The 57671-nt window shown below is 50.8% G+C and carries 43 protein-coding genes and 1 pseudogene (1 of these 44 running past the window's edge); 29 read left to right on the top strand and 15 right to left on the bottom strand.

The genetic code is table 11. The features are described 5' to 3' along the window. The 3 genes from KQI79_RS20850 to KQI79_RS20840 form a co-directional block, all read left to right on the top strand. Positions 1-5142, top strand: the 3' portion of a protein-coding gene (locus KQI79_RS20850) for an S-layer homology domain-containing protein (RefSeq protein WP_216540231.1). Its footprint begins 1281 nt before the window's first position; 5142 of the gene's 6423 nt are visible here — the last part of the coding sequence; its start codon lies off the left edge, out of view; the stop codon is at positions 5140-5142. A gap of 170 nt (positions 5143-5312) precedes the next feature. Continuing rightward, on the top strand, positions 5313-5936 hold the full coding sequence (locus KQI79_RS20845; protein WP_216540230.1) for a TetR/AcrR family transcriptional regulator: 624 nt from the start codon (positions 5313-5315) through the stop codon (positions 5934-5936). Continuing rightward, the gene (locus KQI79_RS20840; RefSeq protein WP_216540229.1) at positions 5929-6705 is read left to right on the top strand and encodes a prolipoprotein diacylglyceryl transferase; all 777 of its coding nucleotides are present in this window, start codon (positions 5929-5931) and stop codon (positions 6703-6705) included. The genes KQI79_RS20845 and KQI79_RS20840 overlap by 8 nt, the downstream gene beginning before the upstream one ends. Before the next feature lie 306 nt (positions 6706-7011). On the opposite strand, the gene KQI79_RS20835 is transcribed toward KQI79_RS20840, so the two are convergent. From KQI79_RS20835 to KQI79_RS20800, 8 genes are all read right to left on the bottom strand, one after another. Then, entirely contained in the window at positions 7012-7779 is a 768-nt protein-coding gene (locus KQI79_RS20835) for an ABC transporter permease (protein WP_216540228.1), read from the bottom strand. Next, positions 7780-8538, bottom strand: a complete 759-nt coding sequence (locus KQI79_RS20830) for an ABC transporter ATP-binding protein (RefSeq protein WP_216540227.1) — start codon at positions 8536-8538, stop codon at positions 7780-7782. Between the two features lie 15 nt (positions 8539-8553). Continuing rightward, a complete protein-coding gene (locus KQI79_RS20825; protein WP_216540226.1) occupies positions 8554-8904 on the bottom strand; it encodes a DUF1048 domain-containing protein in 351 nt (116 codons plus the stop codon). A gap of 9 nt (positions 8905-8913) precedes the next feature. Continuing rightward, entirely contained in the window at positions 8914-9261 is a 348-nt protein-coding gene (locus KQI79_RS20820) for a DUF1048 domain-containing protein (RefSeq protein WP_216540225.1), read from the bottom strand. Beyond that, entirely contained in the window at positions 9258-9566 is a 309-nt protein-coding gene (locus KQI79_RS20815; protein WP_290370059.1) for a PadR family transcriptional regulator, read from the bottom strand. Before KQI79_RS20815 ends, KQI79_RS20820 begins: the two co-directional genes overlap by 4 nt. 484 nt (positions 9567-10050) lie before the next feature. Beyond that, positions 10051-10452 (bottom strand): type II toxin-antitoxin system death-on-curing family toxin, encoded by a 402-nt coding sequence (locus KQI79_RS20810; RefSeq protein ID WP_216540224.1) that lies wholly within the window; start codon positions 10450-10452, stop codon positions 10051-10053. Between the two features lies 1 nt (position 10453). Next, on the bottom strand, positions 10454-10699 hold the full coding sequence (locus tag KQI79_RS20805) for an AbrB/MazE/SpoVT family DNA-binding domain-containing protein (RefSeq protein ID WP_253298299.1): 246 nt from the start codon (positions 10697-10699) through the stop codon (positions 10454-10456). Between the two features lie 71 nt (positions 10700-10770). After that, positions 10771-11679, bottom strand: a complete 909-nt coding sequence (locus KQI79_RS20800; RefSeq protein WP_216540240.1) for an EamA family transporter — start codon at positions 11677-11679, stop codon at positions 10771-10773. 555 nt (positions 11680-12234) lie between these two features. Between KQI79_RS20800 and KQI79_RS20795 the strand changes: the two genes are divergently transcribed. From KQI79_RS20795 to KQI79_RS20775, 5 genes are all read left to right on the top strand, one after another. Then, positions 12235-12915 (top strand): PspA/IM30 family protein, encoded by a 681-nt coding sequence (locus KQI79_RS20795; RefSeq protein WP_216540223.1) that lies wholly within the window; start codon positions 12235-12237, stop codon positions 12913-12915. 4 nt (positions 12916-12919) lie between these two features. Then, a complete protein-coding gene (locus KQI79_RS20790) occupies positions 12920-13951 on the top strand; it encodes a TFIIB-type zinc ribbon-containing protein (protein WP_216540222.1) in 1032 nt (343 codons plus the stop codon). A 26-nt stretch (positions 13952-13977) separates the two neighbouring features. Beyond that, positions 13978-14733, top strand: a complete 756-nt coding sequence (locus KQI79_RS20785; protein WP_253298304.1) for a TPM domain-containing protein — start codon at positions 13978-13980, stop codon at positions 14731-14733. A gap of 21 nt (positions 14734-14754) precedes the next feature. Next, entirely contained in the window at positions 14755-15726 is a 972-nt protein-coding gene (locus KQI79_RS20780) for an SPFH domain-containing protein (RefSeq protein WP_216540220.1), read from the top strand. Between the two features lie 243 nt (positions 15727-15969). After that, complete coding sequence (locus tag KQI79_RS20775; protein ID WP_216540219.1) at positions 15970-16329, top strand: MerR family transcriptional regulator; 360 nt, start codon at positions 15970-15972, stop codon at positions 16327-16329. A 127-nt stretch (positions 16330-16456) separates the two neighbouring features. Here the strand turns inward: KQI79_RS20775 and KQI79_RS20770 are convergent, their stop codons facing one another. Further along, on the bottom strand, positions 16457-17311 hold the full coding sequence (locus KQI79_RS20770) for an NAD(P)-dependent oxidoreductase (protein ID WP_290370057.1): 855 nt from the start codon (positions 17309-17311) through the stop codon (positions 16457-16459). 241 nt (positions 17312-17552) lie between these two features. Between KQI79_RS20770 and KQI79_RS20765 the strand changes: the two genes are divergently transcribed. Then, positions 17553-18650, top strand: coding sequence for a threonine aldolase family protein (locus KQI79_RS20765; protein ID WP_216540217.1), 1098 nt, complete (start codon positions 17553-17555; stop codon positions 18648-18650). 48 nt (positions 18651-18698) lie between these two features. Here KQI79_RS20765 and KQI79_RS20760 read toward each other — a convergent pair whose 3' ends face one another. Next, on the bottom strand, positions 18699-19718 hold the full coding sequence (locus KQI79_RS20760) for a C45 family autoproteolytic acyltransferase/hydrolase (RefSeq protein ID WP_216540216.1): 1020 nt from the start codon (positions 19716-19718) through the stop codon (positions 18699-18701). A 123-nt stretch (positions 19719-19841) separates the two neighbouring features. On the opposite strand from KQI79_RS20760, the gene KQI79_RS20755 reads away from it, so the two are divergent. The 4 genes from KQI79_RS20755 to KQI79_RS20740 all read left to right on the top strand — a co-directional run bounded on the left by KQI79_RS20755 (position 19842) and on the right by KQI79_RS20740 (position 24566). After that, positions 19842-20687, top strand: a complete 846-nt coding sequence (locus KQI79_RS20755) for an AraC family transcriptional regulator (protein ID WP_216540215.1) — start codon at positions 19842-19844, stop codon at positions 20685-20687. A 257-nt stretch (positions 20688-20944) separates the two neighbouring features. Beyond that, entirely contained in the window at positions 20945-21688 is a 744-nt protein-coding gene (locus KQI79_RS20750; protein ID WP_216540214.1) for a hypothetical protein, read from the top strand. Between the two features lie 13 nt (positions 21689-21701). Beyond that, complete coding sequence (locus tag KQI79_RS20745) at positions 21702-23396, top strand: vWA domain-containing protein (RefSeq protein ID WP_216540213.1); 1695 nt, start codon at positions 21702-21704, stop codon at positions 23394-23396. Positions 23397-23426: 30 nt separating this feature from the next. Further along, positions 23427-24566, top strand: coding sequence for a toxic anion resistance protein (locus KQI79_RS20740; RefSeq protein ID WP_216540212.1), 1140 nt, complete (start codon positions 23427-23429; stop codon positions 24564-24566). Between the two features lie 71 nt (positions 24567-24637). Here KQI79_RS20740 and KQI79_RS20735 read toward each other — a convergent pair whose 3' ends face one another. Together KQI79_RS20735 and KQI79_RS20730 are read right to left on the bottom strand one after the other, a co-directional pair. Continuing rightward, positions 24638-25759, bottom strand: a complete 1122-nt coding sequence (locus tag KQI79_RS20735) for a glycoside hydrolase family 88 protein (RefSeq protein WP_216540211.1) — start codon at positions 25757-25759, stop codon at positions 24638-24640. A 198-nt stretch (positions 25760-25957) separates the two neighbouring features. Further along, positions 25958-28210: a helix-turn-helix transcriptional regulator gene (locus tag KQI79_RS20730; RefSeq protein WP_216540210.1), complete on the bottom strand. Its 2253-nt coding sequence runs from the start codon at positions 28208-28210 to the stop codon at positions 25958-25960. Positions 28211-28613: 403 nt separating this feature from the next. Here KQI79_RS20730 and KQI79_RS20725 point away from each other — a divergent pair, with 403 nt between their 5' ends. The 13 genes and pseudogenes from KQI79_RS20725 (at position 28614) to KQI79_RS20665 (ending at position 45382) form a co-directional block, all read left to right on the top strand. Continuing rightward, the gene (locus tag KQI79_RS20725) at positions 28614-29609 is read left to right on the top strand and encodes an ABC transporter permease (RefSeq protein WP_230192630.1); all 996 of its coding nucleotides are present in this window, start codon (positions 28614-28616) and stop codon (positions 29607-29609) included. A gap of 9 nt (positions 29610-29618) precedes the next feature. Then, positions 29619-30491, top strand: coding sequence for a carbohydrate ABC transporter permease (locus KQI79_RS27755; protein ID WP_216540209.1), 873 nt, complete (start codon positions 29619-29621; stop codon positions 30489-30491). 33 nt (positions 30492-30524) lie between these two features. Continuing rightward, positions 30525-32114, top strand: a complete 1590-nt coding sequence (locus KQI79_RS20715; protein ID WP_216540208.1) for a type 2 periplasmic-binding domain-containing protein — start codon at positions 30525-30527, stop codon at positions 32112-32114. Between the two features lie 8 nt (positions 32115-32122). Next, complete coding sequence (locus KQI79_RS20710) at positions 32123-34138, top strand: heparinase II/III family protein (protein ID WP_216540207.1); 2016 nt, start codon at positions 32123-32125, stop codon at positions 34136-34138. 13 nt (positions 34139-34151) lie between these two features. Beyond that, complete coding sequence (locus tag KQI79_RS20705; protein ID WP_216540206.1) at positions 34152-38060, top strand: discoidin domain-containing protein; 3909 nt, start codon at positions 34152-34154, stop codon at positions 38058-38060. Positions 38061-38077: 17 nt separating this feature from the next. Further along, the gene (locus tag KQI79_RS20700) at positions 38078-39487 is read left to right on the top strand and encodes a sulfatase family protein (protein ID WP_253298298.1); all 1410 of its coding nucleotides are present in this window, start codon (positions 38078-38080) and stop codon (positions 39485-39487) included. 497 nt (positions 39488-39984) lie between these two features. Further along, positions 39985-41484 carry a DUF3604 domain-containing protein gene (locus tag KQI79_RS20695; protein WP_216540204.1) on the top strand — a complete coding sequence of 500 codons (1500 nt, stop codon included), beginning with the start codon at positions 39985-39987 and terminating at the stop codon, positions 41482-41484. Between the two features lie 396 nt (positions 41485-41880). After that, a complete protein-coding gene (locus tag KQI79_RS20690) occupies positions 41881-42183 on the top strand; it encodes a TGS domain-containing protein (protein ID WP_367398219.1) in 303 nt (100 codons plus the stop codon). Beyond that, positions 42138-42674, top strand: a pseudogene (locus KQI79_RS20685) (His/Gly/Thr/Pro-type tRNA ligase C-terminal domain-containing protein); the annotation flags it as partial. The gene KQI79_RS20690 and the pseudogene KQI79_RS20685, both read left to right, overlap by 46 nt. A gap of 123 nt (positions 42675-42797) precedes the next feature. Next, positions 42798-43115: an ArsR/SmtB family transcription factor gene (locus KQI79_RS20680; protein ID WP_216540202.1), complete on the top strand. Its 318-nt coding sequence runs from the start codon at positions 42798-42800 to the stop codon at positions 43113-43115. 116 nt (positions 43116-43231) lie between these two features. Next, the gene (locus KQI79_RS20675) at positions 43232-43729 is read left to right on the top strand and encodes an SRPBCC family protein (protein WP_216540201.1); all 498 of its coding nucleotides are present in this window, start codon (positions 43232-43234) and stop codon (positions 43727-43729) included. A gap of 30 nt (positions 43730-43759) precedes the next feature. After that, the gene (locus KQI79_RS20670; RefSeq protein WP_216540200.1) at positions 43760-44560 is read left to right on the top strand and encodes an alpha/beta fold hydrolase; all 801 of its coding nucleotides are present in this window, start codon (positions 43760-43762) and stop codon (positions 44558-44560) included. A gap of 186 nt (positions 44561-44746) precedes the next feature. Next, positions 44747-45382, top strand: coding sequence for a DUF2306 domain-containing protein (locus KQI79_RS20665; RefSeq protein ID WP_216540199.1), 636 nt, complete (start codon positions 44747-44749; stop codon positions 45380-45382). A gap of 75 nt (positions 45383-45457) precedes the next feature. Here KQI79_RS20665 and KQI79_RS20660 read toward each other — a convergent pair whose 3' ends face one another. Further along, complete coding sequence (locus tag KQI79_RS20660) at positions 45458-45871, bottom strand: GNAT family N-acetyltransferase (protein WP_230192576.1); 414 nt, start codon at positions 45869-45871, stop codon at positions 45458-45460. Between the two features lie 291 nt (positions 45872-46162). Here KQI79_RS20660 and KQI79_RS20655 point away from each other — a divergent pair, with 291 nt between their 5' ends. Beyond that, positions 46163-46372 (top strand): hypothetical protein, encoded by a 210-nt coding sequence (locus tag KQI79_RS20655; RefSeq protein WP_216540198.1) that lies wholly within the window; start codon positions 46163-46165, stop codon positions 46370-46372. A gap of 771 nt (positions 46373-47143) precedes the next feature. Continuing rightward, positions 47144-54769, top strand: coding sequence for a pullulanase (locus KQI79_RS20650; RefSeq protein ID WP_216540237.1), 7626 nt, complete (start codon positions 47144-47146; stop codon positions 54767-54769). A 604-nt stretch (positions 54770-55373) separates the two neighbouring features. Here KQI79_RS20650 and KQI79_RS20645 read toward each other — a convergent pair. Next, positions 55374-55529, bottom strand: coding sequence for a hypothetical protein (locus KQI79_RS20645; protein WP_216540197.1), 156 nt, complete (start codon positions 55527-55529; stop codon positions 55374-55376). A 419-nt stretch (positions 55530-55948) separates the two neighbouring features. On the opposite strand from KQI79_RS20645, the gene speE reads away from it, so the two are divergent. Further along, on the top strand, positions 55949-56833 hold the full coding sequence (gene speE / locus KQI79_RS20640; protein ID WP_216540196.1) for a polyamine aminopropyltransferase: 885 nt from the start codon (positions 55949-55951) through the stop codon (positions 56831-56833). A 92-nt stretch (positions 56834-56925) separates the two neighbouring features. Here speE and KQI79_RS20635 read toward each other — a convergent pair whose 3' ends face one another. Further along, the gene (locus KQI79_RS20635) at positions 56926-57537 is read right to left on the bottom strand and encodes a DUF1648 domain-containing protein (RefSeq protein ID WP_216540195.1); all 612 of its coding nucleotides are present in this window, start codon (positions 57535-57537) and stop codon (positions 56926-56928) included. Positions 57538-57671 lie beyond the last annotated feature (134 nt).

Raw genomic sequence — 57671 nt, 5'->3', positions numbered from 1 at the left:
TCAACCGGACCGGGCGGAAGCGCAACGGTAACGACGGATGCGGACAGCCTGGGATCGCAATGGGAATTGGTCGATCCTGCGGCGGTTTTGGACGGATCGGACCAGTATATACGGATCCAAAACGTCTGGCAGCCTTTTTATTTATATGAGAATGCGGACGGTACAATCAAATACGGCAATATGCGGACAGATGACCGGCGCGACCAATGGCTTGTAGTGAAGCACAACGGGCGCAAGCTGCTCCAGAACCGCGAAACGGGCCATTACATGAATATCGCCGAGATGCCGGACGGGCATATCCAGGCCACGCCGCTTCAAGATTTGACGAACGTCGACGAAGCGTATATATGGAGCGGCAAAAATATCGGCGGCGGCACGTATTTGCTGAGCAATGTTACGGATAAGACGCCCGGCGAACCGTTTGCCAAGTTTATTTCCATACAGAACCTGACTAAATACGCCGAATACGGCGTCATTAATCCGAACTGGGGCAGTCCGCAGTGGAAGTTCCTGCCGGTAGCGGAGAAGAAGAACCAACACTATCGCTTCAAGCTGCAAGGCACGAACGATCAATATTTGCAAGATGTGCGGACGGCTGACCCGGTGACTGAGGTGACTTACGGGGCGGCGGACGATGAATATTCCATTTGGTTTCTGGATGAGAAGAACGGCGCGAACGGTCCGGTCATGATGAAAAACATGGGCAGCGGCCGCTATCTCTCGATACAGAATCTGGCGGAGGAGCAGGTCGAGAGCGAGGATGAGCCTCAGTTAACGGTAGAAGCCCGTTCCGAGGTATACGACGTCTGGGGCAGTGTCAAATGGAATATAGAACAGAGCGAATCGGATGAGGTAAACATACAAAGCGCCTGGACGGGTCATGTTCTATATGCCGCTTTGAATGAGCAGGGGCAGCCTGCTTTGAAAGTAAGCAGAGCCGAAGGAGCGGCCGATCGGGCCGAATCCAAATTCGTTGCCGAGCCGGCGCAAATCGCGGAGAAGCCGATTCCTGAAGGGCCTGTGCGGATTAAGAGCGTGACGAATCAATCTTATTTGTACGAGAACCGTTCCGGTGTTGTATTATACGGAGATCTCGCTGAAGATAACGGTTATTCGCATTGGACGATTCAGCGGGGCGCGGACGGACGGCAGCGGATCCAAAACCGGGCAACAGGACATTATATCACGTTGACGGAAGATTATTCATTTCTGGAAAGCAAGGAAACGGACCCTGCGGCTGACGGCGCTTCGTCCTGGTCGGTCACTCGGGTCGCGGGCGGCGATCAAGTGCTGATTCGTAGCCAGTACGGGGACTATGACGATGAATTTATTCATGTGCAGAACAATACGGGCTATGCGGAAAGAGGCTTGTACCCTGAATCATGGGGATCGGTGCAGTGGGAACTGGAGCCTGCTCCGCAGCAGTTCAATACGCCTGATATGGATGAAGAGCGCAACCTCAATACCGCTACTCCGATTCAGAATGATACGAATATCGTGATGATATCCCCGCAGGGAGCAGGCGGTGTGGTGCTTGCGGAACAGGGCGGAACGGTGAAACTGGTTCACAGCGACGACGCGAAAGGCGCCTCCAACTGGATGATACAGGATTATAACGGACGGCATCTGATTAAAAACACGGCGACAGGCCGTTACTTGACGCTGGACGGGAAAGGGAAGGCTGCCGTCTCGACGTCCATGAAAGCATTGGAGACGCAATGGGTACTGGATGAAAAATTAGGCTACCGCACACTGTCCAATGCCACGGATCCAAACGGTTTATTGCAATATAGCCCGACGGGTGTCATGTATGGGACAGCATCTTTAGCAGAACCGGCATTATGGAGCTTTACGCCTGTAGCTTCGGATATCGCATATGCTGCCGAAGATGCTTTTAAGACAGACAAGGTGATCCGTTTTGCCGTTCATGCGCAAGAGCAAGGGGAGTATGCAGGACTAATTCGTTATAAAAACAACTCCGGTTCGGAGCAACAATTGAGCGTTACGGTGAATGGCCTCGGGGAACAATCGGTGCTTCTTACACGTTCCGACGGCGTAAGCGCAGCAGAGGTGAAGCTCAGCTTGCGCGCAGGCATGAATACGGTCTCGTTAAGCGGCATCGGCGCGGATATTTCGGCATTGCAAATCGATAGTTTGATCGTCAAGCATAGCGTCAATAAAGCGTATCGGGGAGCCACGGTGCCTTACATCAGCTATGAGGCGGAGGATGCGAAGACAAACGGAACTTTGCTCGGCCCATCGCGGAAATACCGCAGTATCGCTTCGGAAGCTTCCGGACGTCAGGCGGTCCGGTTGGGTCAAACAGGGGACTATGTTGAATTCAACTTGGCGCAACCCGCCAATGCGCTCGTGCTCCGTTATTCCATTCCGGACAGCAAGGACGGGCAGGGCGAGGAACATACATTATCCCTGTATGTGAATGGAGAGTTCAGGCAGTCGCTTACATTAACGTCCAAATATGCGTGGGAGTACGGCAGCTATCCTTGGTCGAACGATCCTCGTCAAGGCAGCGGTCACCGCTTCTTTGACGAAATCCATGCCCTGATCGGCGATGTGCCGCAAGGGGCTGCTATACGGCTTCAGAAGGATGGCGGAGATCGTGCCGATTATTATGTCATCGACTTGGTCGAGATGGAGAAGGCAGCGCCGGCCTATGAGAAGCCGGAAGGCTTCCTGTCGGTCACGGACTTCGGAGCGATTCCTAATGACGGTCAAGACGATACGGCGGCTTTGAAAAACGCATTGGCCGCTGCCAAGGCTCAAGGCGCCGGCGTCTGGTTCCCGGAAGGCAGCTTCGACTTCGGAGACGAATTGCTGCATTTGGATTCAGCGGTCATCCGCGGTGCGGGCATGTGGCACACGACGTTGAACGGAGCCAAGTTCTACGGTCATGGCGGCACGGTCGAGGTATATGATTTGCTTATTGACGGAGGCATTAACGAACGGGATGACGAAGCGTTCACGAATGCTTTCCATGGGGCGTTCGGGCCGGGATCGATCATTCAGCATGTCTGGATCGAGCATACGAAGGCAGGCTTGTGGCTGACGCAGCCGATCGGGGAGAAGGCGCGGACGAACGGACTGTATATGATGGGATTGCGGATCCGCAATCTGATGGCCGATGGCATTAACTTTGCCGTCGGAACGAGCAACAGCATGATGGAGCAGAGCGATATCCGTTATCCGGGAGACGACGGCATTGCGATGTGGTCCTTCACGGACGGGAAGCTGGTGGATGTGAACGGGTCGGAAAGAACCCCGAGCGTGAATAATACGGCCCGCTTCAATACGGTGACCCTGCCTTGGCTTGCCGACAACATTGTCGTATTCGGCGGCAAAGATAACAAGATCCAGGACAATGTGGTGAAAGACACCGTAACCAACGGGGCCGGCATTGCCGTGTCTACTCGTTTCAATGCCGAACCTTTTGCCGGAACGACGGTGGTGGAGCGGAACACTCTGGTTCGGACCGGCAGCTATGATACCGGATACGCCATCGGTCTGGGAGCTCTCTGGCTGTTCGCCGGGGAGAGCGATATGAAGGGGAAAATTATCGTTCAGGATAATGTGGCGAAAGACAGCACGTATGCAGGACTGATTGCACATGGGGATTTTGCCATGCATGATGTGTTGTTGAAAAATATCGTCATCGACGGTACGGGCACCAATGGGGTCGATGTAACCTCCGGCCTGAAAGGCTCCGCAACGGTCGACAACGTCATCATTCGCGGAGACCGGATGAAGATGGTATCCAATCCGTCGGCTGCTTTCAGCTTCAAAGAAATCAATGAAGGCTTCGCTTCGGGCAAGAAGCCTCCGGTTGATCCGGGCGACCCGGGTGAGCCGGGTTCCGGCGGACCGGGAGGTGGAAATACAGGCGGCTCCGGCAGCTCCGGCGGAGGCTCTAGCGGGGTACCGGCCACCAAGCCTGCCGATTCTATGTCTGACTCGGCTCTGCAGGAAGCATTGCGCCAGGGCAAGACTTTGATTGAGCTGAGAACCGATGCTGCGGGCAGCGTGAACTTGACGGGCTCCGTATTAACGGCGGCGGCCGCCGAATATCCCGAGACGGTGATCGAGATAACGGGAGAAGACGGTTCGGTATATCGATTCCCGTTGAAACTGACCGATCAAATCATGAAGCAGGCCGGCGTCGTCGACCGGGAACAAGCCGTCGTGTCGATTCGGATTGTACCGCTTTCCCGGCAGGAGCAGTCGGGACTCGCCGAACAGGCCAAGAAGCAAGGTTTAGAATTAATCGGTGCTGCCAAGAAATTCGCGGTTCAAGTGACGGAAGGCGACAAAACGGTAGAGATCGCCCGATATGAGGGAGCGACTTACGTCGAGCGCCAATGGAAGGTAGACGGCAAGCTTGACCCGGCAACGACGGCTGTTCTGCTGTACGATCCGGAATCGGGCAAGCTGAGCTATGTTCCGGCCCGGCTGGAGGCGAATCCCGATGGAACGACGACAGTCATCGTGAAGAGCGCGGCGAATGGAATCTTCGTTGTCGCACGTCACGCCGTTACTTTCGCGGATCTGGAAGGCCATTGGGCCAAAGCGGAAATTGAGAAATTGGGCGCAAGGCAAATCTTGAACGGTGTTGGAGAAGATCGCTTTGCACCGGGGAGATCCGTCAGCCGGGCTGAATTTGCGGCGATGCTCGTTAGAGCGCTTGATCTTCAAGGCGGAAGCGGGGCAGCTTCGTTCCGGGATGTGAAGCCAGACGCCTGGTACGGCGAAGCCGTTGCAACGGCTGTCCGTTATGGACTTGTGCTAGGCTATGCCGATCACACATTTCGTCCGAATGCTGCAATCAGCCGGGAGGAAATGGCCGTGATGGCTGCCCGGGCATTGAGATTGCTGCATGACGGGGCGATGCCAAGCAACGGAGCGAAAGCTTCTTCCTCGGCCAAGGACAGTATAGCGCTGATGACTGCATTTACGGACGGTGCCCAAATTCATCCATGGGCGCTTAAAGAGGTGGAACTGCTGCTTCAAACAGGCATCATGCAAGGACAGAGCAAAGATACATTTGCGCCGGCCAACCACACGACGAGAGCGGAAGCGGCAGTCATTGTATCCAGATTGCTCGTTTCGATGAAATTGCTCAATCCTTGACTCTGAGCAACATTAGGAATATTGGAAAATTGGGGATTTGTAGAATACGAAGGACGCTTAACCGGCGTCCTTTGTTTTTTTTGTTGCACTAACGTGATTCTCCGCTTGACAGAGTATCGCTCTGTAATGCAAAATAGTAACAGAGCAAAACTCTGTTAGGGGGATGCGGTATGGCAAGGGTAGTAAAAAAGCCGGAGGAAAGAAAAGAAGAATTGCTGGACATTGCCATGAAGCTGTTTATGGAGAAGGGATATATCAATACATCGGTCAAAGATATTTATACACAGGCAAACGGTTCTTTTGGAATGTTCTATCATCATTTTGCGTCAAAGGAAGAAGTATTTGCAGCCGCGATGGACAGATATACCGATTTATTTGTTTCAGGGATTTCCGATATTTTACTAGACAGGACCATTCCCTATAAAGAGCGTTACAAGCGCGTTATAGTGCATTGGATGGGGTTGATCAACGGGCGCGATAAAGTGCGGGGGACTCAACATGATGAAGAGGTGTTCAGAGTTTTATCAAGCAAAATGCTGAGCGGTGCCGTCGATCCGGTTAAGCAATATTTAGACGAGGGAATAGAGCTGGGATTTATAAAAACAGACGATAGCCGCAGTTCCGCCATATTTATCGTCTATGGAATGTTCGGCTTGATAAACGAAGAAAGAAATCGCATCGGAACCAATGACAACGCCCGTCGCATCTTTGCCAATGTATCCAAACGAATTGCACCTGTACTTGGCGCGGATGAAAGTATGTTTACCTTTGCGGAGGATGAGGAAAATGCATAACGATTTATTTTCCATAGGCCCTTTTACTATTCATACATACGGGGTGATGATTGCTCTCGGTGTGCTTGCCGCTTATGCGGTTGTTATCTATCGGGCCAAGCGTCTCAACATCGATAGCAGTTACATTGATTCGTTGGCGATCTGGGTTTTGGCAGGCGGAGCATTAGGCGCCAAGATTTTATATTGGCTCACCCAGATCAAAAATATAATCGAAGACCCTGCAATCTTATTGGCTTTCACAGAGGGTTTTGTTGTATATGGCGGTATGATCGGCGGCATAGTAGCCGGTTACATTTATTGCAAAAGGAAGAAGGTAAAGTTTTTTCAGTATTTTGACTTGATTATACCCTCTGTTGCATTCGCGCAAGGCTTCGGGCGCATTGGTTGTTTTATGGCAGGTTGCTGTTTCGGCAGAGAAACAACGAGTGCGTTTGGCGTCGTATTTCCTTCATCTTCCCTGGCGCCTGGCGGCGTACCTCTGATCCCTACGCAATTAATTGCAAGCGGCTTGAATTTTCTTCATTTTGCAATCCTGATTTTCTATGCCAGAAGGAAGAAAGTGGACGGTCAAGTCGCTGCTCTCTACCTGGTTTTATATAGCGTCGGTAGATTTATCCTCGAATTTTTCAGGGGAGACATAGAGCGGGGAAGCGTCGGTGTGTTGTCGACTTCGCAATTTATATCGATCTTCCTGTTTATGATTGGATGCGGGATGTTTATTGTGCAGCAATATAAGGCGAGAATCCATTCGGAAAGTTCGCCTTTGTGAATAGAAATTGCGATCCGGACCGTACGGCCTTTATTTCGCGTCAAAATGGCTTATTTGCGGTTTAGGCGGACACTGCTTCCGTTATTCGTTCTTCGGAGGGCTTATTTTTACGCTTTTAGCGCGAATAAAGGATCGTATGTCCGCGAACTGTCCGAAATCCGACCGTTTGTCACAATTAGCGTCTCCTGTGTCCGCGAACTGCATATTGTTAAAATATACGCCAAGCCCATGATGATGTCTACCGGCTTGGCGTTTTCCTTTGAACTGCCTAAGTTTTATTCTGATCATTGAATTAGATGAACTATTTCACATCCGCTTTTTATACGCCCTCATCGCAAAAAAATACGCTACGATCAAAATCCCGACACACCACGCAAGAGCGACCCATATTTCATGGCCCACCGGCTGACCTGACAGCAGCGCACGAATGGCTTCCACGATCGAGGTTACCGGCTGGTTTTCGGCAAAGGCGCGAACGACCGGCGGCATCGACTCGGTCGGCACAAAGGCCGAGCTGATAAACGGCAGGAAGATAAGCGGATAGGAAAATGCGCTTGCACCTTCGACCGATTTTCCGGATAATCCGGCAATCGCCGCGACCCAGGTCAAAGCCAGCGTAAACAACACGAGGATACCGGTTACGGCAAGCCATGGCAGGATCCCTGCCGACGAGCGAAAGCCCATAATGAGCGCGACGAGAACGATGACGACGAGAGAAATGACGTTGGATACCAGCGAGGTCAGCACGTGCCCCCACAGCACGGCGGAACGCGCAATCGGCATGGAGTGGAACCGCTCAATGATGCCCCGTTGCTTATCCATAAACAGGCGGTAAGCCGTATAGGATATACCGCTTGCAATCGCAATCAGCAGGATGCCGGGCAATAGGTAGTTAACATAGTTATCCGTACCGGTTTCGATTGCGCCGCCGAACACATAAACAAACAGCAGCATCATCGCAATCGGAGTGATGCAAACCGTGAAGATCGTGTCCATGCTGCGGGTAATATGGCGCATAGAGCGCCCAAGCATGACGCCCATATCGCTAAAAAAGTGTTTTTTTACCGCCTCCATTTACATGGCCTCCTTCTTGCCGACGATTGCGAGGAATATCTCCTCTAACGACGGCTGTTTTTCAACATACTCCACCTTCGCTTTCGGGAACAGCTTTTTCAGCTCCGTGAGCGTACCGCTCGCGATAATCTTGCCCTCGTGCAGAATGGCAATTCGGTCGGCAAGCTGCTCAGCCTCCTCCAAGTACTGCGTGGTGAGCAATATCGTTGTACCTCCAGCGGCAAGCTCCTTGACGGTCTTCCATACCTCGATGCGCGACTCGGGGTCAAGTCCGGTAGTCGGCTCGTCGAGGAAAATAATCTCCGGTTTTCCCACGAGGCTCAAGGCGATGTCGAGCCTGCGGCGCATCCCCCCTGAATAAGTAGATGCCTTGCGGTCCGCGGCGTCAGTCAGGCCGAAGCGTTTAAGCATGTGATCCGCAACCTGACGCGGATTTTTAAGATGCCGCAGCTTGGCGATCAAAATAAGATTCTCCCGCCCGGTCAAAATCTCGTCAACCGCGGCAAATTGCCCGGTCAGACTGATCGCCTGCCGCACATTGTCGGGTTTGGACATAACATCGAATCCGTTTATGGTGGCGGTTCCGCTGTCCGGTTTGAGCAGCGTGGTAAGGATTCTAACAATCGTCGTCTTGCCCGCGCCGTTGGAGCCAAGCAGGGCAAAAATCTCGCCTCGCTTCACTTCAAAATCGACGCCCTTCAGGACTTCTTTGTCCTTGAAAGACTTTTGCAGCCCTTTCACTTGAATTGCTTTTTCCATCCCGCTATCCCCCTTTTACTTTGTTTTATCCGTAACCTTTTTCATTGCCTTGTTAACTTCTTGGTTAACCGATTCTTGACAGATGTCAGCGTAAGTTTTTGAATCTTTGATTAATTCGTCGCAAAAAGCCGCTACGTCTCTTCCCGTCACATCAAGCACGCCTTTCCCCAAGGCTGCTCCCTCTTCAAAAAGATCGACAATCCCCGATAGCAAACCCGTACCGCCGGTTAGTTCAACAGGGCCGACCTTAAAGAAATATTTTTGAATCTCTTTATAAACAATCTGATAATCTCGTGGGAGCGATTTGACACGCGCCATGTGGGCTCGCCATTCTTTTTTGCCTTGGATGATATCTTGTATGCTCATTTTATCCTCCTATTTACCCAATTTTTTAGCGATATTATTGTTGAGTTGCTCGCGCCACTTGTCGCGATAAGATTTTGCCCCTTCTTCGCCGGCCAGCGCTGAACAGAAGCCTTTGATATCGTCACCCAAAACCTCTTGGACACGCTGACCGTCAGCCGCCGCCTCTTCGAGCAGGCCAAGCACACCGTCAAAAATTGGCATGAGGTTGCGCCCGGTGAAATCTGAGTACGACCAAAGATTCGCATTAATTTTTTCCCATGCCGCTTGATAATCAGCCGGCAGCTTTTTGGCTCGCGATTCAAAAATTTTCATTTCTTTAGTCATGTCGATTCCCGTAATTTTTTCCCAAAAATTCATTCTTTTTTCTCCTTTAACTCGTTAATTTTTGATGACACGAACTCCCATTTTTCCCAGAACCTACGCAGCTCCTCACGCCCCGCGTCGTTGATCGCGAAAAACTTTCGCGGCGGTCCCATGTCGGAGGGTTTCTTGGTGATCTCCACCAACTTGTTTTTTTCAAGACGGATCAGGATGGTGTATACCGTTCCCTCTACAACATCTTTGAAGCCGAGGGCGTTCAGCCGCCGTGTGATTTCGTAGCCGTAGGTTTCTTGGCGGCTAATAATTTCAAGGACACAGCCCTCAAGCACGCCTTTGAGCATTTCCGTTAAGTTTTCCAGGACAATCACCCTTTACTATTCTGTATGACTGGTATGAAGTGTTACTTACTACCACTAAAAAGTAACACGTAGTAGTTGGTTTGTCAATGGCGTTTGCTCTGATACAGATTTTACATTTTCAACTATTCTGCCCGTTAGCATCTCGGGAAATTTCATGGGAACCGTAACGTTTCGTCATATGTACCGCTGGTGGCTGACGACCCGCCGGGCGGGCTAACGAAACGTATACACGCTAATAGCCCGTAAATCACCTTGTTGCTCGTGTAACGAAACTGAAACACGCTAATGAAGGGAAAAAGGCGGTGAAATCGCCGATTTCCAAACAATAACGATCCGTACTTTCGTTACAATGGGAGCGTCTTCATTTTGAACCCAATAAGGATTGCCAGTTTAGCGCCAAACAAGGAGCGTACGTCTGCGCGGATCGTCGAATTTGGGGAGGTATCCCCTTCCATATGCATTCTTGCTATATCATTTTATCGATACAATGCTTTCGGATGAACGAAGAAAGTTCTTGAAAAGAATATTTATGATTAACCATATCTACGGTCAGGTCTTCGGCAACTTTTTGGTTCATCGCAAATCCGTATCCGTTCAACTGCAGGAAAATCACAAGAGCGGCAAAAGCAGTTCTCTTGTTAGCATTTTGGAACGGATAATTCTGTCCTAACGATTCAAATAGAGCGGCGACTTTTTCGAATAAGGAGGGACAGGCATCCTCGCCAAAGGCTGACGAGCGGGGAGGCAGAATAGCCGATTCCAATAAGCCGCTATCCTTGACACCAATGTGTTCTTCAGGACTATATTTTTGGATAACAGCTACATTAATCGCAATGATCTCTTGAACAGACAAATAGCGGACATCCATTTTAACGGTCCTTCAAACCTTTTAGAGTATCGTCATATTGTTCCATAACTTGCGAGAGAGACTTTAAGAAGTCGGGGCCAATACCAGCTGGCAATTCGACTTTATTCGCTTTGCGAATAACGATTTCTCCCTCTGATTCTTTTACATCAATATGCACAGTATCGCCAAGCTCTAGACCGATCTGTTTCAATGCTTCGGTCATCGTAATGCCGAGGCTATTGCCGAACTTTGTAACCTTACGTTCCATCTCCATCACCTTACATATTATCAATTAATAAATTTGTATGGGCGTTTTTCGTAAGAGGTCGGGTTCCGCCCTTACAACGCATCGGCTAAGCCTAGCAAAGCGATACCGACGATGACGACGACAATAAGAGCATATTGTTTTTTATTCAGCCGCTCCTGGAGAAAGATTCGGGACAGGATGACCGAAAACATGCTGTAGGAAGCGATCAGTGGCGCTGTTATGATGGCGTTGCTAGACATGGCGAACACGTAGAAGAATTGCCCCGTTGTTTCCAATAGAGCGGCATATCCTTTGGCCCGTTCTTGAAAAATGCGAAACGGCTGTTTACGGATCACCCTGAGATAGACAAATGCCGCCAAGGCGCAAATAAAAAAGGTGAATTCGTAAGCGATCAGGGCGGCATCCTCGCCGATCAGGCTTAACTCATCCAAATAGATCGCATCGGCAAACGTTCCGAGCCCGTCGATGAAGCAGTATAAAATCGGGAAGGTAATGGCCATAAAGCCGATTTGATATTTTTGATCGATATGGGTTGAATGGTCCGAAAGAGTCTCGCGTTCAGCTCTCTTTTCCAAAATGGCAATTCCAATAACGCCGAAAGTCACGACAGTCACACCCAATATTTCAACGATGCCCAGATCGTGTTTGAAAAATAGGAACAACAGGATGGCTGTTACGGCGCCCGAACAATTTTGAACGGGAGATGCAATAGATAGCTCCATATATCGCAAACCGATATACCCAATCGTCATCGACAGAATATAAAGCGCGGAAACAGGGAGATAGCGAACCAAATCTGTCGGATCGAAGTCGATTCCTTTGATCAGTAGATAAGCCGTAGCGTGAATCCCCATCACGAAGCCGACCGTAATAACGATTTTAATATGGCTGAACCGATCTTGAGGATCGCTTCCCTTTTTATAAAACAGATCGGCGCCTCCCCAGGCAAATGCCGTTAATAGAGCAAACAAAAACCACATCATCGAATCTCCTTGTTACAAATTTCACATATAGTTGAAGCCCTCTTATTATAAAATCTTCGCTATAAATGTCAAGGGAGCGGACTCTAAAATGGTACCTGGCATTGCGGTAAATTAAAATAAAGGATAAAAACAATTATATAGCAAGGATGAGTGGCGCGTTCCATACAAGGGCCTTTTAGACAAGTTGGAAGAACGTTGCGATTCCGACTGGAGCGTAGAATCTTTGTACACTCAATTGCTGATCGAAGAAAAGGAGACAGCAAGATTGCGGCTAAAGCTTTACGTTGAGACAATCGGCTTTATGTTATCAAATTCCCTTTTGTGGGAATCCCTTTCGTTCAGATTCAAAAAGCCGGTTTCTGTCGTTCGAATAGGACATATGATTTGTACCTCTGCCTACTGAATGAAAGGGATATCGACAGAAGGAAGAATTTGAAGATACCGGGATCGGCAGAACGGAATCTTTCTTGACCTTTTCGATAAATGAAACCTTCGCTCCGTCATTACTGTATAATAGGATAAATGCAAACTTTTTCGGAGGCGGTGCTTATTATGGGAATCTTATCGAGGTTTCGGGATGTGATGAAAGCGAATATGAACGCTTTGTTGGATCGGGCGGAAGATCCGGAGAAGACGATTGCCGAATATATGCGGAGCTTGAACGGCGACTTGGGCAAGGTGAAGGCGGAGACGGCTTCGGTGCTCTCGGAAGAGAGAAGGGCGAAGAGAGCGTTGGACGAATCCGGCGCCGAGATGAAGAAGCTGCAGCGTTATGCCGAGAAGGCGGCGGAAGCCGGCAATGACGAGGACGCCTTGAAGTTTCTGGAGAGGAAGGCGAAGCAGGCGGAGAAGCATGCCGAATTGCAAGCCGCGTATGACCGGGCTTCTGCGAACGCCGCAAGCATGAAACAAATGCAGGATAAGCTTGTGTCGGATATGGACCAATTGGAATCGCGGCGCGCCGAGTTGAAAGGGAAGTTGGCCGCTGCGAAAATACAGCATTCCTCGCCAGGCGGCGTTCATTCCGCATTCCATGCCATGGAAGAGAAGGCGGACCGCGCTTTGAACGAAGCGCTGGCGCTGGCCGAGCTTAGGGCGGAGGCGAAGGAAGACGACCTCGACGAGCTGATTGCCCAATTGCAGAAGAACGCAGCGGGCGGCGATGCGAGTGCGGTTGCGAGTCCCGAAGACGAGCTGGCTGCGATCAAAGAAAAAATGAAAAAGAAGGAATAAGCAAATGCCGGTTATCGAATACAAATGTCCGAACTGCGGCGGCGGCATGGTTTTTGACGGTGACACAGGAACGTTATCTTGCCTAAGCTGCGGAAGAAAAGACAATATCGAGCAAATCCCCGATCCATTGACAAAGCATGTCTTCACCGAAGACGAGGTGAAAGAGTATCATTGCAACAGTTGCGGAGCCGTTATTATGACCGAGTCGGAGACGAGCGCGACGACTTGCAGCTTTTGCGGTTCGGCCGTCGTGCTCAGCGACCGGTTGAGCGGAGAACTAGCCCCGGTTATGGTCATTCCTTTTTCGATTACGAAGGAAGAAGCGATGAGGGCTTTTCGGAAATGGTGCCGCAACGGCCTCCTAACGCCAAGCGGATTTATGACGGCGGATCGCATTAAAGGAATTACCGGGATGTATGTGCCTTTCTGGTTATATGAACTGCATAATAAAATCGAGGTGCATGGCCAGGGCACGAAAGTAAGAACGTATACAAGAGGCGACTACCATTATACGGAAACGCAATATTTCGACGTCTACCGGAAAATCCGTCTCAATTATGTGAAGGTGCCGATCGACGCTTCGGCGAAAATGAAGGACGAACTGATGGATAAGTTGGAGCCTTTTCCGTATGAGCAGTTGAAAAGTTTCAAAACGCCGTATCTCGCCGGTTATATTGCGGAGAAGTACAGCTATGACGAGGAGCAGCTTTTCCCGCGGGCGAAAGAGAAAATCAGAGGATATATCGATGCTTACATTTCGTCTGCGACGGCAGGGTATAACACGGTTCATTACACCAATAAGCAAATCGATACCAAGTTGAAACAGGCGGATTATGTTCTGCTACCGGTATGGATGGTGCACTACGATTACAATAAGTCGGAGTATACGTTTGCCATGAACGGGCAGACGGGCAAGGTGGTCGGCAAGCCCCCGATTAGCATGGCGAAAGTGTCCGCTTGGTTTGCAGGCATTTTCGGCGTCTCTTTCCTGTCGCTCAAGCTCGTCTCTTGGATGATGGGGGGAGGATTCTGGTGAGAGGACATAAAGCGGCGGTTCTGGCGATGCTGTGCTTCTTTGCCGTATATCTCGCCTTTCCCGTACAGATTGCGGCGGCAGCGGGGGGAAAGCAATTCATCTATGACGAAGCCAATCTGCTCAGCCAAGAAGAGCGAGATAAGCTGAACGCCATGGCCAACGAATACGGGGCGGAGCGGGAAACGGATATGATCGTTGTCACTTCCAAAAATGTCGAAAATATCGATGTCCAGCTAATGACGGAGGATTTCTACGACGATCATGCGCCCGGGTACGACAAGCCTCATGGCAATGCGGTCATTTTGATGTTGGACATGAACAACCGGGAGGTTTATTTGGCCGGATTTTATAAAGCGGAGACGTATTTGGACGACGGCAGGCTGGACAAAATACGCCATAAAATTACACCGTACTTATCGGACGGCGATTATTACGCGGCTTTCGAGAAATATATCAAAACCGCCCATAACTATATGGGCTTCGAACCCGGGGTGAATCCGGACAATATTTTGTTTCAGCTCTGGTTTCAGTTGGCGGCTTCGGTTGGGATCGGAGGCGTCGTTGTCGGGACGATGGCTTACCGTTCCGGCGGCCGCGTTACGGTCAACCGGCGGACCTACGAAGATACGAGCACTTCGGGGATTTTGGACGGTCATGACAGGTACATTCGAACGACGACAACGAAGCGGAAGATCGAAAGAAACAACAGCGGCGGCTCGGGCGGCGGCGGAGGGATCTCCAGAGGCGGCCATTCGCATAGCGGCAGCAGAGGATCATTTTAACGCAAAGGATGGGGAAACGAGATGGGATTTTTCAGAAACCAATTTTCGAACGTGGTGGAATGGGAAGAATTTCGGGACGATATGATTTTTTGGAAGTGGAGCAACCGGGAGATTAAGAAAGGAAGCAAATTAATTATCCGCTCCGGCCAAGACGCGATTTTCGTGAACAACGGCAAGATTGAAGGGATTTTCGAGAATGAAGGGGAGTATAACATCGATTCCGACATCATCCCTTTCCTGTCTACGCTGAAAGGATTTAAGTTCGGCTTCAACAGCGGGATGCGGGTGGAAGTCTTATTCGTGAACACGAAGGAATTCACCGTCCGCTGGGGAACGCAAAATCCGGTTCTCATTCCGACTGCCCAGCTTCCGGGCGGCATGCCGATCCGCGCCAACGGCACGTTCAACTTCAAAGTGAATGATTACGTGACGCTGATCGATAAGATTGCCGGCATGAAAGACAGCTATCTCGTTGATGATGTGAAAATCCGCATTACTTCCGTGTTGGATCAACTGCTCATGAAGTGGATCGGCAGAGAAGGGAAGGACATGTTCAATCTGCAGGCGAACGCTTTCGATATTGCCAAGGGCATTCGCGAAGATTTGGATATGCAAGTAATAGAGGACGGGATGACGATTACAGGCTTCCAAGTGATGAGCTTCAATTATCCGCAAGAAATTCAAGACATGATTACGAAGACGGCGTCGCATGAAATGATCGGCAATATGCAGAAGTATCAACAAGTGAGCATGACGGACGGGATCGCATCCGGTAAAGTGCAAGGCGGCGGGGCCGCTTCGGACATGGCCGGCATGATGATGGGGATGAACCTCGCCAATGAAATGTTGAAAAATATGAACCAGAACGGGCAACCCGCGCCTGCTGCGCCTTCCGCTTCCGGGGGAGGGCAAAAGCCGAACTTCTGCCCGAACTGCGGCACGAGAAACGAAGGCGCCAACTTCTGCCCGAATTGCGGCCAGAAGCTAAACTAGACTTGCACCCGGACAGTTGTTCGATACAATACAAACTGCGCTTATATGGAAAGGGGTAGGACCGGTTTTCCGGTACTACCCCTCATTGCGCGCGGAAGGTTCGGAGGGTAACGGCCATCTTCCGGCTTGGAGCGCTTGCTAATGGGTGTACCTACCATTAAAACTTGCCAGTTTTTATTACCTTAACACGAATGTTAATACTTAAGAGTGAAGTATGAACCTATAGAAAAGGAGGTACTTTCATTGAAGATAAGTCAGTTGTCTGAATCAACCGGTGCCAGTATCCGATCTATCAGGCATTATGAGAAGAAAAACTTAATTACCGCCTCCCGTCTAGAGAATGGCTATCGGGATTTTGATGAATCTGCTGTAGATCGAATTAAAACGATCCAACTATACTTAGGTTTAGGTTTTACGACTAATCAAATAGAAGAAATGATAAATTGTGTAGATACCCATTTTAAAAATGAAATAGACGAACTTTGTGATGAAGCCCTGGATGCATATGAAGGAAAACTGGCTGAAATCAACAGACAAATAAGTAATTTGGGCGTCGTACAACACCGGCTGAAAAAGCAAATCAATCAAATGAAACAAAGGTGATACTCCATGTTCGACGCAATAGAACTAATGGTTATTGTCGGCGTTGACTGGATTTTCTCGCTGGTTGTGGAGGGTACCAGTCAAATCAACGTTCTGGACCCTCCCAGTGAATACAGTTACGAACAGGTTACATAGATGACTTCTTAATGACTTCAGTCAGTCGTGAGAAGTCATTAGCACCATAACCCAAGTCTATCGCGTGCTGGACGGTTGCCTTTGCAGCGTTCAGTACTCCTACGTCGAGATTAAGGGTTTTGGAGGTGTGAATAAGGTTTTCCAATACTGCGGCAGTCGAAGTGATGTTGGACTCTTCACCTGGATACTGCCCGCTTTCGACTTGATGTGCGAACACGGACATGACGTCAGGCATCATACCTACAATTCCCTGGGCATACGGCACTAGGTCTATCACAGAGATGTTCTCCGCTCTGGCGAGAGCAAGGGCATGTACGTAGCCGATCATTGACGTCCAAAAGATATCGAGTAATGCTGTATCGTAAGCCGCTGCAAGGCCTGGGTCCTTACCAAGATGTGTAGATGTGCCACCCAGACTTGCTAGTGTCGTCTGATGGGTTTGATAGACATCCTCAGGTCCACTGTACAGGATAGATGCTGATGACTCTCCAATGGTTGGGACTATGATGGATCCATCAAGATAGTCAATGTCACCCTTGGCTGCCCATTCAGCCATCTCTCTTGCCCAACTAGGAGAGCCGCCAGTAAGATTCACCAAGGTTCTGCCCTTCAAAGCATCTCCTGCATGCTTAAGAATTGAGTGTACAACGTTATAGTCCAGTACACAGACAATCACCAGAGGACTTGCCAAGATCGCATCAGCAACCGTATCAGCCTTGGCCGCTCCTTGTGCAACAAGCTCGTCGGCCTTCTCTGCAGAGCGGTTCCATACCGTTGTTGGGTGGCCATTTTTTAGGAACGCACCGGCCAGCGCCCTGCCCATAGGACCTAGGCCAATGACTGTCACTGCTGTACGGTGTCGGTATCAGATCTTACACCTGTCACATTACCGGATTTTTTACTCACATTGTATTCATTATTTTTCATACAACTGTCTCCTTTCAAGTATGTTACAGGCTTATTTTAAAACTGTGACACTAGTGTTATAGTCAACTATGAATTTAAATAAACAGAATACTCTACGCTCAGGATAAGCTATGTTGGGCTGATAGGGCTTCAATTTCAACGTGGAAAGGGGATGCCGCAGGATGGACGACAACATGACTTTATCTGCCGCCTTTAAACAGGCGCTTTACCCGGTAGGCGGAAACGGAAAAAGGAACGTTCGCGTTTTGCAGGAAGCGTTTGAGGATATCGACGGGAGTGTGGAAAGCGATATCTACGGCAAAGGCGAGCTCATCGAAGACTTTCAAAGAAGGATGGCGAATTATGTAGGGAAAGAGGCGGCCGTATTCTTTCCGAGCGGAACGATGGCGCAACAAATCGCTTTGCGGATGTGGTGCGATCGACAAGGGCTGAGGCGGGTAGCGTACCATCCGTTATGTCATTTGGAAATTCATGAAGAGGACGGCCTGAAAGAGCTGCATCGGATCGAACCGATTCTGCTTGCCGACAAGACGAGATTGATCACGTTGGAAGATGTCATGAATATGCGGGAGGATGTCGCCTGTCTATTGCTTGAGTTGCCTCAGCGGGAGATCGGCGGGCAATTGCCCGATTACCGGGAGCTTGAAGCGATCTCGGCTTACTGCCGCGAGCAAGGAATCAAATTGCATCTGGACGGGGCGAGGCTGTTTGAGATCACGCCGTACTATAATAAATCGGCGGCGGAAATTTGCCAGCTGTTTGATTCCGTTTACGTATCGTTTTATAAAGGGATTGGCGGCATTGCGGGAGCCGTTCTGGCCGGAGAGGAACCGCTTATACAGGAATCCAAGGTGTGGAAAAGACGGTATGGCGGAGATTTAATCAGCCTTTATCCTTATATCGTAAGCGCCGATTACTATTTTAAGCTAAGAATTCAGAAGATGGATCAGTACTATCATCACGCCCAAGAACTTGCCGGCTTGTACAATCAATGTTACGGCGTCGTTACGAAGCCCGTGGAGCCCGTGTCCAATATGTTTCATGTCCATATCGATCTGCCGAGAGAACAGCTTGAACCAATATTAATAAGTATATATGAGGAAACGGGCATCGGCTTAACTTCTTACTTGCACCAAAACGACGAGAAGAGCTGTTCGTATGAAATCAGTATAGGGGATTCATATGCCAACTTGCCGAAAGATCAATTGAAATTGGCTCTGCAAATGTTGGATGAGAAGCTAGGAGAAAGAGGCCGCTAACGAGACAGGTTTAGCGGCTTTATCCGAGCGTGCTGCTTGCAGTCGCGGCTACCCGCTCTTCTCCATCGCCCAGTCGAGGCGAGTATCGTTCACAAATTTCGTCTTGCCGGGATTTCCTTCCGCTCTCCGGATCTCCAGATCGTTCAATCTGACGACGAAGGACCATAGGCTGTCGAATCGCAGCTCTTTTTTATACTGGCACATAAAACCGCATTTGCCGGATAGAATATCCTGAGCGAGCTGCAGCGAATCCGCCGTTGCGGATTCGAGCAAGGATTGATAAACGTTGCGGTAGCGGGTTTGGGTCGAGTACCAGTCCGGTACGGGACGATGGTCCCATGAAGTCATGGACGCATCGATGAATTGATTGGTCGCGATAATGAAATTCTCTCCGTTGACCGGACGTCTTACGGCGATTCCTTGCGAACAACATTCAACTACGGCCATATCCCCGGTTTTGTCCGCCAGGACGATGTTTTGAGCCGTGGATATTGGCAAGGAGCGGAGCAGGCCGATCGCTTCGTCGGCCGTTCTCGCTTTTTCCAGCAAGCAGCGGACAATGAACAAAAAGTTCAATCCGGGCTTGGCGCGTGTGGAAGCGACAAAGGTCATGCCGACCGCCAGGCCATGCTCGTTGACTCCGTCTTCCTTGCCGATCAGGGCGTCTCCTTGACCCAGAAAGGTATACCCGCCGCTTGGCCGGTATAGGCAGCTTTCCGTCGTTTTTTTGTAATCGGAGAACATATCGTGATTGCGCGCGAAGACAATGTCGTTTCCCCGTTGAAAGCAAAAACAAGTGCAGCCGTACGCATCGCCGACAACCCCCATGTTGAACAGAAACGCGGCAAAGGATTCGAACGGGTAACGCGCCCCTTCGGCCATCCCCCTTATCTCCTCCGTAATTTCCGGATAGCAGGCCTTGCAGGCCGCCAAAGATTCCACTCCGAACTCGAGCTGTTCTTTACTTAAAGAGATCACGGACTCGAACCGGCCCCCTTTTTTGTACATCAAACTTCCATACTTATACCCCATTTCGAAATGATTGCCTTGCAAACGCGGATGATACATCGGGAGCTCACTCCTTTTCCTTATGGCATGACTGTTTCAATTATAAGGGAGGAAATCTGCCTCATTTTGACGAATGATGCTACAATGTATCACGCAGAAATCGTATCGTTCGGAGGATCTTCGATGGAGTATGTAGAACGCATGATGGAAGCAGTGCGCTATATTGAGAAAAGGCTCGGCCAAAAAACGAATGTAGACGAGATTGCGGGCCATATAGGGTATTCGAAGTTTCATTTTCAAAGGCTGTTTCATCAAGTGACCAACCATACGGTAGGGCAATACGTTGCGGCCAGAAAATTAACGGAAGCGGCCAAGACCCTGCGCAGGACAAACTATCGGATTATCGACGTTTCGTATATGTACGGATTTGAATCGCATGAAACGTTTACAAGGGCGTTTAAGGCAAGGTTTGGCGTCTTGCCGAACGAATGGAGAGGCTCGGGCCGCATTCCGCCTAATTTGATGATGGATGTACTGAAGGCAGAATACCTTGATCATATTCAACAGCTTGAAGCCGAGGCGGCGGGGCAGGTTGACCTTGACGAAAAAATCGTGAGAGGCTACTCGGCCCGAAGCTGTTCGATCGAGCATATTCACGATTGCTGGAACCGATTGTGGAAGAATTGCCGGAACAAGCAAAAAGACAAGTTCGGCATCGTTCGATACGACGATAGCATGGAATTCGACGCGGCGTATACCTATTTGGCGGCTGCGGAGGCTGAACATATCGAGGCGGAGGAGGAACAGGAGCAATTCACGATTCCGGAAGGGACATACATCGTATTCGAGCATCGGGGAAGCGTAGAAAAATTGCCGTTAACTTATCGCTATATTTATGGAACATGGTTTACCCGCAACACGCACCGATTGAACGGCGTATTTGATTTTGAGTATTACGGAGAGCGGTTCGCCGGAGTCCACCGGTCAGAATCCGGAATTCTCATTTATGTGCCGGTTTCGGCGCCGTAAACATTCACAACCATAGTTGAATACGATACATAAGATTGGGCAAATGGGGGCGCATTTTTCCTTTTCGCTCAATCGAAACCGGCGTTTTTTCGCGAAGAAGATTACATAATGGTTGGAGAGTTGGATTATTTTCGGGATTAATGTCGAATCGGGCAAGATTCATGAAGCTTACGCCTTCATTCTCTGGTAAAATAAAGAAGCGAAACGTCACCGAATGATGGAACGTATTGGTTATTGTAAGCGGGGGAGGTGGGATTTTGAATAGTTCGCGATTATTGAAGTTGCTGCTGCTAATCATCGGAATCGTAATTCTGAATATTATCGTTTTATCGCCCGGATTATTGGGAGTGGAGATCGGGGGCGACAGCGCGCTAGAGACCGCTTCGGGCGTCACCTTGCTTACGGTTAGCCTTCTTGTCATTCTTTACGGCAGTTATGTATTGCTCTTTAAGTCGCCTGTCGCAACGCCGGTCAAAGACATGAACTCCCATGAGGACTACGCAGCCGCGCTTCATCAATACAAAAATGTAAACGTACTTAAAAAGGATATTGCGCTTGCCCTCGATCAGTTGGAGCGGATCGATAAGAAGAAGAAGCTCCTGTGGGACATCCTCGGCCAAAGATTTGAGCCGACGGAAATCAGTTATCGGAAATTCGTCTCTGTCATTGACGAGGTCGAGAAGTTGTTTTACTTAAACATTCGGGGGGTTCTGACCAAGCTTAACGTGTTCGATGCGTCGGAGTTTGCCGCATTTGCCCGTCGGCAAAAAATGCCGCTGTTTACCGGTAAATTGGTACAAGAAAGACAGGAGTTATACAACGAATACTTAACCTTTGTAAGGGGATACCTGGGAGCTAACGAGGAGATTTTGTTAAAAGTGGATAAATTGCTCTTGGAGATATCTCAATTGGGCAATGTCGATTATAGAGAAATCGAAGAAATGCCCGGCATGAAGGAGATCGATCAATTGATCAAACAGACGAAATATTATAATCAATGAGAGGGAGATGAGAATGGCTCGAAAAGGAATGGGGAAAGCCTTTGTTACGTTATTAATTATTGCGGTTGTCATGTTTGCGCTAGTGTATTTCGGAATTAAATGGACTTCCAATTTGGGCAAAAGCCAGAGCGAAGTTACGATGGAAGACGCGAGCAAGCGGTTGGAGAAGCTTTATAAGAACATTAAGGTGACGAATGCGCCGCCAACGAAAGGATTGATCGATCTCGATCCGGCTTCGATCGGCGATTCGCTTCCGGATATTTCAAAGTTCCCGATTTCGGTACAGAATACGACGGATAGCTTTGTCGAGATTTTCTCTTCCCCGGAGAAGGCCGGGGACGGCGTTGACGGCTGGTTGAATGAAGTGGCGAAGGCCTTCAACGATGCCAAGCTGGAAGTGAACGGAAAGCCGGTTTCCGTCAAAATTCGCAATATCGCTTCGGGGACGGCGACCGATTTTATAAGATCGGGCAAGTATGTCCCGGATGCTTTCACCCCTTCCAACGAACTATGGGGGGAATTGGTCAAAGCGCAGGGCATCGAAACGCAGCTTGTCTCGAAACGTTTGGCCGGCAACGTCACCGGCGTTGTATCCGCAAAGTCCAAGTATGATGAGCTGGTGGGCAAATACGGTTCTTTGAACGTTTCGACCATTACGGAAGCGATTGCGAATAATGAGCTATCGATGGGGTATACGGATCCTTTCGCCAGTTCGACCGGATTGAATTTTCTAGTGACTGCCTTGAGAACGTTTGACAGCTCCGATATGCTTGGAGACAAAGCGGTTCAAGGATTCGAGCGGTTCCAGACCAATGTTCCTTTTATCGCATCCACAACGATCCAGATGCGCGACGCGGCCAAATCGGGAGCGTTGGACGCTTTCGTTCTCGAGTACCAAACTTATGTCAACGTGCCGGATTTGAAGGGCGGCTATGTCTTTACGCCCTTTGGCGTACGGCATGACAGCCCGCTCTATGCGCTCGGCAAATTACCGCAAGAGAAGATGGAGATTATTAAGAAGTTTGCCGAGTTCGTCGGGCAAGACAAATATCAGAAGCTGGCTTCGGATAAAGGCTTCAACGGGATGAACGATTATGCGTCGGAGTTCGACGCGGTGGACGGCAATATTTTATCCTCCGCCCAGAAGTTATGGAAAGAGAAGAAAAGCGGGAACAAACCGATCGTCGCCGTGTTTGTGGCCGACGTATCCGGGAGTATGGACGGCGAACCGTTGAACCGGTTGAAGGAATCCTTGATTACGGGCCAGAAGTACTTGGGCAAAGACAATAGCATCGGCTTTGTTTCCTACTCGAGCGATGTGACGATCAATCTTCCGATCGGGAAGTACGATACGAACCAGCAATCCATGTTTGTCGGGGCGGTAGAGAGCCTTCAGGCAGGAGGCGGCACCGCAACATTCGACGGCATTGTCGTGGCCATGAAAATGCTTCAGGATGAAATGGCGCAAAATCCCGACGTTAAGCCGCTGATTTTTGTGCTTAGCGACGGCGACACAAACCAAGGGCATTCGCTGAACGACATCAGAGGATTGATCGAGACTTACAAAATCCCGATCTATACGATCGGCTACAATGCGAATATCAAGGCGCTGCAAAGCATTTCAAGCATTAACGAAGCGGCCAGCATCGATGCGGACACGGACGATGTAGTGTACAAGATCGGCAATCTGTTCAACGTTCAAATGTAGGAACCAATTCGGGGGAAAGAAGGGGATGCCATGTCGTTTTCAATGGAAGTCGTAAGTAAAGAGGAGCTTAAGTCGGTTATTGAAGAGCAGGTGAAGCCTGAGCCGGAGGAGGTAAAGCAGCTCAAAGAGCTGGCCGCCAACAACGTATCGACGATTTTGGAACTGGATATGGATTCAGTGGAGAAACGGAGAGAAATTTTGCAATCAATCGACAAATTCGGGATGAGCACCATGCGGTCGTCCTCGGAGAAAAATGCGCTCTTGCGCGTGTCGGTAGGGAAGTTGTCGCAAACGGGAGACGAAGGCGGAGAGGTGGCCAAAGGCTTGACGGATCTGCATCTCCAATTGAAAGATTTGGACCCGAGCGCGATCGATTTTGCGAAGACCGGCGTACTGGGCATGATTTTTAATCCGTTGCGCAGATACTTCGCCAAGTTCGAGAAAGCGGATGCCGTCATTTCAGACATTATCGTGTCTCTCGACAAGGGGAAGACGGTCCTGAAAAACGACAACACGACGCTGGAATTTGAGCAGCAGTCGCTGCGCGATCTCACGAAAAAGCTGCAAAAGGAAATCGATCTCGGCTCACTGATGGACGAGGAAATCGAGAAACAGGTGGAATTGGCCAAAGTGCGAGGGGAGTCCGAAGACAAAATCCGGTTTATTACGGAAGAAGTCATGTTTCCGTTGCGTCAACGTTTAATGGATTTGCAACAAATGATGGTCGTGAATCAGCAGGGGATTATGGCGATCGAAGTGGTTATCAGAAACAATAAAGAGTTGATCAGAGGCGTAGACAGAGCCAGAAACGTGACCGTTTCCGCGCTGAGAACGTCCGTCATGGTGGCAAGCGCGCTTTACAATCAAAAGATTGTCCTGAAAAAGATCGAATTGCTGAATCAAACCACGGAAAATCTGATCAGTGCGACCTCCAAAATGTTGAAAGAACAAGGCGCGGCGATCCAGAAACAATCGATGGAAACCAATATTTCGCCGGAGACCATGAAGCAGGCCTTCTCGGACGTGCTGTCGGCGCTGGATGCGATCAGCACTTACAAGCAAGAGGCGCTGCCTAAAATGCGCCAAACGATCAACGAATTCAGGGAAATGGCCGATACGGGCGAACAACAGATTCAACGTCTGGAGAGCAGACAAAGAATCGGGTTCTAGGCGACTTACCGCATAGCATAATCCCCCGGAAGGAAAGGAATCCGGGGGATTTTCTTGCATGCGGCTCCCAGCTAGAACAGCCCCGGATGACCGTGCAATTTGGCCAGCGCTTCTACGAAGTAATAATCGCCGTAAATGATCGGCACATTGACATGCTTGTTGACGGGATAGGATACCGTCCCTTTCGTCAGAATCGCATCCTGACGGTCGCTGAAATCGGCATAATTGTCGTACAATCCTTTAAGGATGTCCAAGGCGCACTCATCGTAGAAGGCTTGTTCGGTTTCATCGTCGAGCAGCGCGCTTAACTCGAGCAGCCCGCTTGCCGTGCAGGCGGATGCCGTCGAATCCCTGACAAACTTGTCTTTGTCCGCCGTCCGGAAGTCCCAATAAGGGACCCGGTCCTCGGGAAGATGGGACAGGAAGTAATTCGCGATATTTTTGGCGGCGGTTGCATATTCGCGCTTGCCGGTTTCGCGCGCCGCAATCGCAAAGCCGTATATAGCCCACGCTTGTCCCCGCGACCATGCGGAATCCGGTCCGAGCCCTTGGCCGCCAAGGTTCTCGATCTTCTCTCCCGTCTCCGGATCGAAGCTTACGATATGAGGGACGGTCCAGTCCTCTCTTACAAAATGCTTGAGCACCGTATCCGCATGCGCCACGGCGATATGCCGGAAGCGGGGATCGCGATCTTCCTGCGCCGCCCAGAACAGCAGCGGCAAATTCATAAGGCAATCGATAATGGCCCATCCGGTGCTGTTCGGGTCGACGCGATCCGTCCATGCCCGAATGAATTGTCCTTTCAAGTTGAAGCGCCCCGCCAAATGGCTGGCCGCGATCAGGCCCGATCTTCGGGACGCCTCGTTGCCTGTCCGCCGGTAGTTCGCGACAGCCGTCGGCAAATACATAAATCCGACATCGTGATGAATATCGTAAAAGTCATGCAGCGGAACGTTCAGCTGTTGTTCGATCTGCTCCGCTAATTCCCTCAAAGACTCCTCTTTCGTTTCGCGAAAGGCCAGCCAGAGCAAGCCTCCCCAAAATCCGGAAGTCCAGAAGGAAGCGTCTTCGCAATTATAATCTCCATTCAAGCATACGTGCGGAAAACCCGCACCTATTTTTTTGCTTACGGCACCGATCTTGCGAATCGATTTCCGATAAGCGTCATGCAGCCATTCCGGGTGACGGTCCATTGGTTATGCTCCTCTCGTCTCATTATCTAAGGTCGGTTCATACAATGATTACGGTTTCATTGTAATCCGCGCAGAAGGAGAAGCCTATCCTCACTATTTGCTGTCATCGCGAAAAATGATACGAGAGCGGGCGATGTGGACCGAAAAGCGATAAATTCGATATGCCGGCAAAAAATCGTGATCCGCCTCCGGAGCGCGTTACCCCAGGCTTTTGACATACTCTCCCGGCGATACGCCGATATATTGCTTAAAGATGCGAATGAACGTGTTCGTATTATTGCATCCGACGATTGCCGCAACTTCATGAACTTTGTAATTGCCCTGATTGAATAGCTCTTTTGCTCTCTTCACCTTAAGCGAATTGACATATTGCTTGAAGTTAATGTCCAGCGAATTTTTCAACAGCTTGCTGACATAGCTTTCGGACAAGTTGAAATGACTCGCAATATCCGTCAACGATAAATCCCGATCGAAATGCTGATGGATATAAATAAAGATTTGGGAAGCGGTGGAGCTTTCCAGGCTGAACTTATCCTTGTTGCAATAATTGAAGATCAACTCGAACAATGCGAACGCCTTCTCCGTAAACTTCGAAACGGGGGCTTCCATAAACTGATCCAACTGATCGGGATACTCTCTGACGAACTGATTCAACGTTTTTCCGTTCGCGTTCAAGCATCGTTTGAAGGTGGTTAGGAACGAATGCTTCAAATTCGACAGATTCGCCGGACTCAGCGCCAAATGATTTACGTTTTTGTCGAGTACATCTCTCAGCAGTTCGTAAGCTTTCCCCAGATCATTCGAATTGACGTAATTAATCAGGCATGTTTCCGTCTCGAGCGGATAGTGCCAGACCGTTTCTTCAAGATTTGTCACGCTTTCTGAGGTAAGCACCTTGCTTGCGGTCGCATACTGGTAATTGCTGAGACGAAGCAGCTCCTGCAGGGCGGAAGTCAACTCGTCCAGCCGGTACGTCTCGGATATGTATGCCGTTATATCGAGCGACAGATCCTTTTCGATCGTTGCAATCACGCTCTCCGCGACTTGCTTGACGTTCTCGGAGGAAACGTTATGGAAAATGATGCAGTATTTGTTTTTGTCCAGCGGCAAAACAAAATAATCGTCGCAGCCGTCCCGCATCTCCTTAATCATCGTATCGAACAGAAAGGACAAGTTCGGAGCGGGCATCGTTTTATGCAGCGTATCCATGCCTTCGCACTCCAACAGCGCCAGTCTCAATTCGTCCCGGAAACGCTCCAATTGCAGCGCGGACAAATTCTCGCGAATCCATTCCTCGCCGGCAATACCGTATATCGCCTTGCGAAAGAAATCTTCCCGCAAATGGACGATGGAATGATCCAGCTTATTCTGCAAGGCATGATTGATGGAATAGACTTGCTCGATACTGGATTGGATGTAAGCCAGTTCATGGGTTTGGTGCGCATGCCCGCCGTTGGGCGCGGCGGCATTCGTTCCTCTCTGCTCGTCCAGGAATTGAAGCAATTGCCGGATCGGCTTGTAGCTTGACCTGGTCGCCATGTAAGCGAGCGCGATGCCGAACACCAGCAAGAGCATGCTGGGAAACAGCGCCGTCTTCCATATTTCGCGGAAGATCACGCCGAATGACGTCATTTCGCTGGAATAAATATAGGCGAGATTCGGGATCACCTTGGAATGATGAATATAATGGACGGTGGAACCGAGTCTTACATGGTTCAAATCTTCCTGGCCGTTCATGGACTCGATTCGGGTCAAAATCGCCGGATCAAGCTCTTCGTTATGTAGATACGAACCGACGATCTCGTCGGTGTACAGATAGAAATTGCCTTGCAGATTATCAACCGTTCTGGGCAGCAAAGAGACGCTATCGACAACGATAAAAAAGTATAAAGGATCGAGCTTGGAATTGACCGTCTGGTGGATCATTACGATTTTGCCGGGCGTTCCGGACATCGCTTGCGGGACGATATAGGTGTTCGACGCGAGCGATTCGTCTTGCAGGTTCCGGAAGCGGTCCAGCGCTTCCGCCTGTATGCCGAGCTCGTTCAAATAATCTTTAATGCTGAACGTTCCGGCAGCCGTAATGACCAGATTATCCGTCAGCTTCGTAATGCCTAGCGTGAACCCTAGCTGGCCGAAGCCTTGCAATTGATCGATCAGGTCGTTGTACAGGTTCGCAATATACAGATAATTGGTATCGTCGCTGTAACGGTAATCGATCAGGCTTTGCAGCGTCGACACTTTGTATACGAATTCCATCGCGATGCGGAACTTGAAGTCCGCGTAATTGCTGTTCTGATCGATATATAATAGGCGGCTGTGATTGTTTTGCGCATCGGACATTTCATAGCTTTTATAAAAGATGATGGATGAGGTGATCGCCGAATATAACAGGACAATCACGACAAATAAGGTTAGCATTTTGTACAAAAACTTCCTCTTTACCATCATTCGCTACTCCCCTTCGGTCATTATGAAAATGCTTTCAGTAATTAACAATATAAATCGATAATCATGTTAATTAGCAATGCATATTTATGAGCTCTTTGTATGTATCAGTCTACATCACTTTTTCGATTTGCTGTTAGATCAAAATTTTACAAATGGGCCCGATATTCATTTTTTGACTTCCCGTAAAAGCTTGATAGAAAGCGCTTTATTTATTGGTGAAGCTTCCGAATAACGATTTTTTGCCTTCATTCGATTTTCGCATGGCGTCGACGTTTTCGGTCATCAAGCAAAAAACGAATATTATCGCAAATTTTCGACATATACCTTTCGCGGCATCTTGGGTACGATTCGGGTAAGGCAGAGCAAAGAACGATCAGCCATATCAAACTGCAGGAGGTGAGACATGAATATGAGCAATATCGCCGCTCCCGCCAAACCCGCGAAATTCAAAAGGGGAAAAAAGGCGAAGCCGAAACGGGACGTGAAAGCGTATTTCATTGAACTGAAAAAAGATATATACAGAGACCGCATACTATACTATTTGCTCATACCGTTCCTGCTCTGGTTCCTGATTTTTAAATATTTTCCGATGTGGGGCATCCAAATCGCCTTTAAAGACTTCAGCTTATTTAAAGGCATTGCCGCCAGCGAATGGATCGGGTTCGAGTACTTTACCGAGTTTATTGGAAGCGAATACTTTATGAGAGTATTCACCAACACCGTCATCATTAGCTTATACGGCCTAATCATTTGTTTTCCGGCACAAATTATATTAGCCATCATGATTAGCGAAGTGACGCGGCAAGGCTTCAAGAAAATAGTGCAAACGCTTACTTACTTGCCTCATTTCGTATCGGTCGTGGTCATCGCCGGGATCGTTACCACCTTCCTGGCGCCGGAAAGCGGGTTGATCAACCTTATTCTGGAAAAGTTCGGAATGGAGAAAATTTATTTTCTAACCAATCCCGATTATTTCCGGGGAATCTATACCGTCATGAACCTGTGGAAAGAAACGGGGTTCGCTTCCATCGTCTTTATCGCGGCGATTGCCGGGATCGATACGCAGCTGTACGAAGCGGCCAAAATGGATGGGGCGAGCAAGTTCAAACAGATTATGCATGTTACGCTGCCGGGCATCCTGCCTACCATTGTGGTGATGTTCATTATGAAGATCGGCAGCTTGCTGAGCGTCGGCTACGAGACGATTATTCTGCTCTATCAGCCGGCAACTTACGAGAAAGCGGATGTCATCAGCACCTATGTGTACCGTTCGGGGCTTGTCGACGGCAGATACGACTTTGCGACCGCCGTAGGTTTGTTCAACTCCATCGTAGCTTTGGTTCTGGTCATTGCTGCGAACAAGATTAGCAAGAAAGTAACGGATGCAGGCTTATGGTAGGTGATGAGAGTGATTGAATCCAGAGGAGAGAAAATATTTAAAGTCATTAACAATATTTTGTTGGCGTTGATGGCGATCGCGGCGCTGTACCCGTTCATTTACGTGTTATCCGCTTCCATCAGCATGCCGTATAACGTCGTGACGGGCAAGGTGCTTCTGTTTCCCAAAGGCTTTACCTTCGACGCTTACAAACAGGTATTAGGGAATCCGGAAATCTGGTTGGCATATGCCAACACGATCTTCTATACCGTCGCCGGGACGGCGGTCTCGATGTTCTTCACCATTTGCGGCGCATACGCGTTGTCGAAGAGCCGGTTGCGAGGAAGGAAATGGTTTACGATCTTCGTCACGTTGACGCTATGGTTCGATGCCGGCATGATTCCGTTCTATCTGACGCTGAGAGATTTGGGACTGTTAAATACGCGGACGGGCATAGTGATCGCTTTCGCGTGCAATGCCTTCAAAGTGATCCTGCTGCGCACGAGCTTCGAGGCGATTCCGGCCGAATTGGAAGAATCGGTGAAAGTGGACGGCGGCAATGACTTGCAAGTGTTGATCAAAGTGTTCTTGCCGCTGGTGAAGCCCGCTTTGGCGACGGTCGGTTTATTCTACGCGATCGAGAAATGGAACGGCTACTTCTGGTCGATGATCATGCTGAAAGATATGGACAAAATTCCGCTTCAAGTTTTATTGAAAAAAATGATCGTCGAAAACGACCTGCAATCGGAATTTGCGGCAGCGTTGGATTTTACGTCCACCGTATCGGCAGAAACCGTCACTTATGCTACAATCGTAGTCTCGATTATACCGATCGTGCTTGTCTATCCGTATATTCAGAAATATTTTATTAAAGGCATGTTGGTAGGAGCCGTCAAAGGCTAAATATACAAAATTAAAATGCGGGGTGTACGTCTCATGAGATGGAAAAAAATCGTTAGTCTATTCGCGGCAACAACAGTTTTGGCGGGGGTTCTGGCAGGTTGTTCGACAGGGTCGAAGGATGCCGGTCCGGCTCAAGCCGATCCGGCGCCGCAAGGGCAAGAAAGCGAAAATCCGTACCTGGCTTCGGAGAAGCAGCTGAAATTAACGGTACATATGGGGACGAAAGATTCGGGCGTATTTAAAAACGATTGGCCGATCTTCGTGAAAGCGGCGGATATGACCAACGTAACGCTGGAAGGAACGCTGCCGAATACGGTTTCCGACTTCAGCGAAACGTTCAGCATCGTTATGGCGTCGGGTTCGCTGCCGGATATTATGCAAGCGCTGTCCAAGGATTTCCTGCAATACGGTCCGGAGGGAGCGTTCCTGCCGCTCAACGATTTGATCGACGAGCATGCTCCTCATCTGAAGAAATTTATGGAGGACAATCCGGATGTGCGAAGCGCGGCTTCCGACAACGAAGGAACGATATGGTTCATTCCGTTTATCGCCGATGGGGAAGCTGAGAAAGGCTGGTTTATCCGCAAGGATTGGCTGGAGAAATTGGGACTGGACGAGCCGAAAACGGTGGACGAACTGCATGATGTGTTGACGGCGTTCGTGACGCAAGATCCGAACGGCAATAACAAGAAGGACGAGGTTGGATTTTTCCACCGCAATACGTCGATCGGCATTGAAGGCCTCATGGCGCTCTGGAATGCATATCCGGACTACCGGGCATTCGACAATAAAGTGATCTACGGACCGCTCGAGCCGGAATACGGCGTTGCGATGGAAAATATGGCGAAGTGGTATAAAGAAGGACTCATCGATAAAGAGATTTTCACTCGCGGAAGCAAGGCGAGAGATATTCTGCTTGCGGATAACGTAGGCGGTTTGACGCATGATTTCTTCGCTTCGACGGGCAATTACAACGAACAGCTTGAAAGCAAAATTCCGGGCTTCCGCTTCGATCCGATGCTGCCGCCGGCGGACGTAGACGGTGTCGTGAAAGAGCCTTCCAAGCGGGACCGCGCCAAAAATTACGGCTGGGGCATCGCGCACAGCAATCCGGATCCGGTTGCCACGATCAAATATTTTGATTTCTGGTTTACCGAAGAAGGCAGACGGATGGCGAATTTCGGCATCGAAGGCGATACGTACACGATGGTAGACGGCAAGCCGATCTTCACCGATAAAGTATTGAAGTCCGACAAAGCGCCTGTCGACGTCATTCGCGAGACGGGAGCCCAATCCAACTTCGGCTTCCAGCAAGATTACTTCTACGAAGAGCAATGGACGCTGCCTTTGGCAACGGAAGGCATTAACGCGTATAAAGAAAAGAATGTATTTATGGAGAAATACCCTGTTCTGAAATTTACGAATGAAGAGCAGAAGGAAATTCAGAAAATTCTCCCGAAAGTCGACACGTATATTGTGGAAACGAGACAGCAATGGATTCTTGGAGCGAAGCCGGTGGATCATGCGGCATTTGTGAAAGAACTCGAGAAGCTCGGCGCTCGCCGGTTGGTGGAAATTAACCAGGCCGCTTACGACCGGTATATGGCGGAAATGAACCAATAGAGGAACAAGTGAACGGGCTGCAGAACGATCAGGCGCTGCAGCCTTTCCGCCTCGAAGGAGAAACGAAGATGAATATACAAGCTTTGTTGAAAGAGCCGATCCCGACGGGCGAGTTGTTGGCCAACCTGCGATCGCGATTGGAGCCGATAGCGGCGAAGAGCAAGTATATTGCGGACAACATGCCGGAGCTCGTGCAAGCGACGATTGCCAGTGCGGAGGAAGCGTACCGGGGAATGCTCAAGCTTCCGGGCACGGGTGGCGTGCGCGAATTCGTCGGCAATCCGCCTTGCTGGCTGGAACGCAGGCATAATGACAACGAGTTTCTGTGGCAGCTGAACCGCATGACGCATTGGCAGGATCTGCTGGAAGCCTATTCTTTAACACGGGATGAGAAATACGGGCGCAAAGTTATTGAAGAAATGTTGGATTGGATCGCAACGGTCGAGATTCGGGAAGAGATGATCGATTATCCGATTGAATATTTCTCGCAATGCCATCCGCTAAGGGCGTTGGAACTCGGCATTCGCAATTACAAGACGTGGCCGCTCGTACTGGAGCATCTGGGACATACGGAGTTGTTTACCGAAGATGTGTTGGAGCGGTACCTATGGGCCGTGCACATGCAGATCCGAATGTTGCGCAAGGTCTCGCCGATCCTGTGGCCGAAGGCGGATCATAATCATTTTCTGATGGAATGCTTGGGCATTCTGACGACGGCGCTATATTTCCCGGAGCTGCGGGAGGCGGAGGAATGGAAAGCTTTCGCGATCGACGGGATCGAACGATGCGCCTTGGCTCAGCTGACCGAAGACGGCGGACAAATCGAAGGCTGTCCTTCTTATCACAATGGCTGCATGTTCTGGTTCGGCCTTGCCGTCGTGCTGGCCAAGCGGTTCCAGTTCGAGTTCTCGGACCGGTATATGGAGCTGCTGCGCACCAATTTGGACTATTCCATCTATTCGTTGCGGCCGACCGGGAAATGCGTACCTGTGGGCGATTCCCATGCGAATCATCTGGCCGTGATGGGCGGGGTATACGGCTATTTGGCGTTGGGCGATATGACATGGCTCGGGCTTGCAACGAACTTGATCGATATGCGCGAGATCATGAGCGAGGCTAGCAAACATGTGTGGCGCGCATTGGATGTGCGGCGGTTCTATGAAGATTTGAAGGGGCTGCAAGGCAAGTACTACGAATGCGATAAATTGACGACGTTCTGGAACCGGACCTTGCATCAAGCGATTATTCGCAGCGGCTGGGATGCGGAGGCGCTCAGCTTTCTGTTCGCATGCAGAAGCCCGGTGCAGAACTTCCATGCCCATATCGATCTGATGAGCTTCGATTTTACCGCGCTTGGGAAAAATATGGTCTGCGATCCCGGCATTTTCTGCTATCGGGAGGATGAAGACCGCAGGAAATTCAAGAGCGCCAACTATCATTCCACACTCCTGATCGATGAGAGGGACCATTTCGAATATTTGGGTTCGTTCGCCTACGGTCCGCAGAAAATCGGAGAAATTTACAATGTGGAAGACAGGGGCTTTTATCAAATCGCAAGCGCTTACCATTTGAATTACGAGCCGATTGTCCATCACCGCCATATAGCATTGGTCGATCGCCGGTTCGTCGTCATTGCGGATCGGGTGGAAGGGCTGGAGCGGAGCGGAGTGCAGCGGTACTTCCATTTGGATTTTACGGAGGTAGAGATCGCGGCGGATGCTGTCGTCGCTGCGAGCGATATTGCCAATTTGGGTATTTATACGGAGCCGCGGGGTGAGGCGGATCTGCTGCCCGGCCGGCTGTCCGACGTCAACGATGTGGCGAGAGCGTCCACAAGAGTGCGATTCCAAGGGACTTACAGCGGTACGGTTACTTTTGTGACGGTGCTTGCGCCATATAAAGGGGGACAAGCCCCGGCCGTATCGATTCGGCCATTCGCCGACGGCTATTATGAATTGGACTGCGGCGAACATTATGAGGTCACGGTCAAGGAGAGGGATATGACCATTCGTAAACCGATTTGAGAGGAGCGACTAGATGATGAATGCAAGGGGAAAATGGTTTCGACGCATCAGTTTGCTGTTAAGCATGGCCATAGGTTTGAGCGGAGTGGCGGGCGACATGCCGGCGAGGGCAGCGGCATCCGATATTTCCGTTTATTTGGTGCAAGATTTCGAGCAATATAGCCAGACCGGCGCGCCGCCAAGCGGAATGGAAATGACCGGCATCGCGGACGTGAAAAAGTCGAGCGGCGCGCTTCGGAACGAGCATACGGTCCCGAACGGGACCAGCGTCGCGCTGCGGATCGAAGAATCCGCAGCGGATCAGCCGGATGTCGGCCTTGCCAAACGGTTCGGAACGGATGACTTGACGGGCGAGATCATCTTCGATTTCGATATCAAGTCGCTGGACTCTAACGGAAGTAAATTTTTCGAAATAAAGGACAGTGCCAATAAAGGGATTACGCTTGGCAATTTGGGAGCCGACGGCGTACTGAAAGTGGAAGGCGGCAAAGTGCCGTTGAATGTGAATCAATGGAACAGGCTATCGTTCGCGATCGACTTCGGAGCGGATGCGCAAACGGTATCGGTCTATGTAGACGGCGTCAAGAAGATCGATTCGGTATTGTTGAAAAATAGCAACGGGGCGACGGGGATCAACTATTTGCGGGTTCGGGCGAAACGGATTTCGCAAGCCGACCTGACGCCGGGCGCCGCCGGCGACAAAAGCTTCACGACGCTGCTGGACAATATGCGGGTGTATTCCGGCACAGAGCTGAAGACGATGGAACAATTGCAGGCGATCAACAAGCCCGATTCGTTGATGGATTTCGACAACGATCTCGGTATCTCCGTGCAGGATCGGCTTGCCGGATCATTGGCGATGGTCGTGGGCAGCCGGAACGCGCTGATGAACAATGTAAAGACGGCGGGGGCGATCGACGAGCCGAACATACCGAGGAAAGTCGACGGAACGATCGTCGTGCCGCTTCGATTTGTCGGCCGATCCTTGGGCGTTGACGTGGAAGTCCATGGGCAGAGCGCGCGTGTCAAAACAAAAGGACAGAACGTTACGGTAACGAAGAATCATGCGGTTATAGGCGGCGAAGTGCGCCCTGATTCCCATATCGAGTTTACCCCCGACGATGTCATGGTTCCTGTGGACATGGCGGGAACGATCTTGCAGAAGCAGGTATACACGGACTATAAAGGCAGAGGACTTATCGTGATCGGCGATAGCGCCATGCCGTTCGACGATGCGTTCGACAAAGCGGATGAGAGCGTCAAACCGCAGGATAACGAGAAGTTTTATATCGAAGAAGCGATCAAGGAGATCGTCTACGACCGGCCGACCGGAGACGAAGCGATGGCCCGGCTGAAGAGCAAAGATGCGGCCCATCCGAGAATACTGGCAACTTCGTCCGACTTTGACCGCGTCAAATCGCTGATTCAGTCGGGGGAAGCGACGATCGGCAAATGGTATCAGGATATTCAGAAGCAAGGCGAGAAGCATCTCAGCATGGCGCTGCCTACGGACGATCTGCCGGACGGCAGAAGGATGATCGGCTCCAGACAAGTGGGACCGCTCGTGATCAATCTAGGGATGCTCTATCATCTGAGCGACGATCCTGCCAAGAAAGAACAATATAAGCAGCGGATCTGGGACGAAGTCTATACGGTATCGCAGTTCCCGAATTGGAACGAAGAGAACGAATTTTTGAACACGGCCGAATTTATGGAAGGCCTCGCAATCGCGTACGATTGGCTGTACGATGCCTGGACGCCGGAGCAGCGGCAAATGCTCGAGGACGCCATCGTCGCGAAGGGGCTGGTGAAGACGTTAGAGGCGTACAACAAAAATGTATGGTGGATTCACACCTACCCGAGAACGAATAACTGGAATGCGGTATGCAACGGGGCTTCCGTGCTCGCCTTGATGGCGATCGGGGATGTGGACAAGGAAATCGTCTTGCCGTCCGGCGAGCGAGTGACGATGGAGCAATTCGGCGGCAAAATATTGGATGTTGCGTTCAATGCGCTTGAGGATTTTATTTTGCTGGAGTTCACTCCGGACGGAGCATGGGCGGAAGGCCCGAGTTATTGGAAATATACGCTGGAATACATTGTTCGCTTCATCTCTTCGCTGGAAACGGCGCTGGGCACGAGCTACGGTTACGACCAAACGCCAGGACTGAGCAAGACGGCGTACTTCCCGACCTATTTGAGCGGAGCGGTAGGCTCGCTGAACTACGGGGATGCCTCGAACAACAAGGTGATCGCTGCCGAAGAATTATGGATCGCGAAGAAATACGGAGATCGTTTGTTAGCCTCCGTACATTTGGACAATAAAATCAAGTACAGAAACGCCGGCACCGAATTCGAAATGCTCTGGTACGAGCCGGATGCTTACCTTCCCGGTCAAACGTTGGAATTGGACCAATACTTCAGCGGGACGGAAGTCGCGACATTCCGCAGCAAATGGGACGATCCCAACACCGGCTTCCTCGGGTTGAAGGCGGGCAATAATGTAGTCAGCCACGGGCATTACGATCTGGGAAGCTTCGTTTTTGAAGCGCTCGGCCAGCAATGGGCGATCGATCTGGGCAAGGACGATTACAATCTGCCGGGCTATTCGAATTACGAGAAGGAACGTTTGACTTACTACCGTTTGAATCCGGAGGGGCATAACACATTAGTGATCAATTCCGACGGCGGGGCGCAGCAAAATATTAAAGCATTCGCCAAAATCGAGAAGACGGAAAGCAAGCCGCTTGGCGGATTTGCGATCGCCAATTTGACGGAGGCGTACAACAAGCATGTCTCCTCGGCGAAGCGGGGCGTCATGCTCGCCTCGAACCGTACGAGAGCGACGATTCAGGACGAGGTTTCCTTCTTGAACCCGTCGACCGCTTACTGGTTTATGCATACGGAAGCCGATATTCAAGTCAGCGAGGACGGAAAGTCGGCGATGTTCACCAAAGGCGGAGAGAAGTTGTGGGTCGGCCTGGATAGCGATGTCCGCGATGCGTCGGGGCATCCGATTGAGGCGAAATTCGGCGTGATGGACGCCAAGCCGCTGCCGGAATCGCCCAATCCGCCCAAGCAGCATCAGAACGATGGCATCCGCAAGCTGTTCGTCAAATTGGATGAAGCGAAGGAGATGCGGCTGACGGTAACGTTGATTCCGATCGTCGGAGCGATCGAGGATACGGACACTTCGTTCACCGGCGTTCCGCTCGACCAGTGGAGCATTGCGGACGGCGAGTTGACCGTACCCGTCCTGCAAAGCGTCAGCATCGACGGCGAGCCTTTGGCCGGTTTTGATGAGCAGACGTTCAGCTATGACATTCTGCTGCCGCTTGACCGTACGAACGTGCCCGTCGTACAAGCGGTCTACGATGATGCGATGTACGAAGTGCAGGCCTTTCCTGCGGACGACGTTCCCGGCATCGCGAAGCTGATCGTCTCTTCGCGGCAAAGTCCCGAGATCAAGAGCGTGTACCATTTCAACTTCAAATTAACGCCGCTTGACGGGGAAGAGGAGCGTTTGGCCGAACTGCCGATTGCGGCCGTTTCCGCCAGCGGCTCGCAAGCCGACCAGGGAAATACGGAAGATAAAGCGATTGACGGCGATTTCAATACGTACTGGGGAGCGGAAGGCGATCAGTGGATCATGCTCGATCTCGGGGAAGCGACAGCCGTGAACAGCGTCGGCATCGCCTTTATTCGCGGGAACGAGCGGAGCTTCAAATTCGAGATCGAAACTTCGCCGGACGGAGAAACCTGGTACAAGGCGTTTGCGGGGACAAGCAGCGGCGAAAGCCTGGATATTGAAAAAACGTATTTGAGACAACATGAGGCGCGATATGTCCGCATTACCGGCCACGGCAACAGCGTGAATCAGTGGAACTCCTATGCCGAGGTTCGCGTCTATCAGTTGCAATGAGAAGGATGGTAGATCAAATGAATCAGCCTAACATTCTATTCATCATGTCCGACGATCACGCTTCGCATGCGATTGGCAGTTACGGCAGTGCAATCAATCGGACGCCGAATATCGACCGCATTGCGGAGAACGGGATTCGCTTCGACAATTGCTTCTGCACGAATTCGATTTGCGCGCCGAGCCGGGCAACGATCTTGACAGGAGTCTATAACCATATCAACGGCGTCAAGACGCTCGACGACGACATCGACGGGACGATGATGAATTTTCCCAAGCTGTTGCAGCAAGCGGGTTACGCCACGGCGATCATCGGCAAATGGCATTTGGGCCATGGCGGCAATTCCGATCCGACCGGCTTCGATTATTGGAACGTGCTGCCGGACCAAGGAGACTATTTCGACCCGGAATTTATCGAGATGGGGGAAACGAAGAAGATTGGCGGCTATGTGACGGATGTGATTACCGATATGTCCGCCAATTGGATCCGCCGCCGCGACAAGACGAAGCCGTTCCTGCTGATGTGCCATCATAAAGCGCCGCATCGCCCGTGGCTGCCTTCGCCCAAGTACGCCGACCTGTACGAGGATGTCGACATTCCCGAGCCCGTCACGTTCCACGACGACTACGGCACGCGGGCGGAGGCCGCCCGCGCCGCCAGAATGCGGATCGACCGGGATTTACTGCCCAAGGACGTCAAAGGGGAGCCGCCGGCGGGAAGCGCGCCGGAGCAGATCAAAAGCTGGAATTATCAGCGATATATCAAAGATTATCTCCGCTGCGTCGCTTCGATCGACGAGAGCGTCGGCGTTCTGCTCGATACGTTGGAAGCGGAGGGCATTTGGGACAATACCATTGTCGTATACACTTCCGACCAAGGCTTTTTCCTCGGAGACCACGGCTGGTTCGACAAGCGCTTTATGTATGAGGAATCGTTGCGGATGCCCTTGCTCATTCAATATCCGAAAGAGATTCGGGCAGGCATCGTCAACAAGGATATGGTGCTGAACGTGGACTTCGCGGCAACGTTTCTCGATGCCGCAGGAGCAACGATTCCGGCCGGGATGCAGGGCCGAAGTTTCCGCCCGATCTGGAAGGGCGAGACGCCGGACGATTGGCGCAAGTCCATGTATTACCGTTACTGGATGCATCTCGATAAGGAGCATTCCGTCTATTCCCATTACGGCATCCGCACGCATGAGTACAAGCTGATTTATTATTATGCGGACGCACTAGGGACGACGGGTTCACTCGACGAGCGCCGGCAGCCGGAATGGGAGCTGTTCGATCTGAAGAACGATCCCTACGAGATGAACAATGTTTACCATGATACCGCCTATGCGGGCGTGATCGACAGCCTGAAGCGGGAACTGGCCGCGCTGCAGCTTGCTGTGGAAGACGAGCCTTATGAAGGTGAGTATGAGGGTTGAGTGAATGCATGAATCGACAACTCCGATCCTAGCTCGAGTAATGTAAATGCATGCCAAATCCAATGGCGTTGCGTTCATTTTTAACCGGGTTTGGATGATGAATCAGCATAGGCATGACAAATGTAGCCGAAATATCATACAAAACGAGCGGCGTGTGAATGCAGTCCGGCGAATATGATCGAAATTTCATACACAATGAGCGATTTGAGCCCTGATCCTGCAAAGGTGGGACGAAATATCATACAAAACGATCGGCGCATGAGTTGAGTCCTTCGATTATGTTCGAGATTTCATACAAAAGTCGCGGTTTGTGATGCCAAAACCGGATTTCGTTTCATCATTGCATTTATTTTGTCGCAGGTCCGCGGCGACGTCCGTTGCAACGGGAACGGGGAGCGACTGCGCTGCGCAAAGCAAAACTACCGGTACACGAGATGGCACAAACAGGGGCTTGGCATTGGGAAGGCTTTTAGAAGAGTTAAAGGAGAGTATCATAGATGAAACTGTTCTGGGGAGACCTGCATAATCATTGCGGTATTACTTACGGATTCGGGGCGCTGGAAAACGCGTTGGAGGCGGCGAGAGGACAACTCGATTTTTGCGCGATTATCGGCCACGCGATGTGGCCGGATATACCGGAGCGGACCGAGGAGACGGCGTTCCTCGTCGATTTCCACAAGGAAGGGTTTGCGAAATTGCAGGCGGATTGGGAAGCCGTCCGTGCCAAAGTCCGGGAAGCGAATATTCCGCATGAATTCGTGACGTTTCAAGGGTACGAGATTCATTCCAGCGAATTCGGGGATCATCATATTGTATCGCCGAGCGACGAACTTCCGCTCGTCTACGCGGCTTCTCCGCAGGAGCTCGCCGAGAAGCTCGCGGCTTACGGGGCGATTGCCGTTCCGCATCATATCGGGTATACGCCCGGCTATCGCGGGACGAATTGGGACGCCTTCCGTTCCGATCTATCGCCAATCGTCGAGGTGTTCTCCAAGCATGGCTCCGGCATGTCGGACGGAAGCGCCTATCCTTACTATCATACGATGGGGCCGAGAGACTCGCGCAATACGGTGTTTGCGGGGTTGCGCCAAGGCAAGAAATTCAGTTTTGCCGGTTCGACCGACCATCATGCCGGCTATCCGGGATCGTACGGCGACGGGCGCGTAGCGGTATGGGCGGAGGAGAAAACGCGCGAATCGATCTGGGAAGCGATCAAGGCCGGCCGCACCTATGCGGTTACGGGGGACAAGATCGAATGCCGGTTTACGTTGAACGGGGCCTTCATGGGCAGCGAGGTCGAAGTCGCAGGCGTCAGGAAACTGGTATTGGATTCGGTATGTGCTGACTATATCGACAAAATTACGGTATTTAGAAACGCGAAGCCATGGCAAGTTGTCGCGGGGGACAACATCTCGTCAGCCTTGCGCGGCGTCGCCCGGAAATACAAGATCAGAGTGGAATTGGGGTGGGGCGAGTCGAAGCAAGGCTATCGCTGGAAGGCGGAAGCCGGGGTGAGAAACGGCAGGCTGCTCGGCGCGGACAGCTGCTTCCGCGGCCAAAGCGTGCTCGCGCCCGAGCCCGGCATGAGGCAGAATCCGGACATCAATAAGCTCGATAATCGGATCGTGGAGCGCACTGAGCATTCCCTCGCCTGGACCTGTACGACGTTCCAGAATCCGTCGACGCTCCATCCCGCTACGGCGGCGGTCGTGCTGGAGGTGGAGGGAGACGAGGCGACTACGCTTGTCGTGGAGGCGAACGGAATTCGCATGGAAACCAGTGTGGCCGAACTGCTGGAGGGGTCGCGTTCTACGCATGTGAAACCGTACAGTTCGGAGGCGATCCTGATTCACCGCGCCGTACCGGAAACGGCTTACCGCGTTCATCTGGAATGGAACGATACGGAGCGGGAACAGGATACGGATGCGTATCATGTGGAAATACGCCAAGCCAACCATCAGTTTGCTTGGATTTCGCCTATTTTTGTTAGGTCGTAGTACGCTGCGCAAGGACAAAGACAAGGATAAGGACATCCGTGGAGGGTGTCCTTGTTCCTTTCGTTCCTTTCGCTATCCCCCTCGTGTTTCGCCCATTGGAATCTATACAACGGAAATTCCTGTTAGATTGGCTCAAGGGGCTTTTCATTGGAATTTATCCAATGAAATCCTCCTAAATTCGGCCGAAAGGCGATAATTGGGGAGGTCCATTGGATGTTTTCCAATGGAGGTGTGCCTGAATTCCTAAAACTGTAAACTTCATTGGATGTTTTCCAACGGACAAGGAAAGACGTGAAAGGAAAACCGGATCTGCGCTCGCAGACACGCAAGTGAAATCCTTCCAAATGGCATAGGGTGGAACCACGAGCTGAACGCACTCGTCCCTTGGCGGATGAGATGTGTTTTTTTGCGTTCAAAAATAATCGTGGAGGGATAGAGATGTCAACAGTTCAGGTTACTTTGCCGGATGGAAGCGTAAGGGAGTATCCTGTCGGCACGACCGTCGAGCAAATCGCGGAATCGATCAGTCCGGGATTGAAGAAGAATGCCGTCGCCGGCAAAATCGACGGGAAACCGGCCGATTTGAGCCGTCCCGTCGAACAGGAAAGCTATATCGAAATCGTTACGCTGGATTCCAAAGACGGACTGGAGGTATACAGGCACAGCACAGCGCATTTAATGGCTCAAGCGACGCCTTGAAGCGCAGTTGGCAATGCGGAACGATCCAGCTCGATTTCCAAATGCCCGAGAAATCCGACCTGTCCTATATCGGCGAGGACAACCAGAAGCATCGGCCTGTCGTGATCCATCGCGCGGCGTACGGTTCGGTCGACCGGTTTATCGGCATTTTGATAGAGCATTTCACCGGCGCTTTCCCGTTATGGATCGCACCGGTCCAAGTGAATCTTCTTCCAGTTTCGGACAAATATATCGATTACGCCTTGCAAGTGAAGCAAATGTTGGAAGGCAAGGGAATTCGAACCGAAGTGGATGACCGCAGCGAAAAGCTCGGTTACAAAATTCGTGAAGCCCAACTTGAAAAGTTGCCGTATATGTTCGTATTGGGCGAGAATGAGAAAAATTCCGGGACGGTTTCCGTGCGTAAGCGCGGCGCAGGGGATCTGGGCGCGAAGGAGCCTGCGGAAATCATCCAAGCTCTGGAAGAGGAAATTCGTGCGAAAAAACATTGATATAGAAGACGTAACATGTAAGCACCCTGACCGTAGTGTTCGGGGCGCTTTATTTTTTGCCGTGTGAAAAAATGATTTATATATATTGACATATATATATATGTGTGTGTGTATATTGTGAGTATGAACAGTCAAACAATTCAACCGAAACTTTTCGCGATCACCGAGCCGAACCGCTTTAATATTTTGCAAATATTGAAGGAGGGACCGAGTTCCGTAAGCGAAATCGTGGGGAAATTAGGAATCAGTCAGCCCCATGTCTCCAGGCATTTGCGCATTCTGGCAGAACTAGGCATCGTCCGCGTTCAGAAGAAGGCGCAGCTGCGAATTTACAGTCTCGAGGCGCAGCCGTTTCAAGAAATCAACGCCTGGCTTCAATCGTTCAGTCAGGTGTGGGATGACAGGATGGACAACCTCGAAGAGTATTTGAATAAAATGTGAGAAAGGAGAAGCGTCGTTTTTGACGAACGGTTTGATCTCAAGAATATGGAAGCGTTACGAGCAGATTTGGCGAGAACGGCTGGATAGGCTGGAACAGCGCTTGGAAAGGATGAGACGTGACTAGTAAAACGATCATTACGAAACGGCCGGAAACGCGCGAACTGATCGTCGAACGGACGCTTACCGCTCCGCCGGAGAAGGTATGGCGCGCCTGGACCGAGCCTAAACATATCGCGCAATGGTGGGGTCCGAAGCATTGGACGGCAGTCGTTCACGAGATGGAAGTACGCCCCGGCGGGCTGTGGCGGTATGAATTAAGACCGGATGAAGGCAACGGCGAAATCGCGCGATGCGTTGCGACGTATCGCGAAGTCCAAGCGCCGAAGCTGCTTGCATTTATCCATCGGTTCGCCGACGGAAACTGGAAGCCCGTCGAAGGCAGCGAGATGGATACGGTCGTTACATTCGACCAAGACGGGGCCCGAACGGTCTTGAAGATTACGACCCGCTTTGCGAATGTCGAGGATCTCGAGAACGCGGAAGCGCTCGGCATGGTTGAAGGCATGGCCGAAACGCTGGAACGGCTTGCCGTCAAATTACATAACGAAGGTTAATATGAAGGTTAATATAAGGAGGAGAAATAAATGCAAACAGTCGTTTCCAAAGACGGCACTTCGATCGCTTACGAAAAAACGGGAAGCGGTCCGGCCATCATTCTGGTCGGTACCACCGCTTCGGACCATCATGATCTCGACGGCTTGGCCGGGCTGCTCTCAGAGCATTTTACGGTCTACAACTACGATCGGCGCGGCCGCGGGGGAAGCGGCGATACGATGCCTTACGCTCCGGCGCGCGAAATTGAAGACGTCGAAGCATTGCTTGACGCGATCGGAGAGAAAGCTTCTCTTGTCAGTGGCTCCGCAGGCTGCGTTCTCGCGTTGGATATAGCAACAGCGCTCGGCGGGAAGATCGATAAGCTCTTCCTCTACGAGCCTTCCTTTATCGTCGACGACAGCCGGCCGCCGGTACCGGCCGATTATGTCGAACATGTGACGGTATTGGTCCAATCCGGCAAGCGCAGCGAAGCCGTCGAATATTTCATGACCGCGGCTGTCGGCGTTCCGGCCGAATACATTGAGCCGATGAAGGCCGACCCGTCATGGGAGTTGATGGTGAAGTATGCGCACACTCTCGCGTATGACGGCATGATCGTACAAGGAACCCAAGACGGCAAGCCGCTGCCTCGCGACCGCTGGCGTTTTGACGCTCCTGCCGCCGTGGCGGTCGGCGCGAACAGCCCGCCGTTCTTCCACGAGGGCGCCAAAGCGCTAACCGAATTGCTGCCTAGCTGTACGTATATGGCTTTAGAGGGCTTGGACCATAGCGCATTCTGGATGTCGCCCGATAAAGTGACGGAAGCGATACGCGAATTTTTTGCCAATTAACGGCGCCGATATATCGGCATCGGTTCCGAATAAAACCGCATTCGCTTTCGGTTCGCAGGGCGATCTTCTTTCATAAGAAGGTCGCTCTTTTTCATATTTTATATTTTATTTAGAATTCATTTAGAGGTCATTTAGACTTGAAGTCTATGATGATAGATATCGAATAAAATAAGGGGTGAACCGTACGTGACATCGTATAAAAAATGGTGGTGGTTATTGGTCATCGTCTCTTTGGGCGTGACGATTCCTTTTGCCGCCCCCTATTTTACATTGAATCCGGCCTTAAGCCGCGTGCCCGTTGCGTCGACAGCCATACATTTTCCTTTATTGATCGCTCATATTATGTTTGCTTGCCTTGCCCTGGTATCTGGTTTCTTCCAATTTATCGATCGCATTCGCACGAAGTCGCCCAACGTTCATCGTTATCTCGGAAGGGTTTATGTCGGCAGCGTCTTTTTGAGCGGATTGTGCGCTTTGGCAATCGTCGTCTATATAGAAAACTTCACAAAAGCAATTTCTTTTCTCGCTTTATCGCTTATATGGTTGTTTACTTGTTGGAAAGGATATCGCGCCGCCGTTCGGAAGTCATTCGACGAACATCGCAAATGGATGATCCGCAGTTTCGGCGTAACGCTGGCGGCCGTTAGCGGGCGCGTTGCGGTGCCCGTATTGCTGCTAATCTATTTTGCATTGCATGGATTAACCTTGCCTGAAGGAAGAGAAAAAATGATTGAAGAAGCATTGAATGTCAATATTTGGGCCGCTCTCTTGCTTAATTTCATGATCGTCGAATGGAAGCTGCTCGCATCCAAGCGTAAATGAAGCGCAAGAAGACAGGTCAGCCGGGAAGCGTCCGCCCGTGCCCGTGCTCCCCGGCGATACGGTCTTGCAAAGTTCCTATCGCTTTCTGGACATGCCGTATAATTCCGGATAGATAAGCTTAAAGCCATATTTTTGATAAAATGCAATTTGCGGCAAATCCGTTATTAGCGTCACATCGGCGTCTTTTGGGACATTTTTGTCCGCATATTCCAGCAACTCGCGCATGATAATGTCGCCGATCTCATGATCTTGGTGAGCGGGATTGACAATGACATCGACAATTTGAACGTAACAACCTCCATCGCCAATCATTCTTCCCATGCCGATAAGCTCCGAATTCTCATTCCTGACAGCCACCGATAAGATCGAGCGGCCCAAAGCCGTTTGTACCGCTGAGTCGTCTTTCGAACTTAGGCCTGCAGTTAACCGCAAAGCAATGTATTCCTGTGAGCTTGGAATTTCATGCAGCACATTCACTCGATTTTCCATGAGCATCCTCCTTTTATCGTCGCGGTCGCTCCCTTTTACCGGGAGAACCATTCTTCACCACCCATTGTACAACACTAATGCAAGTGAGAAAGTAGGATATCAGAAACCTTGAATAGACATGAATTCATTACGAAAAAGTTTATCTCTGCATGTTAACGTTTTACTATATTGTTTTCTAAGGATCAAATACATCCGTTACGATCGAAAATACTTCTTTAATCCGGAGTTGCTCCATCCTTTACAATATAGGAAAGATCCGCCCGCGTATTTGAAAGCAAAGGGGAGAAGGCAATGCTTTTTTGGAAAAAAGCAGCAGGTTCGATCCGGGGAGCCTTTCGCTTCGCCGGCACGGGGCTTACTTTGCGGCGGAAATGGCGGCTGGCGCTGCCCGGGCCGATTCTGTCGGTCGGTGGCGTTCTCATCCGTAATGTGTTCATCAAATACTATACCGATCTGATCGGTCTCAGTCCGCAATATGTAGGCTGGGTGTACATCATCTAAGGTGGCAGGTTGAAGTCAGTAAGTCGTAAGTTGGTGGTCGTAAGCGGTAAGTGAGTAGAAGATAAGCGGAAAAAAAAGGAGCGTCCGCCCGTCGGATAGGCGCTGTTGCCGGCAGTTCGCATCCTGATCGTATAAGTTCGGGATGCGAAGGAGGCCGGTCTGAGTCGGTATGGTTTTCGCACCGCGCGCAGTTCCCGGCGCTCGGTGTTTCGCCCCATGTCGGCGTCGGTCGACTACAGCTCCGGTTTCTATTTGAACGGGAAAAACTGGCGCTAAATTGTTCGTTTTATGCCTTTCGGGGCGTTTAGCGGGATATTCCGGCGTTATTTTTCAGGATATCTTTTCTTGGTAGGCAACATACCGGATTAGCGCCGGAAATTGGCGGTAATTCGAGGGAAACGATAAAAGGGGGAAAAATAGCGGTAGGTTTTGGCGTTACTGATACAGACGGACATCGTTCAGTCTTTTGGATCAAGGTATAGTGTCCGTAAATCTACCGTTTTCGTTAAACAGTAATCTATTCGCACGGCACACCTATCAAAAAAACAGGGTTGACGAGTGAGCGAAGCAAGAATAAAATGAAAATGCAAACGTTTCCACAATAAACGCTTTTCAAGTCAAGAGACTGACTCGGAAAATGACGAAAATTGCCGTGTTTACGGAATGTGCCGTTTGAATTGAAAAGAGTGAACTCATCGATTTTGTGCAAACGTTTGCACAGAAATAAACATGTACGAAGCATAAATTTTATTAAAGGAGGTTCCAATGAACATGAGGTGGATTGCAAGCTGTAAAAGGTTTTGGTCGCTCGTATCGATCGTCGCTCTCATTATTTCCCTTGTCGGCATTCCTCCCGCGGAAGCGAATGCGAATTCCGCCCAGGGCAAGGTTGTTCTTGCGGGCGATCTGCAAACGGAGCTTGGCGCCGCCGCCGACTGGGATCCGGGCGCTACCGCCACGGAAATGATCCCTCTGGGCGATGGCTATTATGAATTTACGGGAAGACTCCCGGCAGGAACGTATGAATACAAAGTTGCTATAGACGGCAAGTGGAATGAGAGTTACGGATATGGCAATTATTCCAATCCTGACGGAACGGGTAAAGGCGACAACATTCAGATTACTTTGCCTTACGATTCCGATGTGACGTTCTATTATCATCATGGAACTCACCGGATTGCAGACTCCACATTTTATATCCCGATTGAACCGGACAAGCTTCCAAGAATCATCGGCAGCTTCCAGACCGGCATCGGCGAGCCGGCTGACTGGTCTCCCGCGAATTCGCGGATGGTTTTGACGGATGCCGATTATGACAACGTGTATACGGTAACCGTCAGCGTATACGCCGGAAATCACGAATTCCAGGTCATTTTGGGAACCGATGAGGCAAGCGACCCGGTTTATCCAGCGGGTAGAGAGGAGCTAGGGCTTCCCGAAGACTCGAATGTGACATTTACATACGATGCGACAACCAACGCTGTTGCCGCCGAGTATAGCGTGCCGACAGGCGACGCCGGTCAGGTTCAACCGAAGGAGGCCCCTCCGGTACCTGCCGATCATTTGCGGATTCATTACCAAAGGACGGACGGAAATTACGGCAATATGGGGCTGTGGATCTTCGACGATGTCGCGGCTCCTTCCGACAATTGGCCGTCGGGAGCCACTCCTTTTCCAGCCGGACAAGTTGACGAATATGGCGCTTTTGTAGATATCAAACTGGCCGATGCGCCTGGGAAGGTCGGCATCGTTGTCGTCAATCGCGTTAGCGGCGAGAAAGACAGCGGGGACAAAAAATTTGCCATCGTCTCCCCGGACATGAACGAAGTATGGCTGAAGCAAGGATCGGACACAGTATATCAATTCGAACCGGCCGATCTTCCGGACGACACGGTCCGGGTTCATTACGCGCGAGAAGATGATAACCATAGCGACTACGCCCTGTGGTTGTGGGGAGATGTTGCCGAGCCGTCGACGGATTGGCCTGTAGGCGCAACGAAGTTTCCCGCCGGCCAAAAGGATCGGTACGGCACTTATGTCGATATTAAAATGAAAGCGGATGCGCAAAAAATTAACTTCCTCGTTGTGGATCCGTCCAAAGGGGATTCCGGCAAGGACGGCGGCGATAAAAGCTTCGGTCTGCCGGACCGCTACCGCCATTTGTTCATCAAACAGGGAGACGACAATGTTTATATTTCTCCGTATAACGAACTGGCGATCGGTCTCGTCTCAGCCGAGATTTTATCACCCGGTAAACTTCGGCTTGGCTTTACGATGACGGCAGGGCTGGAAGCGGATTCGTTGCGTAACGAGCTGCAAATTAACGATAAAAACGGGGATTCCGTGCCGATCGACAATGTTGAGATTACCGGGGCAACAATAGTAGAGGTGAAGGCCCAATTTGGGTTGGATGCTGCTCCGCTAAACGTAACGTATTCCGGGAAAACGGTCTCGGCTTCCGCCGGTTGGAGAATGCTTGACGAGATGTATTACTATGGCGGGGACGATCTTGGAGCGACATACCGGGCGGGCGGTGCCACGTTGAAATTATGGGCTCCGCTGGCTGAGAAGGTTGCCGCAAACTTTTATGACAAAGACGATGCAACGAAACAGATCGGAACATTGGAGTTGGCCAAGGGCGAGCAAGGCGTCTGGTCGATCGATGTAGAACCAGGCGATCTTGGCGTACAAGACTTTAGAGGGTATTACTATCAGTATGAGGTTACGAATCAAGGCGTAACAAAGAAAGTGCTGGATCCATATGCGAAGTCGATGGCGGAGTTCAGAGTCGATACGAAAGGCGAGGCAGTGGGGCCGGACGGCGATACGGTCGGCAAAGCGGCGATCGTGGATCTTAGCGGGACCGATCCCGCCGCAGACTACGGCTTTGCGAATATTCCGGGATACGAGAAACGGGAAGATGCGATTATATGGGAAATCCATGTGAGAGACTTTACTTCCGATCCGTCGATCCAGGACGACTTACACACTTCAACCTGGGGAACCTTCGACGCTTTCAAATCCAAGCTGGATTACATCAAATCTCTCGGTGTGACGCATGTTCAACTGTTGCCGGTCATGGCCTGGTATTATGGGGACGAAGCGGCGATGAAAGAGAGGGAACTGGAATATTCGGCCAAAGACAATGAATACAACTGGGGCTACGACCCGCACAATTATTTCTCGCCGGACGGCGCTTATTCCGAAAATCCTCGAGATCCGGAACTGAGAATTAGAGAATTGAAAGCGATGATTCATGCCATCCATGAGGCTGACATGGGAGTAATCCTTGACGTCGTGTATACGCATATGGCGAAAGCAGACTTCCTGAACGACATCGTGCCGAATTATTATGCGTTTCAGGATGCGAACGGGAACTTCATCGGAGGCTTCGGAAACAATCTGGCCACCAATCGTAAAATGGCCGAGAAATTGATGATAGATTCCGTTACCTATTGGTTCGACGAATACAAAATCGACGGCATGCGGTGGGATATGATGGGCGACGCCACCTACGAAGCCGTGCAGAACGCCTATAACGCCGCAGCCGCGATTCATCCTAACGCCTTGTTTATCGGCGAAGGCTGGAGAACGTTTGGCGGACATTTATCCGATCCTTCCCTGGAGGGACAAGGAGCGGATCAAGATTGGATGGACCAAACCGATGATGTCGGCGTTTTCTCCGACGAGTTCCGCAACGAATTGAAATCCGGTTTCGGCAGCGAAGGGGAGCCGAGATTTATAACGGGCGGCGCGCGCGATATCGGGGTTATTTTCAATAATATAAAAGCCCAACCGGGCAATACGCCGGCGGATAGTCCGGGCGATATGGTGCAGTACATCGAGGCTCATGACAATTTGACGTTGTACGACGTGATCGCGCAATCGATCAAGAAGGACCCGGCCGTTCCGGCAAACGATCTTGAAATTCACAAACGGATTCGGCTCGGCAACCTGCTGACGTTAACCTCCCAAGGAACCGCCTTTCTTCACGCCGGGCAAGAATACGGCAGGACAAAGCAGTGGAAGGGAGAAGGGGTGCCGGAGCAAAAATATCATGAGTTGATGGACGAGGCAGGCAAGCCGTTCGGCTATTTTATCCATGATTCCTATGATTCCTCCGATGCGGTCAACATGTTTGATTGGGAAAAGGCTGCCAATGAGGATCGATATCCGGTAAACGCGGCAACCAGAGAGTACACCGCCGGGTTAATCGAACTAAGAAAATCTACCGACGCATTCCGTTTGGGCGATCAAACGTTGGTGAACAGCAACGTGACGCTTATGCCGATTCCGGAGATCCAATCGCAGGATCTGGTCATCGCATACGAGAATAGAGCGACGGATGGAACCGGCATCTATTATGTATTCGTCAATGCCGATCATAGAGAAAGGACGCTGACTCTAGACCATGATCTGACGAAAGGCGCTGTATTGGTCGATAACGATGAAGCCGGTACAGCCGAGGTATCCGTTAAATCCGGGTTTGTTCTAACCCCCGGGTCGATCACGCTTGATCCTTTAACTGCGGTGGTCATTAAGCTGGATGCGCCTCCGTCTGTTTTGGAGTCTTTAACGGCCGACAAGGACAATTATTTGCTGCAAGTCGGCACAACGCATCAAACCGCGATCTATGCGAATTATGACGACGGAAGCATAAGAAACGTTACAAAACGAGCTGCGTATGCTTCGAGCAATCCGCACGTAGCTGCGGTTACGGCAACAGGCTTGGTGCAAGCGGTCGCGGAAGGGACGGCGGTCATACAGGTTTCTTATGGCGGCATTCGTACGGACATTTCCGTTACGGTTACTGCCGATCCTGTAGACGACAAACGGTATCTGCAATTCAACTATATTCGTCCGGATCGGGATTATACGGACTGGAATATATGGGTATGGAATACGGGGGCGAAGAACGACCAAATCGATTTCACCGGCTTTGAGAACGGCATTGCTACCGCTTTAATCGAAGTAGCGCCGGAAACGACAAGCGTCGGATTTGTTCTCCGCAAAGGGAAGGATTGGGCCACGGGCAAGCAGGACGTCCCGGATGATCGCATCATTCCGTTGACGCCGGGAGAGTCCTTTACGAAAGTAAACGTCACCAGTATGGTGCGAGAGTTGGATATTTTGCCAAGCATTCAAGGGCCTGAATTAGCGGACGGCAATATTACGTTCCTGTATAGGGACGATAAGCTGTTCCGAATCGGGAAGATGGATAGCATCACCAATGTACAAGTAAAAATTAACGGCAAACTGCATGCAATGAGCTACGATCCGGCGAAGGAATGGTTCGGCTATACGCTGTCCGATGTGCAAAGCGGAACATATGTATATACATTTATCGTAACCCGCAACGGGGAAACCGTCGAAATAACCGACCCTAAGAACACGGTGAACGGCGTTTCGCAGGTCGTATACCATAGGCCGACGGTTGATATCGAAGCGGCAGTGAATCCGGGCGCTATCGCGCACAATGAGAACGCGGTTGTTACGATTCGCGCTTCCTCGGCGGAGCCTGTCGCATTCAGGGAAGCTTATATAGATCTGACCGAACTGGGCGGACCGGCGAAGGTGAAGCTTGACAACGAATTAATGGAACAGTCCATTGCGGTAAAAGAACCTGTTGCTGCGGGAAGCAAGACGATTGCGATTACGCTGGTAGATCAGTACGGCAATCAGCATAAAGGCAGCGCTGCCGTAACCGTTAAAGCGAGAAACTACGGCGGCAAGCTTGATTTCGACTGGGACGAAGCGCGGATTTACTTCGTTCTTACCGATCGCTTCATGGACGGCGACGAATCCAACAACTTCAATGTGGACAAGAGCCATCCGGAAGCTTATCATGGCGGCGATTTCAGAGGCTTGATCGACAAACTGGACTACATTCAAGATTTGGGCGTCAATACGCTGTGGATTACGCCGATCGTCGACAATATCGACTTTAACAAAGGCGCCGACTTTAACGGCAAGCAGTACGGGTATCACGGCTATTGGGCGAAAGATTTTACGAAGATCGACGAGCATTTAGGGGATCTTGACACGTTCAAGGAACTTATCGACAAAGCCCATGACAGAGGCATCAAAATTATGGTTGACATTGTCTTGAACCATACGGGCTACGGCCTGAAACCTGGCGACAACCGGCCCGGCATTACACAGGAAGACAAGGACCGTTTCGCCGGCATGCTCCGTACCGACGAAATCTCGGCGGACGTAGATCCGATCAAAGGCGAATTGGCAGGACTCCCCGATTTTATAACCGAGAATCCGGACGTTCGCCGGCAAATTATCGATTGGCAAGCGGGCTGGTTGGAACGGGCAAGGACCAAGCGCGGGGATACGATCGATTACTTCCGGGTGGATACGGTGAAGCATGTGGAGGACACGACCTGGAAGGCGTTCAAAAATACGCTGACCCAAATCGATCCTAAATTCAAATTGATCGGCGAATATTTCGGCGCAACCGTCGATAGCGACGGTGGAACGCTGCAAAGCGGTCAAATGGACAGCTTGCTGGATTTCGGCTTCAAGGGCAGAGCCAGAGATTTTGTGAACGGGGATGTGGAATCGGTCGAAGCGTATTTGGCCGACCGCGAAGCGAAGCTGGACAATACCAGAATGATGGGCCAATTTCTGAGCAGTCATGACGAGGACGGTTTCCTCTCCCATTACGTCAATGGAGACAAGGCGAAGCTGATGGCGGCGGCCGCGCTGCAAATTACGTCCAAGGGGCAACCGGTCATTTATTATGGCGAGGAACTCGGGCGTTCCGGCAAGAATGCGGGCGACATGAGCAAAGGAGAATTCAGCGAAAACCGGGGAGACATGCCGTGGGATCGACTGGATGCCGAGCGGAAATTGCATAGCCACTATAAAAAATTGCTGAACATTCGAGCCCAATATTCCAAAGTGTTTTCCAAAGGAACGCGAACGACGATCGCCGCTTCGAATGACAAAGGATATTTGGCGTTCGGCAAGCGGTATGAAGGACAAAATGCCGTTACGGCGATCAATGTGAAAAACGCGGAACAAACCGTAACGATGACGGTTCCGTTTGCAGCCGGCAGCAAAGTGAAAGACGTGTATAGCGGCAAAGATTATCGCGTAGCGAGCGATCGAAACGTAACGATCGTCTTGCCGGCGATGGCGGACGGCGGAACCGCGGTTCTCGTCTCGGCCGAGTCCGAAGGAGGCGGCGGGGGAGACGGCTCCGGATCTAGCGGACGTTCGGAAAACTCCGGAAAGAGCGGCATGAAGGACAAGGCGATTGAAGCGAATCCCGGCCAGAAATTCATTATTGAAGAGACGTTGAGAAGCGGAGAAGGAGAAAAAGTGTCCGTAGATCTTGAAGCCGACGTAAATGAGGTGCTGTTGCCGCTTCGAGCCGCGGAAATGCTCGGATCGAAGTTTCTTGAACTCAAGAAGGGCGGTCTCACGATCATGATTCCGTCGGCACTGCTTAAAGATTTGCAGCACTTGATTGGCGACGATCAAGCCTCCGGTACGCTCATTTCTTTCAAGGTGAATGAAGTGTCGTCGGCTTCCGCCTTATCGTTGTTGGCTAAAGCGAAAGCGGTTGAGAAGGCGAGGCTGAACTTGGCAGGCAAGATGTTCGATATCGAGTTATCGGCAATTGCAAAGGATGGCAAGGAATATCGGCTCGACCGCTTTGCCGCGCCGATGACGCTGAGGTTTGATTTAGAAGCTGGAATGAATGCCAAGTGGACGAGCGTTTACTTTGTCGCCGATAGCGGCAAACTGGAATACGCCGGCGGCAAGCGGGCAAACGGCAAGCTGATAGCGGAAGTGTTCCATCTCGGCAAGTATGCTGCGCTGGAATACGACAAAACGTTCGCCGATATGGAAGGGCACTGGGCAGAGTCTGCCGTGAAGGAGCTTGCCGCCATGCAAGTAGTGAACGGTACGGGCGATGGCAAGTTTAGTCCCGGACAACGCTTGACGCGCGCGGAGTTTGCTGCGATGCTCGTACGGGCGATGGCGTTGAACTTGAGCGATGAAGAAAGCGCGGAGTTTGCGGACGTTGATAGCGGCGCTTGGTATGCGTCTTACGTTGCGGCGGCTTACCGTCACGGTCTGGTTCATGGCAAGGGCGGAAACCTCTTTGCTCCGCACGCAACCATTACCCGCGAGGAAATGGCAGTTATGCTCGTGCGGGCCTGCCGGATCATAGGCGAGGTGGAACTAGCGGGTGGCGAAGCTGCGTCCATCGCGGATGTGGAACAAATCGCATCCTGGGCTGCACAAGACGTTCATGAAGCTGTGTCCAACGGCTTGATGAGAGGCCGGGGCCAAGGCCAATTCGCGCCAAAAGCCGCCACAACCCGCGCCGAAAGCGCGCAAGCGGTATTGAATTTGCTGCATAAACTTCAATAAAAGGGCTTTCGCTCGAACAAGGGCGTTGTTGGCTATCTCGGGGCTGTCCGCAAGGTCTGAAATGGACCTTGGGCGGCCCTTTTTTATTAGGCGGGCTCTAGAAACTGTTGGGGCAATGCGCACTTGTTGGCTATGGTTGGCTATGTTTTTGGACTGTATGCCTGGCGGACCCTGATTCCGTTACATTGGCCAAATGTGCGAATTTTGAGCGATTGATGGACAGACGTTCCGCTATTTGCCCAGAAATGGGCTCAAATTAGGCGATTTGTCACAGATAGCGCACTAGTGTTGCATCGAGAAGTTGATAGCTTCGAAAACCCGCAATTGGAGTCTGCTTCACATTCGCCACCGTTGATGGTACTGGCTTTATTGCGCATATAGAAGGGGATACCTCTTTGCATTTCGAGTGCGATCGCGCGGACCTACGCTCCTTGTTTGGCGCTAACGAAACTGGTAATTCTTATTAGGCTCAAAATGAAGGAGTTCCCATTTTTAACGAAAGAACGTATCGTTATTCATTGGAAATAGACCGTTTTACCGCCTTTTTTCTCTCATTAGCGTGTTGTAGTTTCGTTACACCGGCAATAAGGTCATTTACAGGCGATTAGCGTGTATCAGTTTCGTTAGCCCGCTCGGGCGGATCGTCAGCCGCCAGCGATATGATGAAGTGGACTCTGATCGCAGGCTTTACGCTTGCCAGCACGCTGTGCAGCTTCCATAACCTCTGCGGCAAATGATCGTTCAGGACTGCATGCAGCAATCCAATCCCGCTCCGTATGTAATAAACCCTGGCTTTCTAGCATCTGAACGAGGGGGATTTTCATAGAAGAGGGCCGACAAAACGCTTCCTCGGGCTTGAAGAGCAGCAATACGCTCGATGCAACGCTAATGCAGATAGCGTATTCTCTGTGCGCTGACATGTAACAAAGAGTACTGTCGGACAAAGTCTCTATCCGCAAAATGTTAAAAGGGGGATATTCGGATAAACACTCTGTGCGCGTTGCGAATTCAAGCGATGGTACGGCCCGCAAATGGAGAACCGACGATCATACGTTCGACGAGACAATAAGCGGGGATGCATAAGGCCGCGATCGGATTAGCGTTTTGCCTGCTTAAACGGGACTAGCGCGGACTTCTTTGGTACAATGGTAGGGATCATGTAAATATGGGAGGTAGAAAATGAAACGGTTGCCAAGTTATATTCATAGTTCACAGGGTAAACTGTGGCTGACCGAGGACGAAAGAGATAATCTGAAAATCAGTTATCGTATCAAAGATGTTTTGTTTGAAGAAACAAGTCCTTTTCAGCATGTCATGGTTTTGGATTCGTGCGATTTTGGTCCGATGCTTGTATTGGACGGGGTTGTGCAAACGACCTCCATGGACGGGTATATCTATAATGAGATGATTGCCCATGTCCCGATGTCTATCCATCCGCATCCGCGCAACGTGTTAATTATCGGAGGCGGAGATTGCGGAGCTGCGAAAGAAGTTGCGAAATACGACTGCGTCGAGCGCATCGATCTGGTGGAAATCGACGAGGCGGTCGTCCGGGCGAGCAAGCGTTATATGCCGGAAGTGTCCGGCAATTTGTCCGATCCCCGGGTTCAATATCATTATGAGGACGGCGTGAAATTCGCGAAACAAGCCCGGAATCGATACGATGTCATCATCGTCGATTCGTCCGACCCGGTCGGACCGGCGCAGCAGTTGTTCGAGATTGATTTTTACAGGGATTTGCATAGCGCCTTGAAGGAAGACGGCATGATGGTTTGCCAAAGCCAGTCGCCGATTTTTCATCAAGCGGTGATGCTGCAAACCTATGAGCATATCGGAGAATTATTCACCGATCGCAAGTTGTTCACGGCCGTCATTCCGACCTATCCGGGAGGATTGTGGAGCTTCACGATCGGCTCGAAGCGCGCCCTGCCCGAACCGAACCGCATTCGCTTCGACAAGCAGGCAAGCTATGCCAATGAAGAAGCGCTGCGAAGTTGCTTCTCCTTGCCCACATTCGTGCAGGAGTTGCTGAAGCGGAAAGAAACCGCGCCATCCGCGCGTTAAACGATAATAAACCCGGCCCTCTTACGGCCGGGTTTTCCTAATGCTTGCTGCGTTGGCAGCTTTCAAAGAGTGCGAAATCGCGCAGCGCAACCTCATGTCCGAGCATACCCGATCCATCTGCCGATCGTAACGAGAGCGAAGAAGGCGATAGTGACCAAAAATGCGGGGAGAATGTAATGACCGGGCAACAACCCCAACAGGACAAATACGATCCCCATGACGACCATAAGGCGGCCTTGGAAGCGGAATGCTCTGAGCCGTATTCCTTCGGGAAGTTTCGGCCATTGCATCGTTCCTTGCGGCAGGCGGGGGATGATGTTCCCCACAATAAGGAAAAGGATTCCGACGATCACCGTGGCAAAGGTTGCCGCACTTAATTCGTATCCGAGATTGTAGGCGAGAATAAACCCGTGAACCGCGAAAAGAGCGGCGGCAATTGTGGCGACCATCGAACCGAGGCTCGCTTCCACACGGCGGCGTTTATTTTCATCCTTTTCGAACTTCGCGACGGTAATCACGAACCAGGAAGCAATAAGAATGAGGACGGGCAAGGAAAATGCGCCAAACGGCTTGCTTAACCAGTTATCGGGCTGTTCGGCAGAACCGAAGTGGATCACCATCGTCTCGGGCAATTTGGCGTAGAAGACGAAACTGATGATGGCCGCGGCGATGGCAAACGTAGCGGGAACGATCCATTTTTTCATAGCAAATCATCCTCATATAGTATTTCTTGAAGGCAGTTTTGAGTTTACTTCCAGTCCCCTAGGGGACTGGCGGCCGCCTTCAAAATTTCCAGTTGATCTTTGAAAAATAAATTTGGGACTGGACTTTCCGGAAT

The organism is Paenibacillus sp. MSJ-34, from assembly GCF_018918005.1.
Taxonomy (GTDB): Bacteria; Bacillota; Bacilli; order Paenibacillales; family Paenibacillaceae; genus MSJ-34.
The sequence above is the reverse complement of the archived record's forward strand: the minus strand, read 5'-3'. Positions and strand labels throughout refer to the sequence as shown.

Coding starts and splice junctions, on each gene's coding strand:
- KQI79_RS20810 (WP_216540224.1), bottom strand. CDS start 10,452: ATGGATGTCCGCTATTTGTCTGTTCAAGAGATCATTGCGATTAATGTA.
- KQI79_RS20845 (WP_216540230.1), top strand. CDS start 5,313: ATGGCAAGGGTAGTAAAAAAGCCGGAGGAAAGAAAAGAAGAATTGCTG.
- KQI79_RS20670 (WP_216540200.1), top strand. CDS start 43,760: ATGCAAACAGTCGTTTCCAAAGACGGCACTTCGATCGCTTACGAAAAA.
- KQI79_RS20840 (WP_216540229.1), top strand. CDS start 5,929: ATGCATAACGATTTATTTTCCATAGGCCCTTTTACTATTCATACATAC.
- KQI79_RS20695 (WP_216540204.1), top strand. CDS start 39,985: ATGAAACTGTTCTGGGGAGACCTGCATAATCATTGCGGTATTACTTAC.
- KQI79_RS20795 (WP_216540223.1), top strand. CDS start 12,235: ATGGGAATCTTATCGAGGTTTCGGGATGTGATGAAAGCGAATATGAAC.
- speE (WP_216540196.1), top strand. CDS start 55,949: ATGAAACGGTTGCCAAGTTATATTCATAGTTCACAGGGTAAACTGTGG.
- KQI79_RS20680 (WP_216540202.1), top strand. CDS start 42,798: ATGAACAGTCAAACAATTCAACCGAAACTTTTCGCGATCACCGAGCCG.
- KQI79_RS20635 (WP_216540195.1), bottom strand. CDS start 57,537: ATGAAAAAATGGATCGTTCCCGCTACGTTTGCCATCGCCGCGGCCATC.
- KQI79_RS20820 (WP_216540225.1), bottom strand. CDS start 9,261: ATGAATTTTTGGGAAAAAATTACGGGAATCGACATGACTAAAGAAATG.
- KQI79_RS20755 (WP_216540215.1), top strand. CDS start 19,842: ATGGAGTATGTAGAACGCATGATGGAAGCAGTGCGCTATATTGAGAAA.
- KQI79_RS20740 (WP_216540212.1), top strand. CDS start 23,427: ATGTCGTTTTCAATGGAAGTCGTAAGTAAAGAGGAGCTTAAGTCGGTT.
- KQI79_RS20745 (WP_216540213.1), top strand. CDS start 21,702: ATGGCTCGAAAAGGAATGGGGAAAGCCTTTGTTACGTTATTAATTATT.
- KQI79_RS20805 (WP_253298299.1), bottom strand. CDS start 10,699: ATGGAACGTAAGGTTACAAAGTTCGGCAATAGCCTCGGCATTACGATG.
- KQI79_RS20730 (WP_216540210.1), bottom strand. CDS start 28,210: ATGATGGTAAAGAGGAAGTTTTTGTACAAAATGCTAACCTTATTTGTC.
- KQI79_RS20660 (WP_230192576.1), bottom strand. CDS start 45,871: ATGGAAAATCGAGTGAATGTGCTGCATGAAATTCCAAGCTCACAGGAA.
- KQI79_RS20830 (WP_216540227.1), bottom strand. CDS start 8,538: ATGGAAAAAGCAATTCAAGTGAAAGGGCTGCAAAAGTCTTTCAAGGAC.
- KQI79_RS20800 (WP_216540240.1), bottom strand. CDS start 11,679: ATGTGGTTTTTGTTTGCTCTATTAACGGCATTTGCCTGGGGAGGCGCC.
- KQI79_RS20790 (WP_216540222.1), top strand. CDS start 12,920: ATGCCGGTTATCGAATACAAATGTCCGAACTGCGGCGGCGGCATGGTT.
- KQI79_RS20825 (WP_216540226.1), bottom strand. CDS start 8,904: ATGAGCATACAAGATATCATCCAAGGCAAAAAAGAATGGCGAGCCCAC.
- KQI79_RS20765 (WP_216540217.1), top strand. CDS start 17,553: ATGGACGACAACATGACTTTATCTGCCGCCTTTAAACAGGCGCTTTAC.
- KQI79_RS20735 (WP_216540211.1), bottom strand. CDS start 25,759: ATGGACCGTCACCCGGAATGGCTGCATGACGCTTATCGGAAATCGATT.
- KQI79_RS20650 (WP_216540237.1), top strand. CDS start 47,144: ATGAGGTGGATTGCAAGCTGTAAAAGGTTTTGGTCGCTCGTATCGATC.
- KQI79_RS20815 (WP_290370059.1), bottom strand. CDS start 9,566: ATGCTCAAAGGCGTGCTTGAGGGCTGTGTCCTTGAAATTATTAGCCGC.
- KQI79_RS20690 (WP_367398219.1), top strand. CDS start 41,881: ATGTGTTTTTTTGCGTTCAAAAATAATCGTGGAGGGATAGAGATGTCA.
- KQI79_RS20700 (WP_253298298.1), top strand. CDS start 38,078: ATGAATCAGCCTAACATTCTATTCATCATGTCCGACGATCACGCTTCG.
- KQI79_RS20780 (WP_216540220.1), top strand. CDS start 14,755: ATGGGATTTTTCAGAAACCAATTTTCGAACGTGGTGGAATGGGAAGAA.
- KQI79_RS20715 (WP_216540208.1), top strand. CDS start 30,525: ATGAGATGGAAAAAAATCGTTAGTCTATTCGCGGCAACAACAGTTTTG.
- KQI79_RS20835 (WP_216540228.1), bottom strand. CDS start 7,779: ATGGAGGCGGTAAAAAAACACTTTTTTAGCGATATGGGCGTCATGCTT.
- KQI79_RS20760 (WP_216540216.1), bottom strand. CDS start 19,718: ATGTATCATCCGCGTTTGCAAGGCAATCATTTCGAAATGGGGTATAAG.
- KQI79_RS20725 (WP_230192630.1), top strand. CDS start 28,614: ATGAATATGAGCAATATCGCCGCTCCCGCCAAACCCGCGAAATTCAAA.
- KQI79_RS20785 (WP_253298304.1), top strand. CDS start 13,978: ATGCTGTGCTTCTTTGCCGTATATCTCGCCTTTCCCGTACAGATTGCG.
- KQI79_RS20705 (WP_216540206.1), top strand. CDS start 34,152: ATGATGAATGCAAGGGGAAAATGGTTTCGACGCATCAGTTTGCTGTTA.
- KQI79_RS20655 (WP_216540198.1), top strand. CDS start 46,163: ATGCTTTTTTGGAAAAAAGCAGCAGGTTCGATCCGGGGAGCCTTTCGC.